The organism is Paludibacterium flexuosum, assembly GCF_037076605.1.
Taxonomy (GTDB): Bacteria; Pseudomonadota; Gammaproteobacteria; order Burkholderiales; family Chromobacteriaceae; genus Paludibacterium.
This window is the reverse complement of sequence record NZ_AP029060.1, coordinates 1594151-1650836: the sequence shown is the minus strand read 5'-3', so window position 1 is coordinate 1650836 and position 56686 is coordinate 1594151. Positions and strand designations below refer to the sequence as shown.

At 60.9% G+C, this 56686-nt stretch carries 53 protein-coding genes (2 of these 53 cut by a window edge); 40 read left to right on the top strand and 13 right to left on the bottom strand.

Features of this window, described 5'->3' with window-relative positions:
• The 4 genes in view from ubiE to ubiB are tightly spaced (at most 16 nt apart) and all read left to right on the top strand, a layout consistent with a single transcriptional unit that may run on beyond the window.
• Positions 1 to 183, top strand: partial view of a bifunctional demethylmenaquinone methyltransferase/2-methoxy-6-polyprenyl-1,4-benzoquinol methylase UbiE gene (gene ubiE / locus AACH39_RS07785; protein WP_215781246.1) — the end only. Its footprint begins 552 nt before the window's first position; the window shows 183 of its 735 coding nt (coding positions 553-735); its start codon lies off the left edge, out of view; it ends in the stop codon at positions 181 to 183.
• 16 nt (positions 184 to 199) lie between these two features.
• On the top strand, positions 200 to 541 hold the full coding sequence (locus tag AACH39_RS07780; protein WP_215781248.1) for a multidrug efflux SMR transporter: 342 nt from the start codon (positions 200 to 202) through the stop codon (positions 539 to 541).
• Between the two features lie 16 nt (positions 542 to 557).
• Positions 558 to 1154, top strand: a complete 597-nt coding sequence (locus AACH39_RS07775; protein ID WP_338621227.1) for a sterol-binding protein — start codon at positions 558 to 560, stop codon at positions 1152 to 1154.
• 5 nt (positions 1155 to 1159) lie between these two features.
• Positions 1160 to 2686 carry a ubiquinone biosynthesis regulatory protein kinase UbiB gene (ubiB, locus tag AACH39_RS07770; RefSeq protein ID WP_215781252.1) on the top strand — a complete coding sequence of 509 codons (1527 nt, stop codon included), beginning with the start codon at positions 1160 to 1162 and terminating at the stop codon, positions 2684 to 2686.
• Between the two features lie 48 nt (positions 2687 to 2734).
• Here ubiB and AACH39_RS07765 read toward each other — a convergent pair whose 3' ends face one another.
• Positions 2735 to 3100, bottom strand: a complete 366-nt coding sequence (locus AACH39_RS07765; protein ID WP_215781255.1) for an Mth938-like domain-containing protein — start codon at positions 3098 to 3100, stop codon at positions 2735 to 2737.
• Between the two features lie 160 nt (positions 3101 to 3260).
• Here AACH39_RS07765 and AACH39_RS07760 point away from each other — a divergent pair, with 160 nt between their 5' ends.
• The 4 genes from AACH39_RS07760 (at position 3261) to AACH39_RS07745 (ending at position 7857) form a co-directional block, all read left to right on the top strand.
• On the top strand, positions 3261 to 4484 hold the full coding sequence (locus AACH39_RS07760) for a pyridoxal phosphate-dependent aminotransferase (RefSeq protein ID WP_215781258.1): 1224 nt from the start codon (positions 3261 to 3263) through the stop codon (positions 4482 to 4484).
• 98 nt (positions 4485 to 4582) lie between these two features.
• On the top strand, positions 4583 to 5902 hold the full coding sequence (locus AACH39_RS07755) for a homoserine dehydrogenase (protein WP_215781260.1): 1320 nt from the start codon (positions 4583 to 4585) through the stop codon (positions 5900 to 5902).
• A 3-nt stretch (positions 5903 to 5905) separates the two neighbouring features.
• Positions 5906 to 7315, top strand: a complete 1410-nt coding sequence (gene thrC, locus AACH39_RS07750) for a threonine synthase (RefSeq protein ID WP_338621226.1) — start codon at positions 5906 to 5908, stop codon at positions 7313 to 7315.
• Positions 7316 to 7500: 185 nt separating this feature from the next.
• The gene (locus AACH39_RS07745; protein WP_338621225.1) at positions 7501 to 7857 is read left to right on the top strand and encodes a hypothetical protein; all 357 of its coding nucleotides are present in this window, start codon (positions 7501 to 7503) and stop codon (positions 7855 to 7857) included.
• A 73-nt stretch (positions 7858 to 7930) separates the two neighbouring features.
• Here AACH39_RS07745 and ntrC read toward each other — a convergent pair whose 3' ends face one another.
• From ntrC to glnA, 3 genes are all read right to left on the bottom strand, one after another.
• A complete protein-coding gene (ntrC, locus tag AACH39_RS07740) occupies positions 7931 to 9352 on the bottom strand; it encodes a nitrogen regulation protein NR(I) (protein WP_338621224.1) in 1422 nt (473 codons plus the stop codon).
• Positions 9353 to 9355: 3 nt separating this feature from the next.
• Positions 9356 to 10459 carry a nitrogen regulation protein NR(II) gene (gene glnL / locus AACH39_RS07735; protein ID WP_215781269.1) on the bottom strand — a complete coding sequence of 368 codons (1104 nt, stop codon included), beginning with the start codon at positions 10457 to 10459 and terminating at the stop codon, positions 9356 to 9358.
• A 152-nt stretch (positions 10460 to 10611) separates the two neighbouring features.
• Positions 10612 to 12030 carry a type I glutamate--ammonia ligase gene (gene glnA / locus AACH39_RS07730; protein WP_215781271.1) on the bottom strand — a complete coding sequence of 473 codons (1419 nt, stop codon included), beginning with the start codon at positions 12028 to 12030 and terminating at the stop codon, positions 10612 to 10614.
• 283 nt (positions 12031 to 12313) lie between these two features.
• On the opposite strand from glnA, the gene AACH39_RS07725 reads away from it, so the two are divergent.
• The 4 genes from AACH39_RS07725 (at position 12314) to prmC (ending at position 15181) form a co-directional block, all read left to right on the top strand.
• On the top strand, positions 12314 to 12766 hold the full coding sequence (locus AACH39_RS07725) for a rhodanese-like domain-containing protein (protein ID WP_338621223.1): 453 nt from the start codon (positions 12314 to 12316) through the stop codon (positions 12764 to 12766).
• Between the two features lie 74 nt (positions 12767 to 12840).
• Positions 12841 to 13668 carry a shikimate dehydrogenase gene (gene aroE / locus AACH39_RS07720; protein WP_215781276.1) on the top strand — a complete coding sequence of 276 codons (828 nt, stop codon included), beginning with the start codon at positions 12841 to 12843 and terminating at the stop codon, positions 13666 to 13668.
• Between the two features lie 2 nt (positions 13669 to 13670).
• A complete protein-coding gene (gene mtgA / locus AACH39_RS07715; protein WP_215781279.1) occupies positions 13671 to 14357 on the top strand; it encodes a monofunctional biosynthetic peptidoglycan transglycosylase in 687 nt (228 codons plus the stop codon).
• Positions 14358 to 14362: 5 nt separating this feature from the next.
• On the top strand, positions 14363 to 15181 hold the full coding sequence (gene prmC, locus AACH39_RS07710; RefSeq protein WP_215781281.1) for a peptide chain release factor N(5)-glutamine methyltransferase: 819 nt from the start codon (positions 14363 to 14365) through the stop codon (positions 15179 to 15181).
• A gap of 52 nt (positions 15182 to 15233) precedes the next feature.
• Here prmC and AACH39_RS07705 read toward each other — a convergent pair whose 3' ends face one another.
• The 3 genes from AACH39_RS07705 to dapA form a co-directional block, all read right to left on the bottom strand.
• Positions 15234 to 15719, bottom strand: a complete 486-nt coding sequence (locus AACH39_RS07705) for a peptidylprolyl isomerase (protein WP_215781283.1) — start codon at positions 15717 to 15719, stop codon at positions 15234 to 15236.
• A gap of 956 nt (positions 15720 to 16675) precedes the next feature.
• Positions 16676 to 17830 (bottom strand): outer membrane protein assembly factor BamC, encoded by a 1155-nt coding sequence (gene bamC, locus AACH39_RS07700; protein ID WP_338621222.1) that lies wholly within the window; start codon positions 17828 to 17830, stop codon positions 16676 to 16678.
• A gap of 19 nt (positions 17831 to 17849) precedes the next feature.
• Positions 17850 to 18725, bottom strand: coding sequence for a 4-hydroxy-tetrahydrodipicolinate synthase (gene dapA, locus AACH39_RS07695; RefSeq protein ID WP_215781288.1), 876 nt, complete (start codon positions 18723 to 18725; stop codon positions 17850 to 17852).
• Between the two features lie 167 nt (positions 18726 to 18892).
• On the opposite strand from dapA, the gene AACH39_RS07690 reads away from it, so the two are divergent.
• Together AACH39_RS07690 and fabG are read left to right on the top strand one after the other, a co-directional pair.
• The gene (locus AACH39_RS07690; protein ID WP_215781291.1) at positions 18893 to 20518 is read left to right on the top strand and encodes an ABC-F family ATPase; all 1626 of its coding nucleotides are present in this window, start codon (positions 18893 to 18895) and stop codon (positions 20516 to 20518) included.
• Positions 20519 to 20765: 247 nt separating this feature from the next.
• Positions 20766 to 21506: a 3-oxoacyl-ACP reductase FabG gene (gene fabG, locus AACH39_RS07685; protein ID WP_215781293.1), complete on the top strand. Its 741-nt coding sequence runs from the start codon at positions 20766 to 20768 to the stop codon at positions 21504 to 21506.
• 66 nt (positions 21507 to 21572) lie between these two features.
• Here fabG and cysB read toward each other — a convergent pair whose 3' ends face one another.
• On the bottom strand, positions 21573 to 22532 hold the full coding sequence (gene cysB, locus AACH39_RS07680) for an HTH-type transcriptional regulator CysB (protein WP_215781304.1): 960 nt from the start codon (positions 22530 to 22532) through the stop codon (positions 21573 to 21575).
• A 111-nt stretch (positions 22533 to 22643) separates the two neighbouring features.
• Here cysB and AACH39_RS07675 point away from each other — a divergent pair, with 111 nt between their 5' ends.
• The 10 genes from AACH39_RS07675 (at position 22644) to htpG (ending at position 34321) form a co-directional block, all read left to right on the top strand.
• On the top strand, positions 22644 to 23336 hold the full coding sequence (locus AACH39_RS07675) for a phosphoadenylyl-sulfate reductase (protein WP_215781306.1): 693 nt from the start codon (positions 22644 to 22646) through the stop codon (positions 23334 to 23336).
• A gap of 2 nt (positions 23337 to 23338) precedes the next feature.
• Positions 23339 to 24991: a nitrite/sulfite reductase gene (locus AACH39_RS07670; RefSeq protein WP_338621221.1), complete on the top strand. Its 1653-nt coding sequence runs from the start codon at positions 23339 to 23341 to the stop codon at positions 24989 to 24991.
• Positions 24975 to 25487, top strand: coding sequence for a DUF934 domain-containing protein (locus AACH39_RS07665; protein ID WP_215781310.1), 513 nt, complete (start codon positions 24975 to 24977; stop codon positions 25485 to 25487). Before AACH39_RS07670 ends, AACH39_RS07665 begins: the two co-directional genes overlap by 17 nt.
• A gap of 242 nt (positions 25488 to 25729) precedes the next feature.
• Positions 25730 to 26383, top strand: a complete 654-nt coding sequence (locus tag AACH39_RS07660; protein ID WP_215781313.1) for an OmpA family protein — start codon at positions 25730 to 25732, stop codon at positions 26381 to 26383.
• Positions 26384 to 26528: 145 nt separating this feature from the next.
• Positions 26529 to 27464 (top strand): bifunctional riboflavin kinase/FAD synthetase, encoded by a 936-nt coding sequence (locus tag AACH39_RS07655; protein WP_215781315.1) that lies wholly within the window; start codon positions 26529 to 26531, stop codon positions 27462 to 27464.
• On the top strand, positions 27461 to 30244 hold the full coding sequence (gene ileS / locus AACH39_RS07650) for an isoleucine--tRNA ligase (protein WP_215781317.1): 2784 nt from the start codon (positions 27461 to 27463) through the stop codon (positions 30242 to 30244). Before AACH39_RS07655 ends, ileS begins: the two co-directional genes overlap by 4 nt.
• Positions 30237 to 30713 carry a signal peptidase II gene (gene lspA / locus AACH39_RS07645; RefSeq protein ID WP_338621220.1) on the top strand — a complete coding sequence of 159 codons (477 nt, stop codon included), beginning with the start codon at positions 30237 to 30239 and terminating at the stop codon, positions 30711 to 30713. Before ileS ends, lspA begins: the two co-directional genes overlap by 8 nt.
• A 66-nt stretch (positions 30714 to 30779) precedes the next feature.
• Positions 30780 to 31718 carry a 4-hydroxy-3-methylbut-2-enyl diphosphate reductase gene (gene ispH, locus AACH39_RS07640; RefSeq protein ID WP_215781321.1) on the top strand — a complete coding sequence of 313 codons (939 nt, stop codon included), beginning with the start codon at positions 30780 to 30782 and terminating at the stop codon, positions 31716 to 31718.
• A 153-nt stretch (positions 31719 to 31871) separates the two neighbouring features.
• A complete protein-coding gene (locus tag AACH39_RS07635; protein ID WP_215781324.1) occupies positions 31872 to 32327 on the top strand; it encodes a GNAT family N-acetyltransferase in 456 nt (151 codons plus the stop codon).
• A 95-nt stretch (positions 32328 to 32422) separates the two neighbouring features.
• Positions 32423 to 34321, top strand: a complete 1899-nt coding sequence (gene htpG / locus AACH39_RS07630; RefSeq protein WP_338621219.1) for a molecular chaperone HtpG — start codon at positions 32423 to 32425, stop codon at positions 34319 to 34321.
• A 146-nt stretch (positions 34322 to 34467) separates the two neighbouring features.
• Here htpG and AACH39_RS07625 read toward each other — a convergent pair whose 3' ends face one another.
• The 3 genes from AACH39_RS07625 to aceB form a co-directional block, all read right to left on the bottom strand.
• Entirely contained in the window at positions 34468 to 35079 is a 612-nt protein-coding gene (locus AACH39_RS07625; RefSeq protein ID WP_215781328.1) for a glutathione S-transferase, read from the bottom strand.
• A 99-nt stretch (positions 35080 to 35178) separates the two neighbouring features.
• On the bottom strand, positions 35179 to 35871 hold the full coding sequence (locus AACH39_RS07620) for an SIMPL domain-containing protein (RefSeq protein ID WP_338621218.1): 693 nt from the start codon (positions 35869 to 35871) through the stop codon (positions 35179 to 35181).
• Positions 35872 to 35969: 98 nt separating this feature from the next.
• The gene (aceB, locus tag AACH39_RS07615) at positions 35970 to 37565 is read right to left on the bottom strand and encodes a malate synthase A (protein ID WP_215781333.1); all 1596 of its coding nucleotides are present in this window, start codon (positions 37563 to 37565) and stop codon (positions 35970 to 35972) included.
• 311 nt (positions 37566 to 37876) lie between these two features.
• Here aceB and AACH39_RS07610 point away from each other — a divergent pair, with 311 nt between their 5' ends.
• From AACH39_RS07610 to AACH39_RS07600, 3 genes are all read left to right on the top strand, one after another.
• Positions 37877 to 38773, top strand: coding sequence for a LysR family transcriptional regulator (locus AACH39_RS07610; protein ID WP_215781335.1), 897 nt, complete (start codon positions 37877 to 37879; stop codon positions 38771 to 38773).
• A gap of 60 nt (positions 38774 to 38833) precedes the next feature.
• A complete protein-coding gene (locus AACH39_RS07605; protein ID WP_338621217.1) occupies positions 38834 to 39235 on the top strand; it encodes a hypothetical protein in 402 nt (133 codons plus the stop codon).
• A gap of 165 nt (positions 39236 to 39400) precedes the next feature.
• Complete coding sequence (locus AACH39_RS07600) at positions 39401 to 39796, top strand: GNAT family N-acetyltransferase (protein ID WP_215781339.1); 396 nt, start codon at positions 39401 to 39403, stop codon at positions 39794 to 39796.
• A 40-nt stretch (positions 39797 to 39836) separates the two neighbouring features.
• On the opposite strand, the gene AACH39_RS07595 is transcribed toward AACH39_RS07600, so the two are convergent.
• On the bottom strand, positions 39837 to 40775 hold the full coding sequence (locus tag AACH39_RS07595) for a LysR family transcriptional regulator (RefSeq protein WP_338621216.1): 939 nt from the start codon (positions 40773 to 40775) through the stop codon (positions 39837 to 39839).
• A 108-nt stretch (positions 40776 to 40883) separates the two neighbouring features.
• Here AACH39_RS07595 and aguB point away from each other — a divergent pair, with 108 nt between their 5' ends.
• The 3 genes from aguB (at position 40884) to AACH39_RS07580 (ending at position 44337) form a co-directional block, all read left to right on the top strand.
• Positions 40884 to 41774, top strand: a complete 891-nt coding sequence (gene aguB / locus AACH39_RS07590) for an N-carbamoylputrescine amidase (RefSeq protein ID WP_215781344.1) — start codon at positions 40884 to 40886, stop codon at positions 41772 to 41774.
• 8 nt (positions 41775 to 41782) lie between these two features.
• Positions 41783 to 42874, top strand: a complete 1092-nt coding sequence (gene aguA, locus AACH39_RS07585) for an agmatine deiminase (RefSeq protein ID WP_252346171.1) — start codon at positions 41783 to 41785, stop codon at positions 42872 to 42874.
• A gap of 218 nt (positions 42875 to 43092) precedes the next feature.
• Positions 43093 to 44337 carry an ammonium transporter gene (locus AACH39_RS07580; protein WP_215781346.1) on the top strand — a complete coding sequence of 415 codons (1245 nt, stop codon included), beginning with the start codon at positions 43093 to 43095 and terminating at the stop codon, positions 44335 to 44337.
• A 171-nt stretch (positions 44338 to 44508) separates the two neighbouring features.
• Here AACH39_RS07580 and aceA read toward each other — a convergent pair whose 3' ends face one another.
• The gene (gene aceA, locus AACH39_RS07575; protein WP_215781348.1) at positions 44509 to 45789 is read right to left on the bottom strand and encodes an isocitrate lyase; all 1281 of its coding nucleotides are present in this window, start codon (positions 45787 to 45789) and stop codon (positions 44509 to 44511) included.
• A 470-nt stretch (positions 45790 to 46259) separates the two neighbouring features.
• On the opposite strand from aceA, the gene grpE reads away from it, so the two are divergent.
• The 10 genes from grpE to glyS all read left to right on the top strand — a co-directional run.
• Positions 46260 to 46793, top strand: a complete 534-nt coding sequence (grpE, locus tag AACH39_RS07570) for a nucleotide exchange factor GrpE (RefSeq protein WP_215781351.1) — start codon at positions 46260 to 46262, stop codon at positions 46791 to 46793.
• A gap of 118 nt (positions 46794 to 46911) precedes the next feature.
• Positions 46912 to 48828: a molecular chaperone DnaK gene (dnaK, locus tag AACH39_RS07565; RefSeq protein ID WP_215781354.1), complete on the top strand. Its 1917-nt coding sequence runs from the start codon at positions 46912 to 46914 to the stop codon at positions 48826 to 48828.
• Positions 48829 to 48895: 67 nt separating this feature from the next.
• On the top strand, positions 48896 to 50026 hold the full coding sequence (gene dnaJ, locus AACH39_RS07560) for a molecular chaperone DnaJ (RefSeq protein WP_215781356.1): 1131 nt from the start codon (positions 48896 to 48898) through the stop codon (positions 50024 to 50026).
• A gap of 167 nt (positions 50027 to 50193) precedes the next feature.
• Positions 50194 to 50391, top strand: coding sequence for a hypothetical protein (locus tag AACH39_RS07555; RefSeq protein WP_215781358.1), 198 nt, complete (start codon positions 50194 to 50196; stop codon positions 50389 to 50391).
• Positions 50388 to 51392 (top strand): porphobilinogen synthase, encoded by a 1005-nt coding sequence (hemB, locus tag AACH39_RS07550; protein ID WP_215781360.1) that lies wholly within the window; start codon positions 50388 to 50390, stop codon positions 51390 to 51392. Before AACH39_RS07555 ends, hemB begins: the two co-directional genes overlap by 4 nt.
• Positions 51393 to 51523: 131 nt before the next feature.
• Positions 51524 to 52723, top strand: a complete 1200-nt coding sequence (locus tag AACH39_RS07545) for a glycine C-acetyltransferase (protein ID WP_215781364.1) — start codon at positions 51524 to 51526, stop codon at positions 52721 to 52723.
• A gap of 79 nt (positions 52724 to 52802) precedes the next feature.
• Positions 52803 to 53828 carry an L-threonine 3-dehydrogenase gene (gene tdh / locus AACH39_RS07540; RefSeq protein ID WP_215781366.1) on the top strand — a complete coding sequence of 342 codons (1026 nt, stop codon included), beginning with the start codon at positions 52803 to 52805 and terminating at the stop codon, positions 53826 to 53828.
• 198 nt (positions 53829 to 54026) lie between these two features.
• Entirely contained in the window at positions 54027 to 54923 is an 897-nt protein-coding gene (glyQ, locus tag AACH39_RS07535; protein WP_215781368.1) for a glycine--tRNA ligase subunit alpha, read from the top strand.
• Positions 54920 to 55357: a surface-adhesin E family protein gene (locus AACH39_RS07530; protein WP_215781370.1), complete on the top strand. Its 438-nt coding sequence runs from the start codon at positions 54920 to 54922 to the stop codon at positions 55355 to 55357. The genes glyQ and AACH39_RS07530 overlap by 4 nt, the downstream gene beginning before the upstream one ends.
• Before the next feature lie 3 nt (positions 55358 to 55360).
• Positions 55361 to 56686, top strand: partial view of a glycine--tRNA ligase subunit beta gene (glyS, locus tag AACH39_RS07525; protein WP_338621215.1) — the 5' portion only. The gene runs 735 nt beyond the window's last position; only the first 1326 of its 2061 coding nucleotides appear in the window; the start codon lies at positions 55361 to 55363; its stop codon lies off the right edge, out of view.

Here is a 56686-nt window from a genome sequence, read left to right as displayed (position 1 = left end):
CCGCTGATGGGCAAGCTGGTGGCCAACGATGCCGACAGCTATCGCTATCTGGCCGAATCGATCCGCATGCATCCCGACCAGGATACCTTGCGCCAGATGATGCTGGATGCCGGCTTCGGCAAGGTCGACTACCACAATATGACCGGTGGTGTCGTTGCCCTGCACAAGGGCTACAAGTTCTGAACCACGGGGAGACGGCATGAGTTCCAACCTGAGCAGCTGGCTGATGCTGGCCGGCGCCATCGCCGCGGAAGTCACGGCCACCAGTTCGCTCAAGATGGCGCAGGGCTTCACGCGCTTCTGGCCCTCGCTGGTGGTGGTGATCGGTTATGCCCTGTCTTTCTGGCTGCTGGCACGCGTCATGCAGCGGCTGGAGCTCGGTCTGGTGTATGCCGTCTGGTGCGGTGTCGGCATGGCGGTCGTCGCGGCCGTCGGGGTGATCGCCTATGGCGAAAGCCTGACCTTGCTGAAAGTGGCCGGCATCGTGTTTGTGACGATCGGTGTGATCATGCTCAGTTTTGCCGTCAAGTCGGCAGCCTGAGCGCGGAGGCGTTTTCATGCAACCTGCACTGGCCCTGTTCAATCACGTCCTCAACCAGCACCCGGCGGTGCGTGCGCAACTGGCCGAACTGGCCGGCCGGCGCGTGGCTCTGCAGCTGCCGCCGCTGAGCATGGCCGGGGTCATCACCGACGAAGGCTGGCTGGCCGCCAGCGAAGGCGAACCGGAGGCCATCGTTGCGGTCAGGCCACTGGCGGCACTGGTAGCGCAGTGGCGCGGGCGAACTCCGGAATTTGCGGATCTGCAGCTGCATGGCGATGCCCAGCTGGCTCAGCGTTTCGGCCATCTGATCGGCAGTCTGCGCTGGTTGCCGGTCGAAGACCTGTCTCGCGTGGTCGGCGATGTGGCGGCACACCGGCTGGAGGGCTGGGCGCTGCAGGCCGCGGACTTCAGCCAGCAGGTCGGCTCGCGCCTGCTGGAGAGCTGGGTGGAACAGTTGCGCGAGGAAGCGCCCCTGCTGGCCCGTCGGCGTGATGTGGAACAATTTGTGACGGCCGTCGATACCTTGCGCGACGATGCCGCCCGTCTGGAAAAACGTCTGGCCCGGCTGGAAGCCGCAAGCCTGTCTCGGAGCGAGCCGGCGCAGCCGGCCTGAACAACATGCGGATAGCGCGCGCCTACAAGATTTTTGCCACCTTTTACCGTTTCGGACTCGACGATTTCTTTCGCGGCCACTCGCGGCTGAAATGGCTGCATGCACTTTGCCGCGTTCTGCCCTTGCCGCGTCAGCGCGGTCAGACCCTGCCGGTGCGGCTGCGTCTGGCGCTGGAGAGCCTGGGACCGGTGTTCGTCAAGTTCGGGCAGGTGCTGTCGACGCGGCGGGATCTGCTGCCAGCGGACTTCGCCGACGAACTGGCCAAGCTGCAGGACAAGGTGCCGCCTTTTGACGGCGCGCTGGCGCGTCAGGTCATCGAGCGCAGCCTGGGGCGACCGCTGGAAGCGGTTTATCTGGCGTTTGACGATGTGCCGGTGGCCAGTGCCTCGGTGGCGCAGGTGCACCATGCCTGGCTACGTGAGGCCGATGGTCGTCGCGGGCGCGAAGTCGCCATCAAGGTGCTGCGTCCGGGCATTCAGCCGGTGATCGAACAGGATCTGGCCCTGATGCGTACCCTGGCGCGCATCGTTGAGGCTGGCTTCCCCGATGGCAAGCGCCTCAAGCCGGGCGAGGTGGTGGCCGAGTTCGACAAATACCTGCATGACGAACTGGACATGATGCACGAGGCGGCCAATGCCTCGCAGCTGCGGCGCAATTTCCAGGATTCGGACAAGCTGCTGGTGCCTGAAGTGTTCTATGACTACACCGCGCGCGATGTCCTGACGCTGGAATGGATGCGCGGCACGCCCATCGGTCAGATCGACAGGTTGCGTGCCGATGGTGTTGATCTGAAAAAACTGTCGCGCTTCGGGGTGGAGATCTTCTTTACCCAGGTGTTCCGTCACGGGTTTTTTCATGCCGACATGCATCCCGGCAATATCTTTGTCGCCGCGGACGGGCGCTATATCGCGCTGGATTTCGGTATCGTCGGCAGTCTGACCGAAGTCGACAAGCACTATCTGGCGATCAACTTCCTGGCGTTCTTCAATCGTGACTATCACCGGGTGGCGACGGCGCATATCGAGTCCGGCTGGGTGCCGGCCGATACCCGTCCGGAAGAACTGGAGGCGGCAGTGCGCACGGTCTGCGAGCCCTTCTTCGAGAAGCCGCTGTCGCAGATTTCCTTCGGTCTGGTGCTGCTGCGGCTGTTCGAAACCAGCCGGCGCTTCAATGTCGAAATCCAGCCGCAGCTGGTGTTGCTGCAAAAGACCCTGCTGAATATCGAGGGGCTGGGGCGTCAGCTTGATCCCGATCTCAATCTGTGGGATACCGCCAAGCCCTTCCTCACCAAGTGGATGAACGAGCAGATCGGCTGGCGTGGTTTTGTCCGGGCGCTGAAGAATGAGGCCCCGCAATGGGCGACCACCCTCCCGGCCTTGCCGCGCAGGCTGAACGACGCCCTCGGCGGCCGGACCCAGGATCTGCTGGTGCAAAGCTATGTCCTGCTGATGAAAGAGCAGAAGCGGCAGAACTTCCTGCTGACGCTGATTGCCATCCTGCTGGTGGCCTTGCTGCTCAAGGGCTTTCTCTAAGGCCCCCTCTGCGGTGTGCGCCCGGTATCTCCGTCTCCGGGCGCCCGCTTACCCCAATACCGCCATCACCACCCGGCGGTCTTCCGCCATCAGAATGTTGAAGCTGCGGCAAGCCGCCTGGGTGTCCATCACCTCCATGCCGATGCGGGCCTCCGCCAGGGCGGCAGACAGCCGCGGATGCGGAAAGCGCAGCTTTTCGCCGCTGCCGAACAATACCACTTCCGGCTCGAAGGCCAGCAGCGCCTCGAAGTCTGCCGGGCTCAGCGATTCAAAGCTGTCGGCCTGCCAGGGCACGATGCTGTCCGGGGTGATGATCAGATTGCCGCTGAAGTAATCCTGATTGATGCGGATGCGACCGGTCTCGTAGGCCGTGATCAAATTGCGGCCCGGCGCCGCTGCCTGATGCAGTTTCATGCTGATTTTCCGTCAGAAAATTAATGTGCCCGCGCTTGCGCGTTTAGGATAGGATTATAACTCGACCCCGGGCGCTGGCTAGCCGGATGCCGGGGGACAAAGAGACTATCAGGACCAAGCGCTCGGCAGGAGAGAAGCGCGCAAAAACAAGTAGATCGCCATGCAGCCAGTCAAAAAATCGCAGAAACTCGCCAACGTCTGTTACGACATTCGCGGCCCGGTGCTTGACCATGCCAAGCGGATGGAAGATGAAGGCCATCGCATTCTCAAGCTGAATATCGGCAATCCGGCCCCGTTCGGGTTTTTCGCGCCGGACGAGATCATCGAGGACGTCATTGCCAACCTGCAGGATGCGTCCGGCTATTCCGATTCGCGCGGCCTGTTCGCCGCGCGCAAGGCGATCATGCACTACGCCCAGGAAAAGCAATTGCCGAATGTCAGCATGGATGACATCTATATCGGCAATGGCGTGTCCGAACTGATCGTGATGGCCATGCAGGGTCTGCTGGACGCTGGCGACGAAGTGCTGGTGCCGGCGCCGGACTATCCGCTGTGGACCGCGGCCATCAGCCTGGCGGGCGGTCGCGCCGTGCACTATCTGTGCGACGAGCAGGCCGGCTGGTTCCCCGATATCGAGGACATGCGCGCCAAGATCACGCCCAATACCCGCGCCATCGTGGTCATCAATCCCAACAACCCCACCGGGGCGGTGTATCCGCCTGCGCTGCTGGCGCAGATCGTCGAGCTGGCACGACAGCACCAGCTGATCATCTATGCCGATGAAATCTACGACAAGGTGCTGTATGACGAGGCCTCGCATACCTCGATCGCCTCGCTGGCACCGGATGTGCTGTGCATCACCCTGAACGGCTTGTCGAAGAACTACCGGGCTGCCGGTTTCCGTGTCGGCTGGATGGTGGTGTCGGGCGAGAAGCAGGCGGCGCGCGACTATATCGAGGGGCTGAACATGCTGGCCTCGATGCGTCTGTGTTCGAACGTCCAGGGGCAATATGCCATTCAGACCGCGCTGGGCGGCTATCAGAGCATCAATGATCTGGTTCTGCCGACCGGGCGCCTGTGTCGTCAGCGCGATCTGGCCTGGGAGCGTCTGACCGCCATCCCGGGGGTGAGCTGCGTCAAGCCGAAAGGAGCGCTGTACCTGTTCCCGCGCCTCGATCCCAAGCTGTATCCGATTGCCGATGACCAGCAGTTCATCCTGGAGCTGCTGCGCGAGCAGCATGTACTGCTGGTGCAGGGTACCGGCTTCAACTGGATCAATCCGGATCACTTCCGTGTGGTGTTCCTGCCCAATACGGATGACCTGAATCAGGCCATGGACCGCATCGAGCGCTTCCTGGACGGCTATCGCATGCGCCACGCCTGACATCGCTTTGTCTCAACGCCTTGACCACGGGACGCGCAAGCGTCCCGTCATATAAAAAATAACGGACGATCGAGATCACTACTGTGGAGAAGCAAGGAATGAAACCAATCAATATCGGCCTGATGGGGGTGGGCACGGTGGGCGGCGGTACCGCCACCGTTCTCAAACGCAACGCCGAAGAAATCAGCCGTCGGGCCGGCCGGCGCATCCGCCTGTTCATGGCGGCCAACCGCGACACCCAGCGTGCGCGTGACCATGTTGGTCCCGAGGTCATCGTGGTCGACGATGCCTTCCAGATCGTCAACCATCCGGACGTCGACATCGTGGTCGAGCTGATCGGTGGCACCACCATCGCCCGCGAACTGGTGTTCAAGGCCATTGATAACGGCAAACATGTAGTGACCGCCAACAAGAAGCTGATCGCCGAGTATGGCAACGAGATCTTCGCCCGCGCCCAGGAGAAAGGCGTCATCGTGGCCTTCGAGGCCGCTGTGGCCGGGGGCGTGCCCATCATCAAGGCGCTGCGCGAGAGCCTGGCAGCCAACCGGGTCGAGTGGATCGCCGGCATCATCAACGGCACCGCCAACTACATCCTGAGCGAAATGCGCGAGAAGGGCACCAGCTTCGCCGATGCGCTGGCCGATGCCCAGCGGCTGGGCTATGCCGAGGCCGATCCGACCTTCGATATCGAAGGACATGATGCCGGTCACAAGCTGACCATCATGGCCTCGATCGCCTTCGGTATTCCGATGCAGTTCAGCAAGTGCTACCTCGAGGGCATCAGCCAGCTGACCGCCAAAGACATCAGCTATGCCGAGGAGCTGGGCTACCGCGTCAAGCTGCTGGGGCTGACCCGCCGCACCGACGATGGCATCGAGCTGCGCGTGCATCCGACGCTGATTCCGGAAAGCCGGCTGATCGCCAACGTCAACGGCGTCAAGAATGCCGTGCTGGTCAATTGTGATGCCGCCGGTCCGACGCTGTACTACGGTGCCGGTGCCGGCGCGCTGCCGACGGCCTCGGCCGTGGTGGCCGATATTGTTGACGTGACCCGTCTGCTGGCCGCCGATCCGGAGCACCATGTACCGCTGATGGCCTTCCAGCCGGACCAGCTGCATGATCTGCCCATCCTGCCGATCGATGAGGTGGTCAGTTCGTACTATCTGCGTATCCAGGCCATCGACCGTGCCGGGGTGCTGGCCAACATTACCCGCATCCTGGCCGAGGATGCGATTTCGATCGAGGCGGTGATCCAGAAGGGCTGCAGCCATGATGGCGCGGCTGAAGTGGTGATCCTGACTCATCGCGTCAAGGAAAAGTACGTCAATCACGCGATTGCCGCCATCGAGGATCTGGATAGCGTAGCGGGCCCGGTGGTGCGGCTGCGCATGGAAGAACTGACAGCCGGACAGGAGTAAGCGATGGACTATATCAGCACCCGTGGCGGCCTGGCACCCTCGCGCTTCTGCGACATCCTGCTGATGGGGCTGGCGCCGGATGGCGGACTGGTGATGCCTTCGCATTATCCGCGCATCGATCTGGCCACGCTGGCCGCCTGGCGCGAGTTGTCCTATGCCGAGCTGGCGTTCGAGATCATTCGCCTGTTCGCCGACGACATCCCGAGCGATGACCTGCGTGCCATCGTTCATCGTACCTACCGGCCGGAGGTGTTTGGCAGCGACGAGATCACCCCGCTGCGGCAGCTGTCGGACGGGCTGTGGGTGCAGGGGCTGTCCAACGGGCCGACGCTGGCCTTCAAGGACATGGCCATGCAGTTGCTGGGCAACCTGTTCGAGTACGTGCTGGTGCAGCGCGGTCAGCAGCTGAACATTCTGGGGGCTACCTCCGGCGACACCGGCAGTGCAGCCGAATATGCCATGCGCGGCCGGCAGAACATCCAGGTGTTCATGCTGTCGCCGCACGGCAAAATGAGTGCCTTCCAGCGCGCGCAGATGTTCTCGCTGCAGGATGAGAACATCCATAACCTGGCGATCGAGGGCATGTTTGACGACTGTCAGGACATCGTCAAGGCGGTTTCCAACGACGCGGCCTTCAAGTCGGCCCATGCCATCGGCACGGTGAACTCGATCAACTGGGCGCGGGTGGTGGCCCAGGTGGTGTACTACTTCAAGGGCTATTTCGCGGCAGCGGGCCAGATCGGCGAACGGGTCAGCTTCTGCGTGCCCTCGGGCAACTTCGGCAATGTCTGCGCCGGACATATCGCGCGCCAGATGGGTTTGCCGATTGGTCGTCTGCTGGTGGCCACCAATGAAAACGACGTGCTGGACGAGTTCTTCCGCACCGGTCGCTACCGTCCGCGCGGCAGTGCCGAAACCCGGGTGACTTCCAGCCCGTCGATGGATATTTCCAAGGCCTCCAACTTCGAACGCTTCGTGTTCGAACTGGTTGGGCGCAACCCGGCCATGCTCAAGTCATTGTGGGCCAAGGTCGACAACGGCCGCGGTTTCGACCTGGGCGATGATCCGCTGTTCTCCGAAGTGGCGACCCGCTTCGGTTTCGCCTCGGGTCACAGCACACATGACAACCGGCTGGCGACGATTCGCCAGGTGGCCGGGCAGGATGGTCAGGTGCTGGATCCGCATACAGCCGACGGGGTCAAGGTGGCGCGCGAACTGCGCCGTACCGGCGAGACCGTGGTCTGCCTGGAAACGGCCTTGCCGGCCAAGTTTGCCGAAACCATCCGTGAGGCACTCGATCAGGATCCGCCGCGTCCGGCCGGGTTCGAGGGGCTGGAGGATCTGCCGCAGCGCTTCACCGTGCTGCCGGCCGATGTCGCCGCCGTCAAGCAGGTGATCGAAGCGCATTCCTGATCGGATCGTCGAATAGCCGATGAGCCAGCCCCGCCCGGGCTGGCTCATTTTTTGTCAGATCGTCTGGTATTTGCTGACGGCGCTTGTTGATACATCACCATTGCGCGCTTTTCTCTGACCGTGCCCTTTTGACCAGGACTGTGGACGTGGATTTAATGGGCCGTTTCCTAACCGGAGTACAGGCCATGTCGCAGCAGAAGCCCATCGATCACGACACCCCTCTGACTGACTCACAAACCTATCGGAATGACCCGGCGACGGGGCGTCTACCGTTTGCCTGCACACCCGGGCAGCTGGAGGAGGCCATGGCGTGGCTGGAGAGCACTTGTCCCGGTACACTGGCCAGCTTTCGTGCGCTGATGAGTGAGGCCATGCAGAGGGGAGAAAAGCATTTCCGCGAGATTCCGTACGATGAGATCGGCGCCTGCATCTTTGCCTTCTCCCAGTTGTCGTTCGTGACCAGCGCGGCGAAGCCCGATCAGGCCATGAACGAGCTGATCCTCGCCATGCTGGATCATCTCTGGGTCGGCCTGAGTCACTAGTCACGTCCGAATCCTCGCGCCAATCCGGGGTCAGTCTGCCCCGGATATCATGCCGCCCGCCCGGTAGACAGACTTACAAGCCCAGTTCCTGGATTTTGCGCGTCAGGGTATTACGTCCCCAGCCGAGCAACTGGGCGGCCTCGATCTTGCGCCCGGCGGTGTGTCCCAGTGCAGAAAGAATGCAGCAGGCTTCGAAACGACTGGTCAGGTCATCGATGATGCCGGTTTCCCCTGCTGCCAGACGGCGGCTGATTTCCGCCGACAGTCCCTTGAGCCAGTCCGCCTCCTGGGCGGACTGGCTGGCGGCCGGCAGCTCGGGCATGTCTGCCGTGGCGACCGTCGGGGCCGGATTCTTTAGCTCTGGCGGCAGATCCGAGACTTCAACGGTCTGGCCGGGAGCCATGACGGTGATCCACTGACAGAGGTTTTCCAGCTGGCGCACATTGCCCGGGAAGTCGTAATCGACGATGCACTGCATGGCCGCCGGGCTCAGCCGCTTGCTTTCCACGCCCAGGCTGGCTGCGCTGCGCGCCAGAAAGTGCTGCGTCAGCAGCGGGATATCCTCGCTGCGTTCGCGCAAGGGCGGCAGACGCAGGCGGATCACGTTGAGACGGTGGAACAGGTCTTCGCGGAACTGGCCATTGCGCACCCGTTCCTCCAGGTGCTGGTGTGTGGCCGCAATCACGCGCACATTGGCTTTGATCGGGGTGTGGCCCCCCACCCGGTAGAAGTGGCCGTCGGACAGGACGCGCAGCAGGCGGGTCTGCAATTCGGTCGGCATGTCGCCGATTTCGTCGAGAAACAGCGTGCCGCCCTCCGCCTCTTCGAAACGTCCGCGACGGGTGGCCTGGGCGCCGGTGAAGGCCCCCTTCTCGTGGCCGAACAGTTCGCTTTCCAGCAGATCCTTCGGGATGGCGGCGGTATTCAGGGCGATGAACGGGCGACCGGCACGCACCGAGTGCAGGTGCAGGGCCTCGGCAACCCGTTCCTTGCCCGTCCCGGACTCGCCGGTAATCAACACCGTGACGGTGGATTGCGACAGGCGGCCGATGGCGCGGAAAACATCCTGCATGGCCGGTGCCTGACCCAGTAGTACCGGCAGCGCGGCTTGCGGGGCAGGGGTGTCGTCATGCTGGCCCGACTCGGCCAGCGCGCGTTCGATCAGTTCGACCGCCTGATCGATGTCAAAGGGTTTGGGCAGGTACTCAAAGGCCCCCCCCTGGAATGCGGAAACCGCCGAGTCGAGGTCGGCATGTGCGGTCATGATGATGACCGGCAGTTGCGGATGGCGCTCCTTGACCCGGGTGAGAAATTTCAGCCCGTCGGTGCCGGGCATGCGGATATCGGAGATGATGACGCGCGGCTGTTCGTCCTCCAGGGCATTGAGCGCGTCGTCGGCGCTGGCAAAGCTGCGGTAGTCGATGGCGCTGCGGGCCAGGGCTTTTTCCAGGACCCAGCGAATGGCTTTGTCGTCGTCGATGATCCAGACCGGCATCGTTCAGTCTCCTTGCGCGCCAGGTGCGTTGGCGAGTGTTTGTTCTTGTTTGAAGGGCAGCATGACGGTAAAGCAGGTTTGTCCCGGCCGTGAATCGAACTCGATGCTGCCACCGTGCTGGTGCACATAGGCCTGAGCCAGGGTCAGCCCCAGGCCGGTGCCTTCGGCACGACCGGTCACCAGCGGGTAGAACAGGTGGTCGCGGATGTCTTCCGGAATGCCGGGGCCGTCATCGATGATTTGCAATTTCAGTGCCAGGTGGTGCCGCTTGCGTGCCAGGGTGGCCTGGCGTGCCACGCGGGTGCGCAGGATGACCCGGCCCTGACCCTTCATGGCCTGGATGGCGTTCTTGACGATATTCAGCACCACCTGGATCAATTGTTCCTTGTCGGCCACCAGCATCGGCAGGCTGACATCGTAGTCGCGCTGCATGGTCAGGCCTTGTGGATACTCGGCCAGGGCGATGCTGCGCACGCGCTCCAGGACCTCGTGAATGTTGACCTCGCTGACAACATGGCGCCGATGCGGCGCCAGCATGCGGTCAACCAGAGATTGCAGCCGCAGGGCCTCTTCCTTGATGACTTCGGTGTATTCCTTCAGTTCTGGCCGGTCCTGCAGCTCGTGTTCCAGCAGTTGCGCCGCGCCGCGGATGCCGCCGAGCGGGTTCTTGATCTCGTGCGCCAGGTTGCGGATCAGCTCGCGGTTGGCCTGATGCTGCAGCAGACGCCGTTCTTCATTGACGATGCGCAGCTGCTGGTCGAGCGAGCGCAGCTCGATCAGCGCCAGTCCCTCTCCCTGATCGATTGGCGTCACCGACAGGGCCAGATGCAGAGGCTGGGCGCCTTGCGCCGTGACCAGCTCCAGGTCGTGTTCGATATAGCTGGCATTGTGGGCAAAGGCGGTGGCCAGTGCCTGCTGCAGTGCCTCACAGGGCAGGAACAGCTCGGCGAGGTGATGACGCATGAGTTCGCGCCGTCCCAGACCGAGCAGGTTTTCACTGGCCGGATTGGCAAACACCAATTCACCATCGCGGCGCACGATCAGCACCGGGGTGTCGAGTAGTTCGAGTCCGGCAAAGCCGGGCGGCGTGTTTTCTGTTCCGGTCATGACAGGCTCTTGTCAGCTTGGGGCACGAAATCCATTGGCATGATTCAGTATGCACTGTTTTGGTGCGCTCTGGCGGGGGCCCGGAAAAAAACCCGCTTCCCTCACGGGAGAGCGGGTTTTCCAGACCGCACCCCGGGCGCGGTTCGGCACAATTACAGGCTGTAGTACATCGAGAATTCAACCGGGTGCGTGGTCATGCGCGCCAGGTTGACTTCCTGCATCTTCAGCTCGATGTAGGCATCAATCCACTCGTTGCTGAATACGCCGCCGCGGGTCAGGAACTCGCGATCCTTGTCCAGGGCATCCAGCGCTTCGTCCAGCGAGGCGCAGACGGTCGGGATCAGCTTGTCTTCTTCCGGCGGCAGATCGTACAGGTTCTTGTCGGCCGGGTCGCCCGGGTGGATCTTGTTCTGGATGCCGTCCAGACCGGCCATCAGCAGTGCCGAGAACAGCAGGTACGGGTTGGCCAGCGGATCCGGGAAACGGGCTTCGATACGACGGGCCTTGGGGCTGGCCACGTGCGGAATGCGGATCGAGGCCGAGCGGTTCTTGGCCGAGTAGGCCAGCTTCACCGGGGCTTCGTAGTGCGGAACCAGACGCTTGTACGAGTTGGTGCCCGGGTTGGCGATGGCGTTCAGTGCCTTGGCGTGCTTGATGATGCCGCCGATGTAGTACAGGGCGGTATCGGACAGGCCGGCATAACCGTCACCGGCGAAGGTGTTCTGACCGTCTTTCCAGATCGACTGATGCACGTGCATGCCCGAGCCATTGTCGCCGACGATCGGCTTCGGCATGAAGGTGGCGGTCTTGCCGTAGCTGTGCGCCACGTTATGCACCACATATTTGAGGATCTGGGTCCAGTCGGCGCGCTGGGTCAGCGTGGAGAACTTGGTCCCGATTTCGTTCTGGCCGCCGGTGGCCACTTCGTGGTGGTGGACTTCGACCGGTACGCCCAGCTCTTCCAGCAGCAGCACCATGGCCGAACGGATGTCCTGAGCGGAGTCGACCGGCGGTACCGGGAAGTAGCCGCCCTTGATGCCCGGGCGGTGGCCGGTGTTGCCACCTTCGAACTGCTGGGCCGAGGCCCAGGCACCTTCTTCCGACTCGATCTTGACGAAGCAGCCGGACATGTCGGCACCCCAGGTGACCGAGTCGAAAATGAAGAATTCCGGTTCCGGGCCGAAGTAGGCGGTATCGCCAATGCCGGTGGCCTTCAGGTAGGCTTCGGCGCGCTTGGCGATGGAACGCGGACAGCGGTCATAGCCCTTGCCATCGGCCGGGTCGACCACGTCGCAGCTCATGATGACGGTGGCTTCGTCGAAGAACGGATCGATCTTGGCAGTGGCCGGATCGGCCATCAGCAGCATGTCGGAGGCCTGAATGCCCTTCCAGCCGGCGATCGACGAGCCGTCGAACGCATGGCCGCGTTCAAACCAGGCTTCAGCATCTTCGGTCAGGACATGTGCCGGAATGGATACGTGTTGTTCCTTGCCGCGCGTGTCGGTAAAGCGCAGGTCAACAAACTTCACGTCGTTTTCCTGGATCAGTTTCACTACGTCTGCTACCGCCATGTTGATCTCCTAAATTGGGCTACTTGCTTCAAGGTGATGCCTGAAATGGTTGCTGGACACTGTCTAGCATGAAGCGTGCCAACCCTTTTCCGGACGGTAAATCCTTGTAGGGCGTGCTGGATACGCGTACGTCATGATACTGGCCGACCCATTTTAGTGCTGTCCCCGATTTAATGCACCAAAATGATGCATATCCGGCCCGAGTGAACAGGCATTGCCTTGTCTGCGCCTGCAACGGATAATCAAGACGTCATATTTTTGACCGCTGAGCGGGGAGTCTGTGATGGATCAGGTTCAGACAATTTTGCAACAGGCCGCCGGGCGAGCCGCCGCCATGGGGGCGCCGTATCAGGGGGCGCTGCTGCCGCAGGAAGCCTGGTACCTGATGCAGCACTTGCCGGGTGCGGTGTTGGTGGATGTGCGCAGTGCTGCCGAGTGGCAGTTTGTCGGCATGGTGCCGAATGCCGTCTGTGTCGAGTGGCGCAGTTATCCCGGCATGCAGCTCAACGGCCAGTTTCTCGCCCAGTTGCAGGCCCGTGTCGCACCGGAGGCGACGGTGATGCTGATGTGCCGCAGCGGTGCGCGCTCGGATGAGGCCGCACGTGTGGTGCAGGGGACCGGGTTCGCCGCGGTCTATAACGTGCTGGAAGGCTTTGAGGGGGATAAGGATGGCATGAGCCAGCGTGGCCACCTCAATGGCTGGAAAAAGCATGGCTTGCCCTGGGTACAGGGTTGAATGTGTTGATGCATGAGGCTGTCGCGGCTAAAGTAGCGGACAACCGCAGTAAACGGATTTCCAGAAAGCAGATCATGACCGAACGTTACGCCGTCATCGGTAACCCCGTAGACCATAGCCAGTCGCCTTTCATTCATGCCGAATTCGCCCGGGCCGAAAACCGGTCGATACGCTATGAGCGCTTGCAGGCTGCCACCGACCGTTTTGCCGATGTGGTCGCTGCCTTCGTCAAAACCGGGGGCTGTGGTCTGAATGTGACCTTGCCGTTCAAGGGGGACGCCTATCGTCTGGCGACCGAGCTGTCCGAGCGTGCGCGTGCCGCCGAGGCTGTCAACACCCTGACCTTCCGCGACGGCAAGGTGTTCGGCGACAACACCGATGGCGTGGGGCTGGTGCGGGACATCGTGGAAAACCTGGATTTCCCCATCGCAGGCAAGCGCGTGCTGATTCTTGGTGCCGGTGGTGCCGTGCGCGGCGTGCTCGGGCCTGTCCTGCAGGAAAAACCGGCCTCGGTCACCATTGCCAATCGTACCCTGATCAAGGCCGAGGCACTGGTGCACCATTTCGAGGCGCTCGGTCTGGGGCGCTGTGCCGCCTCCGCCTATGAGCAACTGGCCGGGCAGCATTTCGACATTGTGATCAATGGCACCTCCACCAGCCTGCACAACGAGCTGCCGCCGATCCCGCACGGTATTTTCACCACCCGCTCGCTGGCCTATGACATGGTATACAGCAGTGGTCTGACGCTGTTCCTGCAGCGCGCCCAGTCGGAAAATGCCGGCATGCTGGCCGATGGCCTGGGCATGCTGGTCGAGCAGGCCGCGGAATCCTTCCATATCTGGCATGGCGTCAAGCCGGAAACGCGCAAGGTGACGAATATGCTGCGCGAATTGCTGGCCTGACGATGCGCTGGTTCAGCAAGCTGCTGGCGGTCCTGGTGACCGCCTTTGCCTTATATAACCTGTGGATCTTCGGCCATATCGTTTACTGGCGCAGCCATAACCCGTCGGCCAGCGCCTTCATGAACGAGCAGCTGGCCAAGCTGCAGGAAGACGATCCCGAGGCCGAGCTGCGTCAGCAGTGGGTGGCCTACGAACAGATCTCGCCCAACCTCAAACGTGCCCTGATTGCCGCGGAAGACGCCAATTTTGTCGATCACGTCGGTTTCGACTGGGATGGCATCGAAACGGCCTTCGAGAAAAACCTGAAAAAGGGGCGTATTGTGGCCGGTGGCTCGACCATTAGCCAGCAACTGGCGAAGAATCTGTTTCTCTCCGACAAGCGCACGCCCTGGCGCAAGGCCGAGGAGGCGCTGATCACGGTGATGCTGGAGGCCGTGATGGACAAGCGCCGTATCTTCGAGATCTACCTGAATGTGATTGAATGGGGCAATGGCGTGTTTGGTGCCCAGGCGGCTGCGCGCTATTACTTCCATACTTCGGCGGCACGGCTCAGCGCTGGCCAGGCCGCCAAGCTGGCGGCCATGGTACCCAACCCGCGTTACTACGACGAGCACCGCAATGCGCCCGGACTGGGGCGCAAGACGCGCATTATTCTGCGGCGCATGCCGTACGCCGATCTGCCGGAATGACCCTGATGACGCCTACCATTGCTTCGGCGCTGCGCGCTTTTGCGCTGCCGCGCCTTGAGTCCCGTCTGTTGTTGATGCATGTCGTGCCGGATCTGACCCATGCCCGCATCGTCGCTTATCCGGAGCATGAGCTGCAGTCGGGCGTCTATGCGGCATTCTGCCGGCTGGCGCAGCGGCGTGTGGACGGGGAGCCGCTGGCCTATCTGCTGGGGCAGCGCGAGTTTTACGGTCGACCTTTTGCGGTTTCGCCGTCCGTGCTGATCCCGCGTCCGGAAACCGAACATCTGGTGGAGGCAGCGCTGGCGCGTCAGGGGCGCGGCCCGGCGCAGGTGCTGGATCTTGGCTGTGGCAGCGGCGCGATTGCCGTGACCCTGGCTCTGGAGGCCCCGCAATGGCAGGTGACGGCGGTAGATCTGTCGCCGGACGCCCTGGCGGTGGCACGGGGAAATGCCGAGCGCCTGCAGGCGACGGTCCGTTTTCATCAGGGCTCCTGGTTTGAGCCGCTGGCGTCGTCAGCGTGTTTTGACTTGATCGTGTCCAATCCGCCCTATATTGCGGCACAGGATCATCACCTGGGCGAGGGCGATGTGCGCTTCGAGCCGCGTATGGCGCTGACGGATGGTGCCGATGGACTGTCTTGTCTGCGCGCCATTGCTGCCGGGGCTCCCTCCCGCCTGCAGCCGGGGGGATGGCTGATGGTCGAGCATGGCTATGATCAGGGCGAGGCGGTCAGGGCCCTGTTTCTTGCGCAGGGGCTGCAGCAGGTTGAAACCTTGCCGGATCTGGCCGGCCTGGACCGGGTTACCCTCGGTCGTCGCTGCTGAAACAAAAAACCCGCCGTTAGGCGGGTTTTTTTACGTCGACGGCCTGTGCGGCTTAGTGCTCGTGGTGATGACCGTGCGCGCCATGGGCGTGGCCATGACCGATTTCGTCTTCGGTGGCCGGGCGGACTTCAACCACCTTGGCGGCGAAGCGAATGGTCATGCCGGCCAGCGGGTGGTTGGCATCTACCACGGCCTTGCCGTCAGCGATGTCGGTGACACGGAACAGCAGGATTTCGCCGCTTTCCGGATCATCGGCTTCGAACATCATGCCGACTTCGACGTCGGTCGGGAACACGTCGAGGGCTTCGACGCGGATCAATTCTTCTTCCGGTTCGCCGAAGGCATCATCCGGCGCCAGCTTCACATCAACCGATTCGCCGACGTCCTTGCCATGCAGCGCTTCCTCAACCAGCGGGAAAATACCGTCATAGCCACCGTGCAGATAGCTGATCGGCTCTTCGGTCTTGTCGAGCAGGTTGTTGTCGGCGTCGAACATCTCGTAATGGATGGTCACGACAGTATTTTTGGCGATTTGCATGAAAGTGATCCGTGCAGGAGGTAAAAAGGCTTGACGGTGAGATGGCGGTCATCGGCCGACAAGATAGTGGCGCAAGTGTAGCGCGTTTGTCGGCATTGTAAACCATTCGGTGCGGGAAGCCGAATGACGTGCCGATTCTGACTTTATTGATTGGTTTCATTCCACCCGGAAGAGGGCAACACCAAGTTTGATTTCTGTCCGCCAGCGAATCCATCGTGAGCTTATTAGAAGGCGCTCACCCTTGCGGTGTCGCCTGATGGCAACACTTTGCGTGGATCGCGCTTTTCCAAAATACCACCGGCTATCGGGTGGGTTTTATGCCGAGGAAAAGGATTTACGCATATTTGGTCTTGGCATTCTCGTGAATTTGTAGCACAATAACAACAAAATCTGTTCGTAATTGCGCACGTCGGCGGTTCGAAAACGTTACGAAGGACCTCGTGTCCTCCGTTTTGACTGTATTGTTGCTTTGCAATAAACTTTAGTCGCATTCGTTGTATTTTTGGACGTATTGCACTCTATGCAGTCTTTTTTTTCGTGCTACAATTTGCGCACTGAAGGATTTTCAGCCGTTCCCATCGTTTAGATGGCTGCGATTAAACTGACGTCTTGTTCAACTTATCTTCAAAGGTAAAGAAAAAATGAAACAGTCGCTCCTCGTTGCTGCCCTGCTGGCTGTAGCTCTGACCGCTTGCGGTAAGAAAGACGAAGCTCCTGCTGCTGACGCATCCGCTCCGGCTGCTGCCTCCGCTCCGGCCGCTTCCGCTCCGGCTGCTTCCGCTCCGGAAGCCTCTGCACCGGCTGCTTCCGCTCCGGCTGCTTCCGCTGCTAAGTAAGCGGAACTTGAGTAGTAATAAAAAACCGGCTTCGAGCCGGTTTTTTATTTGCCTGGTGAAATCATCGGGTAAATAAAAAAGCCCACGAATTGTTCGTGGGCTTTTTTTGTGCCGACCGTCTTATTGCAGTTCGGCCTGCAGCTTGAGCAGCGCCGACTTGGCCGCGGCATCTTCCAGTACCTTGCCCTGCTTGTCGGTAATGGTGATGCTGGTGCTGCCCGGCGTGCTTTCCTTGACCCGGACCTGCATGTTGCCGTCGTCGCTGAGCAGCGGCTGCGGGGTGCTGCTGTGCCAGAAGGCCAGGCCGGACCAGAAGCCACCGCTGCTGTCCTTGTCCTTCTGATCCAGATCGCTCTTGGCCGGTTTGACAAAGTAGATGCCTTGCGAGCGGTCGCGGTCAGCGACCACCATGCCGACGCGGTCCAGGGCCAGGCCGACACGGCGCCAGGCGCGGTCGAAGCTGTCGCCGATGGTCAGGGTGCCATTGCTGATCGGATTGGTTTGCGCCTGAACCGGTGCAGTGACCTGCTTCAGTGTTGCCTTGGCCTGCTCTTCAGTCATGCCGAGGCGCATCATGAAGCGACCGAGCATTTCGGCTTCCAGCTCCGGATCGACGGGGCGCGGCTGCCAGACGGTCTGGGTCTTGTCCTTGTCGGAGTAGACCTCGTCCAGCCCGCGATGCGAGAAGTACACCTCGGTGCTGCCATTTTCGCCCTTTTCCAGGCGAATGCGGAACATGTCGCGTTGCGAGGTGGAGTAGATGCCGCCCAGGCCGACTTTGTCGAGCAGGACGCGGATGCCGTCGTTCGGCAGCTTGGCACGGTTTTCCGCCCAGTCGGTTTCCATCACGCCGATATCCGGCTCTTCCGTCTTGATCGTAAAGCCGCTGTCTTGCCAGAAGGCCTTGAGCAAGGGCCACAGCTGTGCCGGCGTCTTGTCGCCGACCACCAGCCAGCGCTGCGTGCCGGCGCGCATCATGCGGACCTTGTCGACGCTGGCCGCAACCGTGTTGTCGCTGGCCGTGCTGGCGGTGACGCCGGCCGGTGCCGCGGGTTTGGGCATCTGGCTGGCCGAGGCCGAGCCGCTGCCCGGGATCGAATACTTGTCCTGGGCTTGCGGCGCAGTCAGATCCGGCGGGACTTCCAGCCCGCTGTCGGCTGCTTTTGCGGGGACGACTGACTCGAAGTTGGCTTTCTGGCTAAGCGGTTCACTGGTGCTGCAACCTGCGATCAGGCCGGTTGCCAGCAGAATCGCGGCAGGCGCGGTTCGTTTCATGCGAGCTCCCATCTTGGGGTTAGATGACTTCAGCTTGTTTCATGGCGGCCTCGACCAGCACCTGGCTGGCTTCGGTCAGTGGCATCAGCGGCAGGCGGATGCCGTTTTCTATCAGTCCCAGCCTGCTCAGTGCCCATTTGCTGGGCGCCGGACTGGGCTCGATAAATAATCGGTGATGCAAGCCCTGCAGCATATCATTAGAGCTGCGCGCCAGGGGAATATCTCCAGCGATGGCGGCCTGTGTCATGCGACTCATCAGCGCCGGCGCCACATTGGCCGTGACGGAAATCACGCCGTGACCGCCGCACAGCAGATAGGCCAGCGAGGTGCTGTCCTCGCCGGAGTACAGGGCAAAGTCCTGCGGCGCGCGCCGTGTCAGGTCGCAGTGACGGGCAATGTTGCCGGTGGCGTCTTTGAGCCCGACGATATTGTCGATCTCGGCCAGCCGCAGCACCGTGTCATTGGCCAGGTCGGCCACCGTGCGTCCCGGAACGTTATAGAGCAGGACCGGGATGGAGACGGCTTCGGCCAGTGTGCGGAAGTGCTGGTACAGTCCTTCCTGCGAGGGCTTGTTGTAATAGGGCGCAACGGAAAGCAGCATGTCGGCACCGGTCTGCTGCATGGTGCGAGCCAGTTCCACGGCGTGGGCGGTGGCATTGCCCCCAGCGCCGGCAATGACGCTGACCCGGCCCGCCGCCTGCCGGACGACGGTTTCGACGACGGCGCGATGCTCGTCTGGCGTCAGGGTGGGGGATTCTCCGGTGGTGCCGACAGCCACGATGCCCGTGGTGCCATTTTCAATCTGAAACTCGACCAGGCGTTTCAGGGCCTCGAAATCGACCTGACCATCCTCCCGCATCGGGGTGACCAGCGCGACCAGACTACCAGTGAGCATAAATCTGCCTATATAGGTCTAGAAAGGTTAGTGCCCGATTGTAGCGGAATTCCCGTCGGCGTCGAAGGGCTGATTCTGAATTGTTATTTGCCCGGAAAGTGGGGCAAATGTGCTAGAATCCCACGTTTTTCCCGATACTTACGGCTAACAGGCTGAAGGATCCAAGCGTGATTACCACACAGAACATTACCATGCAGTTTGGCGCGAAACCGTTGTTCGAGAAGGTTTCGGTCAAATTTGGTGAAGGCAACCGTTATGGCCTCATTGGCGCCAACGGTAGCGGCAAGTCGACTTTCATGAAAATCCTCGGTGGCGATCTGGAGCAGACCAGCGGCGAAGTCGCCATCGAAACCGGGCTGCGTCTGGGCAAGCTGCGCCAGGACCAGTTTGCCTATGAAGACCAGCGCGTGATCGATGTGGTCATGATGGGGCATACCGAAATGTGGGCTGCGATGAGCGAACGTGACGCCATCTATGCCAATCTCGAGGCCACAGACGAAGACTACATGCATGCCGCCGAGCTGGAGGCGAAGTTTGCCGAGTATGGCGGCTATACCGCCGAAGCCCGTGCCGGCGAGCTGCTGATGGGGGTGGGCATTCCGGTTGAGCAACATACCGGTCCGATGAGCGAAGTGGCGCCGGGCTGGAAGCTGCGCGTGCTGCTGGCGCAGGCCCTGTTTGCCGATCCGGACATCCTGCTGCTCGACGAACCGACCAACAACCTGGACATCAACACCATTCGTTGGCTGGAGCATGTGCTCAACGAGCGCAACTCGACCATGATCATCATTTCGCACGACCGACACTTCCTGAACTCGGTCTGCACCCACATGGCCGACCTGGACTACAACACCATCCGCATCTATCCGGGCAATTACGATGACTACATGATCGCCTCGACCCAGGCGCGCGAACGTCAGCTGTCGTCCAATGCCAAGGCCAAGGAGCGTATCCAGGAACTGCAGGAATTCGTGGCCCGCTTCTCGGCCAACAAGTCCAAGGCCCGTCAGGCAACCTCGCGGTTGAAACAGGTCGACAAGCTCAAGGCCGACATGGTCGAAGTCAAGCCGTCTTCGCGCCAGAGCCCGTTCATCCGCTTCGAGGTCGAGGACAAGAACAAGCTGCACCGTCAGGCCGTGGAGCTGAGCGAAGTGTCGAAGTCCTTCGACAAGCCGCTGATCAACAAGCTCGACCTGATTCTGGAAGCCGGCCAGCGCCTGGCGATCATCGGCCCGAACGGCGCCGGCAAGTCGACGCTGGTCAAGATGCTGGCCAATGCCTTTGATGCTTCGCTGAGCGATGTGACCCCCGATCAGGGCAGCATCAAGTGGGCGGAAAAGGCGCAGATCGGCTACTACCCGCAGGATCACGAGAACGATTTCGACTCGGATCGCACCCTGTCCGAATGGATGCGCGACTGGGGCCAGGAGGGCGACGACGAGCAGGTGATCCGCGGGACGCTGGGGCGTCTGCTGTTCTCGGGCGATGACGTGACCAAGGCGGTCAAGGTGCTGTCCGGTGGTGAGAAAGGCCGCATGCTGTATGGCAAGATGATCCTGACCAAGCCGAATGTGCTGATCATGGACGAGCCGACCAACCACATGGACATGGAAACCATCGAGGCGCTCAACATGGCGCTGGAAAAATACAAGGGCACGCTGATTTTCGTGTCGCACGACCGTCAGTTCGTCGGCTCGCTGGCCACGCAGATTCTCGAGCTGGATGGCAATGGCGGGTATCAGCATTACATCGGTGAGTACGAAGACTACCTGGCCAGCCGCGGTCTGGAGTAAGCTTCATGCTTTGCAAAAACGGCCGCGCAAGCGGCCGTTTCTTTGTGCGCAATGCATCATTTTTGGTGACAGAATTAGGCTTTACCGTCCCAAAAGGCTGGTCTATAGTCAGTCTAGCGCTTTGTGCACTGCAATATCGTGGTTGCCACACCTGAGCAAATCAGGACCCAATAACAATAACGCTTTACTGGGAAACGACAGGTTTTGTGCCTGACGTTCGGAGAACACAGCCAAAGAAGGATGCACCATGAAATTACAAGGGAAAGTATCGATCATTACCGGCGCCGCCAGCGGCATCGGCAAGGCGACCGCGGAGAAATTCGTGCAGGAAGGCTCGATTGTCGCCGTCTGTGACGTCAATCTCGAAGCCGTCCAGGCGGTCGCCGAGTCGCTCAAGGCGGCCGGTGGTCAGGCCGTCGCCTACCGGGTCAATGTGACCGACAAGGCAGAAATCGCCAGCATGGTTGCCGACGTCAAGCAGCGCTTCGGCCGTATCGACGTGCTGGTGAATAATGCCGGTATCGTCAAGGATGCCCAACTGACCAAAATGACCGATGATCAGTTTGATCAGGTCATCGACATCAACCTCAAGGGGGTCTACAACTGCACCCGTGCCGTGGTGGACACCATGGTGGAGCAGGGCAGCGGGGTGATCCTCAATGCCTCGTCGGTGGTGGGCCTGTATGGCAACTTCGGCCAGACCAATTATGCCGCCACCAAGTTCGGTGTGATTGGCTTCGTCAAGACCTGGGCCAAGGAGCTGGGCAAGAAGGGCATTCGTGCCAACGCCGTATGCCCTGGCTTCGTCGCCACCCCCATCCTCAACGCCATGCCGGAAAAGGTCATCCAGGCCATGGAGGAGCGCGTGCCGATGCGCCGTCTGGCTCAGCCGTCCGAGATCGCCAATGTGTACGCCTTCCTGGCTTCCGATGACGCCAGCTACATCAACGGCGCAGCCATCGAGGTGACGGGCGGCCTGACGCTGTAAGCCATGGCATGAGAAAAAGGCGTGGAAGCGGGCTTCCACGCCTTTTTGGTTTCCGCTGCCGCAGCATCAGACCTCTTCGTCGTCCAGCTCATCCTCATGGGCGCTGGCCAGCAGGGCCGCTTCGACCTCGCGCCGGTGCAGGTGGGGGGCAAACAGCTCGATGAAGGTATAGGCAAAGCCGCGCAGGTAAGCGTCGCGGCGGATGCCCACCTTGGTGGTGGACGGTTCGAACAGATGGCTGGCATCAATGATGCGCAAGCCGGTATCGCGCTCCGGCTCGAAAGCCATATTGGCAATAATGCCGATCCCCAGCCCCAATCCGACATAGGTCTTGATCACGTCGGTGTCGATGGCGGTCAGTACCACCGTCGGCGTCAGCGACTGACTGGCAAAGGCCTTGTTGATTTTCGAGCGGCCGGTGAAGGCAAAGTCGTAGGTGATGATCGGATAGCGTGCAATGTCCTGCAGCGTGATCGGATGATCCAGCGCCAGCAGGGGGTGGCCTTCAGGGACCACCACACCACGATTCCATTCGTAGCAGGGCAGCATGGCCAGTTCCTTGTACAGCGCGATCCCTTCGGTGGCGAGCGCCAGGTCGGCTTCGCCGCTGATGACCATGTCGCAGATCTGGGTCGGGCTGCCTTGCTTGATCGACAGACGCACGGCCGGATAGCGCTGCATGAAGGCGGTGATGGTTGCCGGCAGGGCGTAGCGCGCCTGGGTGTGGGTCGTCGCCACGGTGAGTGAGCCTTCGGCCTCGCGCGAGAATTCATCGCCGACGCGTTTGAGGTTCTGGGCTTCGCGCAAAATGCGCTCGGAGATCTTCAGCACCTCCTTGCCAGGGTCGGAGACCGCGACTACCCGTTTGCCGTTGCGGATGAAGATCTGAATACCGAGTTCATCCTCCAGCAAGCGGATTTGTTTGCTGATGCCAGGTTGCGAGGTATGCAGTTTTTCTGCCGCCTCCGACACATTCAGACCCTGTTTGGCCACTTCCACCAGATAACGCAACTGCTGCAGCTTCATGCGGGAACCTTGTTGTTAAAACCAGGAGTAATTAAATACTAACACAATATTCTTTTAAGTTTATAGGTCGTTTGGGTAGCATGCATTGACTATAAAAGGTGAGAAAAACCGATGAGTTATCAGCAACGTCTGGCGGCGACCACGGCACGCCTGCAGGCCATCCAGGGCGCCCATGCGGCCGTGGTGCTGGCCAACAGTCTGGGGGCGGAGGATATGGTGCTGACCGATCTGATCGCCCGTCTGAATCTGCCTTTCGCCGTTTTCTGCCTGGATACCGGACGTTTGCCGGCCGAAACCTATCAGTTGCTGGATCGTTTGCCGCAGCACTACCCCGGGTTGCGTCTCAGGGTCTATTACCCGGATGCCGCTGCGCTGGGCGCGTGGGTCAGCGAGCATGGTGTCGATGCCTTCTATCGCAGCGTCGAACTGCGCAAGGCCTGCTGTGCCCTGCGCAAGGTCGAACCGCTCGGGCGGGCGCTGGCCGGCCAGCAGGCATGGATCACCGGCATGCGCCAGGCACAGTCAACGACTCGCAGCGATCTGCCGTTCGAGGCCTTCGACGAAGATCACGGGCTGATGAAGTACAACCCGCTGGCCGACTGGCAGGAAGCCGATGTCTGGCAATACCTGCGTGAGCATCAGGTGCCCTACAATCGCCTGCACGATCAGCACTATCCCTCCATTGGCTGTGCGCCCTGTACCCGGCCGATTGCCGTCGGCGAGGACCTGCGTGCCGGACGCTGGTGGTGGGAAAACCCCGAAACCAAAGAGTGCGGCCTGCATGTGCGCATCAAGCAGGTCTGACCATGTATCAATACAATGAAATCGATCAGCGCATCGTTGACGAGCGTGTGGCCCAGTTCCGCGACCAGACCGAGCGCTTTCTGGCCGGCGGGCTGAGCGAAGACGAATTCCGTCCGCTGCGATTGATGAACGGGCTGTACATCCAGCGCCATGCCCCCATGCTGCGGGTGGCGATTCCCTACGGCATCCTCTCGTCCAGGCAGTTGCGCAAACTGGCCGAGATTGCCCGTCGTTACGATCGCGGTTACGGCCATTTCACCACGCGGCAGAATATCCAGTTCAACTGGGTCGAGCTGGCTCAGGTGCCAGATATCCTGGCCGAACTGGCAACCGTGCAAATGCATGCGATCCAGACTTCCGGCAACTGCGTGCGCAACACCACGACCGATGCTTTCGCCGGCGTGGCGGCAGACGAAATCATTGATCCGCGTCCCTGGTGCGAGATCATCCGCCAGTGGAGCACCCTGCATTCCGAGTTCGCCTTCCTGCCGCGCAAATTCAAGATTGCCGTTTCCGGCAGCGTCGAAGACCGCGCCGCGACCCTGGTGCACGATATTGGTCTGACCGCCTGCCACGGCCCGGCCGGGGAGGTCGGTTTTCAGGTCGCTATCGGCGGCGGTCTGGGGCGTACGCCGATCATCGGCGATGTCATCAAGTCCTTTTTGCCCGCCCGGCATCTGCTGACCTATCTGGACGCTGTGCTGCGGGTGTACAACCGCTTTGGTCGTCGTGACAACAAGTACAAGGCGCGCATCAAGATCCTGGTCAAGGCCATGACGCCGGAGGGCTTTGCCGCCAAGGTGGAAGATGAGTGGCTGCACCTCAAAGAGGGGCCGGCGACGCTGACGCCGGAGCATGTCGCGCACTACGCTGCGTTTTTCACGGCACCGTCTTACGGCACGCCGCAGACGGGGGCATTCGATGCGGCACGCCAGGCAGACCCGGCCTTTGCCCGCTGGGTTGAGCGCAATACCCGTCCCCAGCGTCAGCCAGGCTACCGCAGCGTGATCCTGTCATTGAAAAAAACCGGCGTACCGCCGGGGGATATCACGGCCGGCCAGATGGAGGCCGTGGCGGATTGGGTCGATCGCTTTGCCTTCGGCGAAATCCGTGTGGCTCATGAGCAGAACCTGATTCTGCCGGACATGGCGGAAAGTCATCTGTACGAACTCTGGCAATTGGCACGCCAGCAAGGCTTTGCCACCCCCAATATCGGCTTGCTGACCGACATCATCTGCTGTCCCGGGGGCGATTTCTGCTCGTTGGCCAATGCCAAGTCCATCCCGATTGCTGCCGCCATCCAGGAGCGCTTTGATGACCTGGACTACCTGCATGATCTGGGGCCGCTGCAGCTGAACATGTCGGGGTGTATGAATGCCTGTGGCCATCACCACATCGGCAATATCGGGATCCTCGGTGTCGATAAGAATGGCGAGGAGTGGTACCAGATTCAGCTGGGGGGCAGCCAGGGCAAACAGGCCGCCATCGGCAAGGTGATTGGTCCTTCCTTTGCACGCGAGGCCATTCCGGATGTCATCGACAAGATCCTGCAAGTCTACGTCGAGCGGCGTCAGCCCGACGAAACCTTCCTCGAGGTCGTGCAGCGACTCGGGGCCGAGCCGTTCAAGGAGCGCGTGTATGCAAAACATCATTGATCGGCACGGTCTGCGTGAGGACCGCTGGGTCTTGCTGCGCCAGGAGGAGGACGGGCAGCTGCCGTCATCTGCGCCGGACGATGACATCATCGTGCCTTTGCCGGCCTGGCTATCGATGCAGAGTGAGCTGCTGGACCGTCCCGGACGGACCGCGGTCTGGCTCGCGCCCGATCATGAGCCGGGGCAGCTTCAACCTTCTCTCAATCTGTTAACGCTTATTGCCATTGACTTTCCCAGCTTTACCGATGGGCGCGGCTATAGCATTGCGCGCTTGTTGCGCGAACGATACAACTATGCAGGGGAACTTCGGGCGCTGGGCGATGTCTGGCAGGATCAGGTCCAGGCGTTGTGGCTGGTCGGCTTTGATAGCTTCGAAATCAAGCCAGGCAAGCCTTTGCCACAGGGTGGACTGGCAGGTGCGGCCTTCTCGGAGCATTACCAGACTAGCTTTCGGCAGCCGCAACCACTGTTTCGCAGATGCATCAGTCATGACTGATGTGTTGTAAATTTGTTACAATACTTGTGCGACATCTGGATAAGAAGTAGGTTCTAGCGCAACAGCTTGGCTTTTTTGCCTCAGCTGTGCTGTTGACATGGGATAGCCTGATTCCTATAGTGCCGATTAACTGCACAAACACAGCCGAAAGCAAGAGCCTGTTGTTTGCAGCCAAGCTTTACCTTGTGGGTCCCTGTACCTCACGCATGGGCCTGTAATTCAGATAAGAAAGAGGGAAAAACATGACTAAACAGCTGAAACTGAGCGCGCTGGTCGCTGCTCTGCTGGTTTCTGCAAGCGCCTTCGCTGCCAAGCCGGGCTATGCCGTTGACCAATCGACCGATGCCGTTGCCCGCAACAGCTACAACGAATGCTGGCACACCAACTACTTCGACAAGGCTACCGAAGGCCTGGTTGAGTGCGGCGACAAGGCTCCGGCTGCTGCCGTAGCTGCTGCTCCGGCTGCTGCGCCTGCCGTGACCCATGAAAAGGTGACCCTGTCCGCCAAGGTGCTGTTCGCCTTCGACAAGGCCGTGCTGCGTCCGGAAGCCAAGGATGTTCTGGACCCGCTGGTTAACCGCCTGAAGGGCGATGCCAACCTGAAGGGTGTTGCCGTCAATGGTTACACCGACTTCCTGGGCTCGGAAAAGTACAACCTGACCCTGTCGCAAAAGCGTGCTGACGCCGTCAAGGACTACTTCGTAGCCGGTGGCGTGCCGACCGACAAGGTTGTTGCCGTCGGCCAAGGCCCGGCCAACGCCTCGATGACCGAAGAGTGCTCGACCAAGTTCAAGTACAAGAAGGGTCATCGCGCTTCTGCCGCGCTGAAGGAATGCCTGGAAGCTGACCGTCGCGTTGAACTGGTGATCGACACCGTACAAACCGTCGGCAAGTAAGCACTGCCCGGTTTTGTCCGAACCGCCTGCCACCCTGTGGCCGGCGGTTTTGTTTTTTGTTGCACCATGCCAGGGTTCGTGGCTGGACGCTCGCTAGTACTGGCGGCTACAATCGGACGTTTCGGTATGCAATCAGAGCCCGCACATGCAGGTATTTTTCGGAGATCCGCGACGCTTCTCCCTGTCGCCATGTGCGTTGACCATCGGCAATTTCGACGGTGTGCACCATGGGCATCAGAAGATGCTGCAACGCCTGCGCCTTGAGGCCGATGCCCGTCATCTGCCCACGGCGCTCCTGACGTTTGAACCGCACCCGCGCGAATTTTTTGCCCGTGGCGAGCCGACCGCGCGCCTGTCGACCATGCGCGACAAGCTGCGCCGTCTGCGTGAGCTGGGTTTGCTCGACTATGTGTTCGTATTCCGCTTCAATCACGGGTTTTCGCGCATGCCGGCGCAGGACTTCGTTCAGCATGTGCTGCACGAGCAACTCAAGGCGCGTTATCTGCTGATTGGCGACGATTTCCAGTTCGGTGCCGATCGGCGCGGCGATTTTGCCCTGCTGTCGTCGACCCCGGGCCTGGTCACCGAGGCGATGCCCTCGGTGCTGGTGGAGGGGGAGCGTGCCTCCAGCTCGCTGGTCAGGCAGCGCCTGGCCGCCGGTGACCTGACCGGCGCCGAGGCCCTGCTGGGACATCCTTACCAGCTGTCCGGCCGGGTGATCCACGGCAAGAAGCTGGGGCGTACCATTGGTTTTCCGACCGCCAACGTGCATTTGCCGCATCGCCGCCCAGCCCTGGAAGGCGTGTTCGTGGTCGAGGTGGAGACCGAAGCCGGGCGCCTGGGCGGGGTGGCCAGTCTGGGCAAGAACCCGACGGTGACCACCAGCCAGAACTACAAGCTGGAAGTCCATCTGTTTGATTTCAGCGGTGATCTGTATGGTCGCCGCATCGTGGTACGTTTTCTGAAAAAATTGCGCGATGAAGCGCGCTATGACGATCTTTCCGCACTGGTGGCCCAGATTGAACGGGATGCCAGCAGTGCCAAAGCCTATTTGACCAGTTTGCAACGAGAGCAGGCATGAGCATCGATTACCGTAAAACCGTCAATCTTCTGGACACCCCCTTTGCCATGCGTGGTGACCTGGCCAAACGCGAGCCGGCCTGGGTCAAGCGCTGGCAGGACAGCCGCCGTTATGAAAAGCTGCGCCAGCTGTGTGCCGGCCGGCCGAAGTTCATCCTGCATGACGGCCCTCCCTATGCCAACAATGACATTCACCTGGGGCATGCGGTCAACAAGGTGCTCAAGGACCTGATCATCCGTTCACGTACCCTGGCCGGTTTCGACGCCCCCTATGTGCCCGGCTGGGACTGCCACGGCCTGCCGATCGAACTGATGGTGGAAAAGCTGCATGGCAAGGCCATCCCGGCCGCCAAGTTCCGCGAACTGTGCCGCGAGTACGCCAAGGAGCAGGTGGCGCGCCAGAAGAAGGGCTTCATCCGCCTGGGCATCCTCGGTGACTGGGAGAATCCCTACCTGACGATGGACTTCAAGACCGAAGCCGACATCGTGCGCACCCTGGGCAAGATTCACGACAACGGCTTCCTCAACAAGGGCGAGAAGCCGGTGCACTGGTGTATCGAGTGCGGCTCGTCGCTGGCCGAAGCCGAGGTCGAGTACGAAGACAAGGTCTCGCCGGCCATTGATGTCGGTTTCAAGGTACTGGACAGCGACAGGCTGGCCAGCATTTTCGGCCTGAACGCCCCGGTCGGACAGGCCATGGCCGTCATCTGGACCACCACGCCGTGGACCTTGCCGGCCAACCTGGCGGTGTCGGTCAATCCCACGCTCACCTACCAGTTGCTGGATACCCCGAAGGGCTTGCTGATCCTGGCCAAGGAGCTGGCCGAGTCCACGCTGCAGCGCTATGGCGTCGACAGCCACCGCGTGCTGGGCGAGGCACAGGGCGAGGCGCTTGAGCTGCTGCCCCTGCAGCACCCGTTCTATGACCGTCAGGTGCCGGTGATTTGCGGCAACCACGTGACCACCGAGGCGGGTACCGGTCTGGTACATACCGCCCCGGCGCATGGTCTGGATGACTATATCGTCGGTCAGGCTTACAAGCTGGGCATCGACAACCCGGTGGCCGACGATGGCCGCTATAAGTCGACCACCGAGCTGTTTGCCGGTCTGCTGGTGTGGGATGCCAACCCGAAGGTCATCGAAGTGCTGGCCGAGCGCGGCGCACTGATCCATCAGGCCAAGCTGTCGCACAGCTACCCGCACTGCTGGCGCCACAAGACGCCGATCATCTTCCGTGCCACGCCGCAATGGTTCATCAGCATGGACCGCCCCGGCCACGGCGGCGAAACCCTGCGCGACATCAGCCAGCGTGCGGTCGATGCCACCGAGTTCTTCCCGGCCTGGGGCCGCGCACGGCTGGACGCCATGATCAAGAACAGCCCGGACTGGTGTGTCTCGCGTCAGCGTAACTGGGGCGTGCCGATGACCTTCTTCGTGCACAAGGAAAGTGGCGAGCTGCATCCGCGTTCGGCCCAGCTGCTGGAAGAGGTGGCGCTGCGCATCGAGCAGCAGGGTATCGAGGCCTGGTTCAGCCTGGATGCACGCGAGCTGCTGGGTGAAGAGGCCGACCAGTATCGCAAGCTCAGCGACACGCTGGACGTCTGGTTTGACTCCGGTTCGACGCACTTTGCCGTGCTCAAGCAGCGCCCCGAGCTCGCCTGGCCCGCCGACCTGTATCTGGAAGGCTCGGACCAGCATCGCGGCTGGTTCCAGTCTTCGCTCAAGACCGGTTGCGCCACCATCGGTCGTGCGCCGTACAAGCAGCTGCTGACCCATGGCTTCACCGTCGACGACAAGGGCTACAAGATGTCCAAGTCGCGCGGCAACGGCATTGCGCCGGAAGAAATCTGCAGCTCCCTGGGCGCCGACATCCTGCGTCTGTGGATTGCCAGTGCCGACTATTCCGGCGACATGGCCCTGTCGCAGGAGATTCTCAAGCGCACCACGGAAAGCTACCGCCGCCTGCGCAATACCCTGCGCTTCCTGCTGGCCAACCTGTCCGACTTCGATCCGATCGACCACGCCGTGCCGTTCGAACGCATGCTGGAGCTGGACCGCTACGCACTGGTGATGGCCAAGGAACTGCAGGAGAAGGTTGCCGGCGAGCATTACGCCCGCTATGCCTTCCACCATGCCATGCAGGAGATCGTGGTCTATTGCGCCGAAGATCTGGGCGCCTTCTACCTCGACGTGCTGAAAGACCGTCTGTATACCACGGCCGCCGATTCGCCGGCTCGTCGCTCGGCCCAGACGGCGCTGTATCACATCACCCGCTCGCTGCTGTTGCTGCTGTCGCCGGTGCTGTGCTTTACCGCCGACGAGGCCTGGGAAGTCTTTACCGGTAACGAGGAAGACTCGACCCTGTTCCACACCTGGCACGAGTTCCCGTTGCCGGACGCCGAGACCGAGGCTGCGCTGGCGGCCAAGTGGCAGGTGATCCGCAACCTGCGCGCCGAAGTGAACAAGGAGATCGAAGTGCTGCGTGCCGGTGAGCAGCTGGGCTCCTCGCTGCAGGCCGAAATCGATATCGAAGCCGACGACAGCCTGTTCCCGCTCCTGGCCAGCCTGGGCGACGACCTGAAGTACGTGCTGATCGTGTCGCGCGTCGGTGTCAGCCAGGGCGATGCCACGCGTATCCGCGTGACGCCGTCCACCCATGGCAAGTGCGAGCGCTGCTGGCACTATCGTGCCGATGTCGGCAGCCATGGCGAGCACCCCACCCTGTGCGGTCGCTGCGTCAGCAATCTGGCGGGGCAGGGCGAGGGCCGGCAGCATGCATGAGTTTCGTCGCTGGCCATGGTTCGCCATGGCCCTGCTGATCATTGTGCTCGATCAGCTGGCCAAGCTGTATTTCAACGGGACCTACCAATACGGTGAGAGCCGTGCGGTGATCCCGGGCTTGTTCAGCTTCACGCTGATCTACAATCCCGGTGCGGCCTTCAGCTTTCTGGCCGATGCCGGCGGCTGGCAAAAGCATTTGTTCAGCGTGCTGGCCTTTGCCGTGTCCGGCTGGCTGGGCTGGAACCTCTTGCAGGGGCGTTTCTCCTGTCTGATGCGCTGGGCCGCCGCCTTCATCATGGGCGGGGCACTGGGGAATGTGATCGATCGCATGGTCTACGGCCATGTGGTCGACTTCATCCAGATTTACTATCGTCACTGGTACTATCCGGCCTTCAATCTGGCGGACTCCTTCATTTGCGTCGGTGCGGCGCTGATGGTGCTCGACAGCCTGAAAAAGCCGGCCCGCTGATCCTGCCGGTTCGCCCCGGCGAACCGGACTGGCCGTTTTCTCCGTTTACCTGAAGGACAAGACCCGATGAACAAGACCATCATGCTGGCCAACCCGCGCGGCTTCTGCGCCGGGGTCGATCGGGCCATTGCCATTGTCGAGCGCGCCATCGAGCTGTATGGCGCACCGATCTACGTGCGCCATGAAGTGGTGCACAACCGCTTTGTGGTGGAGCAGCTGCGCGACAAGGGGGCCATCTTCATCGAGGCGCTGGACGATGTGCCGCAGGGGGCCATTCTGATCTACTCGGCGCATGGCGTGCCGCAGTCGGTGCGGCAACAGGCCGAGGCTCGCGGGCTGCAGGTTTACGATGCCACCTGCCCGCTGGTGACCAAGGTCCATGTCGAGGTCAAGCGCATGCACAAGGCCGGTATGGAGATCATCATGATCGGTCACGCCGGTCATCCGGAGGTGGAGGGCACCATGGGCCAGGTCGAGGATCGCATGTATCTGGTGGAGAGCCTGGAGGATGTCGGCAAGCTGGTGGTGAACAACCCGGAACAGCTGGCCTTCGTCTCGCAGACCACACTGTCGGTGGATGAAACCCGCGACATCATTGCCGCCCTGCAGGCCCGTTTCCCTGCCATTGCCAGCCCGAAGAAGGATGATATCTGCTATGCCACGCAGAACCGGCAGGATGCGGTCAAGAGCCTGGCGGACAGCTGTGATCTGGTGATCGTGGTCGGTTCGCCCAACAGCTCCAACTCCAATCGCCTGCGTGAAGTGGCCGCCCTCAAGGGGGTGGATGCCTGGATGGTGGACAATGCCTCCCAGTTGCAGGAAAGCTGGTTCGCGGGCAAGCAGCGCATTGGTGTGACGGCTGGTGCTTCTGCACCGGAGGTGCTGGTTCAGGCGGTCATTGAGCGCATCCGCGAGCTGGGCGCCAGCGAGGTCGCCGAGCTGCCCGGTGTCGAGGAGCACACCACCTTCGCTTTGCCGCCTGGGCTGCGCGTCGCCCAGTCCTGAGCATTCCGTTTCGGCATTCATCAAGCCCGGCCCCGGCCGGGCTTGATTGTCTTCATGTTGTGCTATTTCTCGCCTGAAGGCATGATGTGATCACTACCCGTATATTGTTGAACAATCCCCTTCGGGGGCCAGACACTCTCGCGGAATAATGCAATGCCAAGCCCAGCCTCCTATCACGTCAGCCCGTCTGAATCCTTGATCATCCGTCAGGCCTCGCCTTATGAGTTTGCCTCGGTCGTGCGACTGTACGACGAGGGTGGCTACGATGGCCGTTATCAGGCCTCCGATTTCCTCCTGCTGGCCATCATGGGGCATGAAACCGTCGGGGTGGTGCGACTGGTGAAAGAGCAGGGCTATACCCTGCTGCGCGGCCTGTATATCGGCAAACACTGGCGCGGTCGCGGCATTGGCCGCCAGCTGCTGGCGGCGGCCACCGGCTATCTGACCGACCCCTGTTACTGCCTGACCCAGAGTACGCTGATTCCCCTGTTTGCTGCGCAAGGCTTCATCCCGTGCAGCGACGACATCGTACCGCCCTTTCTGCTGGAGCGGCGCCATCGCTATGGCTGGACCGGCAAGACCTACCACATTCTTTACCGCCCCGACTGATGGCCTGCTGACGGGGAGCCGTCCGGCTCCCTATTGAAAACCCGCCCGCACGCCCCTATCTGCGCTCTATCGTTGACCAACCCTGAATAACCGATATGAGCGCACAGAAAGAAACCCTGGGCTTTCAGACTGAAGTCAAGCAACTGCTCCATCTGATGATCCACTCCTTGTATTCCAACAAGGAGATCTTCCTGCGAGAACTCATCTCCAATGCCTCCGATGCCGCCGACAAGCTGCGCTTCGAGTCGATGAGCCATCCAGAGCTGCTGGAAGACGATGGCGAGCTGAAGATTCGCGTTACCTTCGACCCGGCTGCCCGTACCCTGACCATTACCGACAACGGTATCGGTATGAGCCGTGATGAAGTGATCGAAAACATTGGCACCATTGCCCGCTCCGGCACGCGCAAGTTCTTCGATGCCCTGACCGGCGATGCGCAAAAGGATGCCAATCTGATCGGCCAGTTCGGCGTCGGCTTCTATTCGGCTTTCATCGTGGCGGACAAGGTCACGCTCAGCACCCGGCGCGCAGGTGCCGCCAGTGGCGAAGGCGTTCGCTGGGAGTCCACCGGCCAGGGCGATTACACACTGGAAACCATCGAGCGCACCGCGCGCGGTACCGAGGTGGTGCTGCATCTGAAGGAGGGTGAGGACGAGTTCCTCAACGACTGGCGCCTGCGTCATATCGTGCGCACCTACTCCGATCACATCTCGCTGCCGATTGAGATGAAAACCGTCAGCGAAGCCGAAGAGGGGGCCGAAGCCGCCGAACCGGCCTTCGAGGCGGTCAATCAGGCTTCCGCCCTGTGGGCACGCGCCAAGAGCGAGATCAGCGACGAGCAATACAAAGAGTTTTACAAGCACATTGCCCATGATTTCACCGACCCGCTGGCCTGGAGCCACGCCCGGGTCGAAGGCCGTCAGGAATACACCGAGCTGCTCTACATCCCGTCACGGGCTCCGTTTGACCTGTATGACCGCGAGCGCAAGCAGGGTGTGAAGCTGTATGTGCGCCGTGTGTTCATCATGGAAGATACCGAAAAGCTGATGCCGCATTACCTGCGCTTCGTGCGCGGGGTGATCGACTCCAGCGATCTGCCGCTCAATGTGTCGCGGGAAATCCTCCAGCAGTCGCGTGATATCGACGCCATTCGTGCCGGCTGCGTCAAGAAGGTGCTCGGCATGCTGGAAGACCTGGCGCAGAACGACGCCGTTAAATATGCCAGCTTCTGGCAGGAATTCGGCCAGGTGCTGAAAGAGGGCGTGGGCGAAGATTTTGCCAACAAGGATCGTCTGGCCAAGCTGCTGCGCTTCCACTCCACGGCCAGCGAGGGCGATACCGCCAGTGTTTCGCTGGCGGACTACGTAGGCCGCATGAAGGAAGGTCAGGAGAAGATCTACTTCATTACCGCTGAAAGCCTGGCTGCCGCCAGGAACAGCCCGCACCTCGAAGTGTTCCGCAAGAAGGGTATTGAAGTCCTGCTGCTGGCGGATCGTGTGGATGAGTGGGTCAGCAGCAATCTGCATGAATTCGAAGGCAAGAAGCTGCAGTCGGTCGCCAAGGGCGAACTCGACCTTGGCGCGCTGGAAGATGATGCCGACAAGGCCGCACAGCAGAAGGCCGAAGAGAGCGCCAAACCGGTGCTGGGCCGCATTACCGCCGCGCTGGGCGACAAGGTCAGGGAAGTCCGTGCCACCGCACGTCTGACCGACAGCCCGGCCTGCCTGGTGGTTGGCGAGCATGACATGAGCGCCCACCTGGAGCGTTTGCTGAAGTCGGTTGGCCAGAATGTACCGGAGAACAAGCCGGTGCTGGAGATCAACCCGGAGCACATGCTGGTGCAGCGGCTGAATGCCGAGCAGGATGAGGCGCGTGCCGCCGATCTGGCGCATGTGCTGTACGACCAGGCGCTGCTGGCCGAAGGCGGCAAGCTGGACGATCCGGCCAGCTTCGTCAAGCGCATCAACCGGCTGATGCTGGAGTTGTCTGCCTGATTACCCCAAGGACCTCGACAAGACGTCCCCCTGTGCCCCCTGAATTCAGGGGGCACTTTTTTTGCGCCGGGAACGGACCAAAAAAAGACGACGCCGAAGGCGTCGTCTCTGTCTGTTGCGGGCCGACGTTGTCGGGCAATGATGGTTCAGACCGTCGGGGGCTGGGTGTCGATGAAGGACTGGCGGGCTTCCAGCTTCTGGTGCAGGGCATCCAGATTGGGGTAGTCCTGTTTCCAGCTGATCTGCGGGAAACGGAAGGCCAGGTAGGCCAGGCAGCAGCCGACGGCAATATCGGCCAGGCTATAGCCATCGCCATGGCACCAGGGACGTTCACCCAGATCGGTCGACAGCGCCTGCAGACCACGGGCAATCTTGCCGTACTGGCGTTCGATCCATTCCGGGCTCTGCTGGGCTGCCGGGCGTTTTTGCTCCAGGAAGACCGTCACAGCGGCATCGATGATGCCATCGGCCAGTGCTTCCCAGCGCTTGGCCAGGATCAGCTGACGATGACCGTCCGGCAGCAGGCGCTGAACCGGCGAGACATTATCCAGGTACTCGACGATGACGCGGGAGTCATACAGCGCCATGCCGTCATCCAGCTCCAGCACCGGTACTTTGCCCAGCGGGTTGTAGTCCGGGACCTTGCTGTCGGCCTCCCAGGGGATGTCGACTTCCAGGGGACAGTCGATTTTCTTTTCTGCCAGAACGATGCGCACCTTGCGGGCGTAGGGGCTGGTGAGCGAAGCAATCAGTTTCATAGGATGGTTCAAACCGGGTTGGTGATCCGTCTGGAGTAGCGGAGCGTGGCCATCACTTTAGCGCATGCGCCGCTGCTCCGGAAGAGCCCGCCTCTCGGCTTACTTCAAATCCAGCTTGCCGCTGACCTGCAATTGCAGCATGGACGTCCCTGCCTGCCAGTCCGGGGCGGCGACGGATTCGGGGCCGATATTGGCACGCTTGGCCATCATGGCCATCATCGGACGCGGGGCGTTGCCATTATTACCGATGCTCAGCTCTCGCACGCTGACTTGGCTCTTGCCCAGCGCACCGGCGGCGACTTTGGCCGTCGCCTGCAACTGGGCGATGGCCTCGGGCAGCATTTGCTGCTCGATGCGCTTGCGTGCCTGTTCCGAGACACTGAAATCGACATTGCCCAGCAGCATGGATTGCTGCAGGCGTGCCACCAGCTGGGCAGTCTGTACGAAGTCGCCGCTACGCAGATGGATCTCCGACCGGCCTTGCCAGCCCTTGATCTGGTTGTTCTTGTCGTACTGCGGCCAGGTGCTGTAGTTGCCGCTGCTGGCCTGAACGGCGCCATAGCTGCGCGCCACCGCCATGGCGGCGGCGGTCTTGCGGTTCAGGCTGTCGGCGAGAGCCGCCGGCTGGGCCTGGCTTTCCTGCACGTACAGCGTGACATCCAGCTGGTCGTTGGCGACTTCGCGCTGGCTGGACGCCGTCAGCTCGAGCTGGGTGGTATTGTCCTCGGCCAGTGCCGGCAGGGTGGCCGCCAGCAGCAGGGTTCCGCCAATCAGGGCATGCATGGGTTTCATGGTCTCTCGCAATGACAGGAATAAACTGCATGGACAAAAAAATGACGGGATCGTTCATTCGATCCCGTCCTTAATTTAACTGCATGGTGTGCGGCGGATCAAGCCAGGTATTCGTAGCCCGGCAGGGTCAGGAATTCGACGAAGTTGTCCGAGGTGGTCAGCATGTCGAACATATTGACCGCATCTTCGTACTGGCGTGTCCAGCGGCTACCGTATTCGCTCTTGAGTTTGGCCACTTCATCAGCCTGCAGCTGGCGGAACAGTTCGACCGTCACCTTGCGGCCATCCTCCAGAACCCCCTTGGGCGAGCGGATCCACTGCCAGATCTGCGAACGCGAGATCTCGGCGGTGGCCGCGTCTTCCATCAGGTTGTGAATCGGCACGCAACCATTGCCGGAAATCCACGAGCCCAGATACTGGATGCCGACATTGATGTTCATGCGCAGGCCGGCCTCGGTAATCGGGGTTTCCGGCTGGAAGTTGATCAGGTCGGCCGCGCTGACCTCGACGTCCGGACGTTGCTTGTCGATCTGGTTCGGGCGATCCCCCAATACTGCGGTGAAGGCCTCCAGCGCGATCGGTACCAGACCCGGGTGGGCAATCCAGCCACCATCGTAGCCGTCACTGGCATCCCGGTCTTTGTCCGCCTTCACCCCCGCCAGGGCCTTTTCATTGGCCACCGGATCATTCTTGATCGGAATCAGCGCCGCCATGCCCCCGATGGCCGGCGCGTTGCGGCGATGGCAGGTCTTGAGCAGCAACAGGCTGTAGGCCCGCATGAACGGCACGGTCATGGTGATCTGACCGCGGTTGGCCAGGCAGAAGTCGCGATTGTTCTTGAACTTCTTGATGCAGCTGAAAATGTAGTCCCAGCGTCCGGCATTCAGCCCCGAACTGTGTTCGCGCAGCTCATACAGGATTTCATCCATCTCGAAGGCGGCCAGGATGGTTTCGATCAGCACCGTGGCCTTGATGGTGCCTTGCGGGACGCCGAGGGCCTTCTGCGCCACGACAAAGATGTCGTTCCACAGACGGGCTTCCAGATGGCTCTCCATCTTCGGCAGATAGTAGTACGTGGCCGAGCCGTTGGCTGTCAGGTAGTGAATGTTGTGGAAGAAGGACAGGGCAAAGTCGAAGATCGCCCCGCTCACCTGCTGACCATCCACCGTGACGTGCTTTTCCATCAGATGCCAGCCGCGCGGCCGCAGGATCAGCGTCGCGATCGTGTCGTTGAGGCGATAGGCCTTGCCTTCCGGGCTGGTCCAGGCAATGGTCTTGCGATAGGCATCACGCACATTGATCTGGCCGCGGATCTGGTTTTCCCAGCTCGGGCAGTTCGAATCTTCGAAGTCGGCCATGAAGCTCTTGGCGCCCGAATTGAGCGCATTGATCATCATCTTGCGCTCGACCGGACCGGTGATTTCCGCGCGACGATCCAGCAGGTCCTTGGGCAGCGGCGCAATTTTCCAGTCCCCGGCACGCACGGCGGCCGTTTCCGGCAGGAAGTCCGGCAGGCGGCCCGCGTCCAGCTCGGCCTGGCGAGTCACACGCGCGGCCATCAACTCGCGGCGTCGCGGCTCGAACTGACGGTGCAGGGCGGCGACCAGAGCGAGCGCGTCTTCGCTCAGGATGGTTTCGAACTCGTCCAGGATGGGTGCGCTGATGGCGACACCCTGCGGCAATTGAATCGACATGATGTTTCTTCCCCGTGTGTGTACTGATTATGCCAAACAGTTTAGTGACGACAACATGAGTTAAAAAGACCTAAAATGACATAACATCTTTTACTTTTTGGTAGGTAATGGACCGGGCGACTCAGGGAATCTGATTGATCTCCAGCTCGAAATCCGGCCAGGGGGCGGTGGCCGGATCCTGTGCCGGCGAATCGGCCAGGCAGAGGAGGAGCAATAATGCGGCAACCATGATCATGACTCCTGAGTGATGAGTTCCTCATCATTGATCCGTCCGGTACAAACGCCAACCCGTCAGACAGGCAGTGAGTGCGATGGATAATCTCAAGCAGCTGGAAAGTTTTGTGGCGGTGGTCAAGCACGGCAGCCTGTCGGCCGCAGCGCGCAGTGAGGGCGTGGTGCCTGCTGTGATGGGGCGCCGGCTGGATGCGCTGGAAGAGCGGCTGGGGGCGCGCCTGCTGGTACGCACGACCCGCAGCCTGTCGCTGACCCAGGAGGGGAGTGCTTTTTACGAGGATTGCCTGCGCATCCTCGCCGAGTTGAACGAGGCCGAGGCGGCCGTGGCCTCCGGCAGTGCCCGGGCGCGCGGCCATCTGCGCATCAGCGCCCCGGCCGGCTTTGGACGCCGTCATGTGGCACCCCATGCCGCGGCGTTTCAGCAGGCCAACCCCGACATCAAGCTGACGCTGGATCTTTCCGATAGAATCGTCGACCTGTTGCGTGACCCCATCGACTGTGCCATCCGCATCAGCGATCTGTCCGACTCCAGTCTGGTGGCGCTGCGGCTGGCGCAGAACCGCCGCGTGGTGGTGGCCGCGCCGGCCTATCTGGCTCAGCATGGTATTCCGCGCTCTCTGGAGGATCTGTCACGGCATGCCTGCCTGACGCTGGGCGAGAGTCAGAGCCGTGGCTGGCGCTTCGTGGTCGAGGGCGAAATGATCAACCTGCGCGTTTCCGGCATGCTGGAGTGCAACGATGGTGCGGTCCTGCATGACTGGGCGCTGCAGGGGCGAGGGCTGGCCTGGCGTTCGCTGTGGGAGGTCAAGGATGACCTGTCGGAGGGACGTCTGGTCAGTGTGCTGGATCATTTTTCTTCACCGGATTACCCGGTGTATGCCGTGGTGCCGCAACGCAAGTTTCTGCCCCAGCGGGTGCGCCATTTCATCGACTATCTCAAAGCTGTCTATGCCCGGACCGGCTACTGGGATTAAGTCTGCCGGCTGGTCGGCGGGCCGTCCGCCGCGACATCCATCTCTACAAGGAGTGAGCGTTTGAAACGATATGCACTATTTGTCGTGCTGGCCTTGCTGGCCGGCCGGATCTTTGCCGCCGAACCGGGCTACCGGCTCGACTGTCTGCCGGACAATGCACCGCCCGGTCTGGCAGACAATATTCGCATGCGACTGGATCTGCATGGCTGGCGCGAGGTGAAGCAGGGCAGTGACTACCTGCTGTGTTTCAGGCTGGAGGAGCGGCAGCAGATCATCACCGAACCCGGGCCTGCCTACGGACCGTACTGGGCGCCGCCGGTTTCGCGCGTTGTGCGCATTCCGGTCCTGGTCCTGCGTGCCGACAGCCATACCCAGCCAGGCTGGCAAGGTCGGCAGGATCTGGACGGAGACGTGGATATGGAGGAGGCGGTACGACGGCTGATCGACCAGTTGCCGCTGTAAATCTGTCGCCTGACGGGCCTTGGTGGGTGAATTGTCTTTTGCAGCGCATGAAACTATTCTTATGACGAATTGGTCGATGCATTATTTGCATTAAGTCAAGTCGTGCCGGTTGTCGCGCGCGTAGACTGAGTGCAATCAAAATTTTAGGCTCATCGAGGATTCATCATGCGTTTGCGACCCTACCAACCCGGAGAGGAACCCAAGCTCTGGGACCTTTATCAGCGCCTGGGCAAGACCGGGCAAACCGAGCAGCAATGGCTGGCCAGACTGCGCGTCAGCGAGCCGTTCGTCGTCGAGTACGGTGATCAGGTGATTGGCTATGCCAACCTGGATGGCGAAGGGGTGATCGACCACTTCTTCGTGCGTGAAAGCTGGCAGGGCCGGGGTATCGGCACCCTGCTGATGGAGCGGGTTCATCGCCATGCCGCCAGCCATGGCCTGCGTACCCTGACTGCGCTGGTTTGCCGTGAATCACAACCGTTCTTTGCTCGCTGGGGCTTCCTGCCCGAGCCGGGCCCGGATCTGGGTGAAAACCACTTCATGCGCAAGACGCTATCGTGATGACAACGGCCCGCAACTGCGGGCCGCTTGTTCTGGTGTTTCAGCTTGCACCGTGAAAAGCGGCGGGTGCCGGCTGCTGGATCAACTGGCGCATCAAGTTTCGCAGCCAGCACAGCCCGGGTTGCTTGTCCTGCACCGGGTGCCAGACACAGTTCAAGTGATACACCGGGAAATCCTGTGGCAGCTCGACCATTCGCAGCGGCCAGAAGCCGGCCATCATGGCCGCCACCCGCTGCGGCAGGATGAACAGATGATCGGTGTGGCTGACAATCGCCGCCGCAGACATATAACTCTGACTTTGCACCGAAATGCGCCGCTGCAGGCCGCGCTCGGCCAGGTAGTCGTCCAGGGGCGAGCCGCGGTGTCCGAGGGGGGAATGAAACACATGTGGCAGTTCGATGCTCTGTGCCAGCGTCAGGGTATCGCCGACACGAGCATGCTGCTGGCTGACCAGTCCGCTCAGCGGTTCGGTCAGCCAGGTCTCACGGCACAGATAGCCCGGGATCGCCATGTACTCGTCAAACCCCAGCAGTAGGTCGATCTCCCCATTCGCCAGCGCGCTCTCCGGAATCTCTTCGCGCAGGATCTGGATATCCAGATGGATGCCGGGGGCCTCTTCAGCCAGCCGCTGGACCAGCGGGGGGATCAGAACACACTCGACATAGTCGGTCGTGCTGATGGTGAAGCGGCGCTGCGAGGTGCGCGGGTCAAAGGCCTCCGGCTGGTTCAGATGGTTTTCCAGCAGGCTCAGCACCTGATGCACCCCCCGCTGCAGATAGAGTGCGCGTTCGGTGGGCTGCATGCCCTGTGGTGTGCGGACCAGCAACGGGTCGTTGAAGAAATCGCGCAGCCGGTTGAGCGAGTGGCTCATGGCGGGCTGGCTGACAAACAGTTTCTCTGCGGCTCGGGTGACACTGCGCAGACTGATCAGGGCATCCAGCGCCAGCAGCAGATTCAGATCCAGTTGGTGCAGTTTCATTTATTCACCTCATTGATGGTGCCATCTATATTATTCATTTGATGAATGATTTGACGCTCCCTAGACTGGCGCTGTCAATGATTCATTCAGTGAAAGCGAGAGAGCATCATGGTCAAGATGGTGACGGTGGCCGCAACACAAATGGCTTGCAGCTGGGATAGCAGTGCCAATATCGCCAATGCGGAAAAACTGGTGCGGCAGGCTGCTGCGCAGGGCGCGCAGGTCATCCTGCTGCAAGAATTGTTCGAAGCGCCGTACTTTTGCATCGAACAGAACCCCGAACATTTCGCGCTGGCCAGCACGGTCGGCGAAAGCCGGATCGTGGCCCATTTCAGCCAGCTGGCACGCGAACTGCAAGTGGTGCTGCCGATCAGCTGGTTCGAACGCTGCCACAATGCCTACTACAATTCGCTGGTGGTCATCGATGCCGACGGCAAGGTGCTGGATACCTATCGCAAGACCCACATTCCCAATGGCCCGGCCTATCAGGAAAAGCAGTACTTCACCCCGGGTGACAGCGGTTTCAAGGTGTGGGATACCCGCTATGCCCGGATCGGTGTCGGCATCTGCTGGGATCAGTGGTTCCCGGAAACCGCACGCACGCTGGCACTGATGGGCGCCGAGCTGATCTTCTTCCCGACCGCCATCGGCAGCGAGCCGGATTATCCGGAGATCGACAGCCAGCCGCACTGGACCCGTGTCCAGCAAGGTCATGCCGGTGCCAATCTGACGCCGGTGATTGCTTCCAACCGCATTGGTACCGAGGCCAGCGTGCTGCATCCGGATTATCAAATGACCTTCTACGGTTCGTCCTTCATTGCCGACGAGACCGGTGAACTGGTCAAGCAGGCCGACAAAACGAGCGAATGTGTGCTGGTACATACCTTCGATCTGGATGCCATCAGAAAGCGCCGTGTGGCCTGGGGTGTGTTCCGCGATCGCCGACCGCAGATGTACGATGTGCTGAAAACATCCGATGGTGTTCACCAGGCAGAGTGAGGTCAACCATGAGTCATCATGTCATGAACAGTGTGCCGCAGCAGGATGGGTTTGCCATGCCTGCCGAATGGGCACCCCAGCAGGCCGTCTGGATGATCTGGCCGCAGCGCCCGGATAACTGGCGCGAGCAGGGCGTCCCGGCACAGCGGACCTTCGCGGCCATTGCCGCCGCCATCGCGGCCTCTACCCCGGTGTTCATGGGGGTGCCGTCGCGCTGCATGCAGGCCGCCCGCGCGGTGATGCCGGCAGCCGTGACGCTGGTCGAGATGGAAAGCGATGATTGCTGGATGCGCGATACCGGTCCGACGATGGTGGTGAATGCCGGCGGCGATCTGCGCGGCGTGGACTGGCAGTTTAATGCCTGGGGCGGGCTGAACGGCGGTTTGTATCATCCCTGGGACCAGGACAGCGATGTTGCCGGCAAGGTGCTGGCGCAGCATGGCTTCGCCGGCTATCAGGCGCCGCTGGTGCTGGAGGGTGGTTCGATTCACGTCGACGGTGAAGGCACCCTGCTGACCACGGCGGAGTGCCTGTTGCATCCCAACCGCAACCCGCATCTCGATCAGCCGCAGATCGAGGCCCTGCTGAGCCAGTACCTCGGCGTCAGCCACTTCATCTGGCTGCCGGAGGGGGTCTTCATGGATGAGACTGACGGCCACATCGACAATATGTGCTGCTTTGCCCGGCCGGGTGAGGTGATCCTGCACTGGGTGGAGGATCCGGAAGATCCGCAGTATGCCCGGTCGCAAGCCGCGTATGCGGTACTGAGCAAGGCGGTCGATGCCAAAGGACGCCGGATCAGGGTGCACAAGATGATTGCTCCGGGGCCGCTGTACTACACGCCGCAGGAAGTGGCCGGTGTCGAGACGGGAGATGCCGTACCCCGGCTGGCAGGGGAGAGAATGGCCGCCTCCTATGTCAACTTCCTGATCAGCAATGGCCAGGTCATCTTCCCTCTGCTGGATGAGCGTACCGATGCCCAGGCTGCCAGCCAGCTGCAGGGGATTTTCCCCGACTACCGTATCGTCGGCGTCCCCGCCCGCGAGGTGCTGCTCGGCGGTGGCAACATCCACTGCATCACTCAGCAAATCCCTGCCTGAGTCCTTGCTTGCTGACGCGCCGTGTCCTTTTGGCCACGGCGCGTTTTTATTTGTGCGTCGGTTACCGACAGGATTGCGTCGTGAACCGGACACGTCATCAACAACATCACGATCTTGTGATCTTCACTTGATCTATTGCAACGAGTGTAGCGCGGAGCAGGCGCACGATGCAGCCACAATAAGAAATACCCATTTTTGTACTAATAGGAAATCGTTACATGACTACCCCAATCATGCCGATTAACGTCGGAAATACTGGCTTTATGCTATTGTGTTCCAGCCTGGTGATGCTGATGACACCGGGTTTGGCTTTCTTCTATGGTGGTCTGGTCGGCCGCAAGAACGTGCTGACCATCATGGCCCAGAGTTTCATGTCACTGGGCTGGACCACGGTGCTGTGGTTTGCCTTCGGTTACTCGATGTGCTTCGGTCCGACCTGGCACGGCATCATCGGTGACCCCACCTACTATGCCTTCATGCGCGGCGTGACGCTGCACACCATGTTTGCCGGCAACGATGCCGGTATTCCACTGATCGTGCATGTGGCCTATCAGATGATGTTCGCCATCATCACCCCGGCACTGATCACCGGTGCTTTTGCCAACCGCGTGACGGTCAAAGCCTACTTCCTGTTCCTGACCGCCTGGCTGATCTTCGTCTACTTCCCGTTCGTCCACATGGTGTGGAGCCCGAACGGCCTGCTGGCGCAGTGGGGCGTACTCGACTTCGCCGGTGGTATCGTGGTGCATAACACCGCTGGCTTCGCCGCCCTGGCCTCGATTCTCTATGTCGGTCGCCGTGCCTACGTGGAAAACAAGCCGCACAATGTGCCGCTGATCGCCCTGGGTACCGGTCTGCTGTGGTTTGGCTGGTATGGCTTCAACGCCGGTTCCGAGCTGAAGGTTGACTATGTCACCTGCTCGGCCTTCCTGAATACCGACGTGGCGGCCTCCTTTGCCGGCACCACCTGGTTCTTCCTCGAGTGGTCGCACTCCAAGCAGCCCAAGCTGATCGGTCTGCTGACCGGTGCCGTCGCCGGTCTGGCCACGGTCACGCCGGCCGCCGGTTACATCTCGCTGGGTTCCGCTGCACTCATCGGTGTGATCGCCGCTGTAGTCTGCTACCTGGCCGTGATGGTGAAGAATCGTTTGGGCTGGGATGATGCGCTCGACGTCTGGGGCGTACACGGTGTGGGCGGTCTGCTGGGCACCATCCTGCTGGGCGTGTTTGCCGACAAGGCCTGGAATGCGGCCGGCGCCAATGGTCTGCTGTCGGGCGATGCTTCCTTCCTGTGGAAGCAGATCGTTGCCGCCGTGGTTTCCGGTGTCTGGGCCTTTGTCTTCACCTACGGCATGTTGTGGGTGATCGACCGCTTTACCGCCGTCAAGGTGGATCCGAAGACCCAGGAAACCGGTCTGGATGCTGCCCTGCACGGTGAAGAGGCTTATACCCAGGGTCTGTGATCCGGGGCCTCATGCCTGCTCAATATTGAAAGCCGCGACGCAGGTCGCGGCTTCTTTTTTGCCTGCAGCGCAGCACAGAAAAAAAGCCCTCCCAGTGAGAGGCTTCTTTTTTGCCTGCCACAAAGAAAAACCGCCCCGGTGCGGGGCGGCGAGTGAGACGGTCTGCGAAGCTCAGTGGAACTGCTCTTCTTCGGTCGAGCCGGTCAGGGCGGTGGTCGAAGACTGGCCACCCTGAATGGTCTGGGTCACGGCGTCGAAGTAGCCGGTACCGACTTCGCGCTGGTGCTTGACGGCAGTGAAGCCCTTTTCGGCCGCAGCGAATTCGTTCTGCTGCAGTTCGACGAAGGCCGTCATCTGCTGGCGGGCATAACCGTAAGCCAGGTTGAACATCGAGTAGTTCAGGCTGTGGAAGCCGGCCAGGGTGATGAACTGGAACTTGTAACCCATGGCGCCGAGTTCCTTCTGGAATTTGGCGATGGTGGCATCGTCCAGGTTCTTCTTCCAGTTGAAGGACGGCGAGCAGTTGTAGGCCAGCAGCTTGCCCGGGAACTTGGCATGGATCGCTTCGGCGAACTTGCGCGCGTACTCCAGATCCGGCTTGCCGGTCTCACACCAGATCAGATCGGCGTACGGCGCGTAGGCCAGACCGCGCGAAATGGCTTGTTCCAGACCCGGCTTGGTGCGATAGAAGCCTTCCACGGTGCGCTCACCAGTGCAGAACGGACGGTCGCGCTCATCCACATCCGAGGTCAGCAGGTCGGCGGCTTCGGCATCGGTACGGGCGACCAGAATGGTCGGCACACCGTAGATGTCGGCGGCCAGACGGGCTGCGATCAGCTTTTCAACTGCTTCGCGGCTCGGTACCAGCACCTTGCCACCCATGTGACCACACTTCTTCACCGAGGCGAGCTGGTCTTCGAAGTGCACGCCGGCGGCACCGGCTTCGATCATGCTCTTCATCAGTTCGTGGGCGTTCAGCACGCCACCGAAACCGGCTTCGGCATCGGCCACGATCGGGGCGAAGAAGTCGATCTCGTCATTGCCTTCGGCATGATGCAGCTGGTCGGCACGCTGGAAGGTGTTGTTGATGCGCTTGACCACGGCCGGGACGGAATTGGCCGGGTACAGCGACTGGTCCGGGTACATTTCGCTGCCAAGGTTGGCATCGGCAGCGACTTGCCAGCCGGACAGATAGATGGCCTTCAGGCCAGCCTTGACCTGCTGCATGGCCTGGTTGCCGGTCAGCGCGCCCAGGGCATTGACGAACGGCTCTTCGTTGATCAGTTTCCACAGCTTTTCGGCACCACGGCGTGCCAGGGTATGTTCGATCTGCACAGTGCCGCGCAGGCGTTCCACATCGGCGGCGCTGTAACCGCGGGTGATGCCCTTCCAGCGCGGATTCTCGTCCCAGTCTTTCTGAATGGCGGCAATGCGTTGTTCGCGAGTAGTCATACGTTACCCTTCATCGATAGGTTTCTTCCAAGTCGCCAGGCGACTTTCCTCGTGGAGGCCACCGGCAGGGGATGCTTGACTTCGGTGGCAAAGCAGTCCGGGTTCGCCGGGGCCGTTCTCTCTTTGTGGCGCCCCGCTGCGATGGGGGAGGGGCGCTGTAAACGTCATATGACGCTTTTGTTGTGGAGCCATTTAAGCATAAATAATCTGTTTTGTGTGCGGCGCAGCACAAAAAAATCTTTTGTTTTCAATTACTAACAAAATTGTCCGAAAACGAAACCTGATTGGGCTATTTATTTTGCATTTCCGAACGAGCGAGGCCAAAAGCGCACATGGGCGTGGTTGCGACGCAAAATTCACTTTCCATGGAGATTTTGCAGAATTCGTCATCGACCTCTTGAATTCGCCGCCAAAGACCCTACTTTGCTCAGAGTTAACATTTGTCACAGCCGTGCCATTGAGGACCCACCATGCAGGAAAAACCGGAAAACGTCAGCGCAGAAGCCGCTGATGCCGTCGAATCGACGGAAACGCATACTGACATCATCAGTGAAGCCACGGCCGAAGAGCGCATTGGGGTGCTGGAGGCCGAGCTGGCGCAGGTCAAGGATCAGTATCTGCGCAGCAAGGCCGATATGGAGAACCTGCGCCGCCGCCATCAGGAAGAGCTGGCCAGTGCGCACAAGTACGCCATCAACAAGTTCGCCATGGAGCTGCTGAGCGTCAAGGACAGCCTGGAAATGGCACTGGCCGACCAAAGCGGCCAGTTCGACAACCTCAAGTTCGGTGTCGACCTGACCCTGAAGCAGCTGGCCGGTGCCTTTGAAAAAGTGCAGATCGAAGAGATCAATCCGCTGGGCCAGCCGCTCGACCCGCACAAGCACCAGGCCATCAGCAGCGAAGATGCGGAAGCCGAGACCAATACCGTCGTGCGCGTGATGCAAAAGGGCTATGCCATTGCAGATCGTCTGCTGCGACCGGCCATGGTGGTGGTGGCAAAGTAAGACACTGAATCTGCTGGCAAAGCCCTCTTGAAAAAGCCGGACTTCGCCACGACTTGCAAAACATGATCAAGGAAGCCGCTGAATCCACGCGGTTTCACAGAGCAAAGGAATAATGAATATGGGCAAAATCATTGGTATTGACCTCGGCACCACCAACTCCTGTGTCGCCGTGGTAGAAAACGGTAATCCGAAAGTGGTCGAAAACGCCGAAGGCAACCGCACCACGCCGTCGATCATCGCCTACATGGAAGATGGTGAAATCCTGGTCGGTGCCCCGGCCAAGCGTCAGGCCGTCACCAACCCGAAGAACACCCTGTACGCCATCAAGCGCCTGATCGGCCGCCGCTTCGAAGACAAGGAAGTCCAGAAGGACATCGACCTGATGCCTTTCCAGATCACCAAGGCCAAGAACGGTGATGCCTGGGTCAATGTGCGCGACAACGAACTGGCACCGCCGCAAATCTCCGCCGAAGTGCTGCGCAAGATGAAGAAGGCTGCCGAAGACTATCTGGGCGAAGAAGTGACCGAAGCGGTGATCACCGTACCGGCCTACTTCAACGACAGCCAGCGCCAGGCCACCAAGGACGCCGGCCGCATCGCCGGTCTGGAAGTCAAGCGCATCATCAACGAGCCGACCGCCGCCGCACTGGCCTTCGGTCTGGCCAAGCAGGAAGGCGACCGCAAGATTGCCGTCTATGACCTGGGTGGCGGTACCTTCGACATCTCGATCATCGAAATCGCCGATGTGGATGGCGAGCACCAGTTCGAAGTACTGTCGACCAACGGTGACACCTTCCTGGGCGGCGAAGACTTCGACCAGCGCCTGATTGACTACATCATCGCCGAGTTCAAGCGCGACCAGGGCGTGGACCTGAAGCAGGACGTGATGGCGCTGCAACGCCTGAAGGAAGCCGCCGAAAAGGCCAAGATCGAGCTGTCCTCCAGCCAGCAGACCGAAGTCAATCTGCCGTACATCACCATGGATGCCACCGGTCCGAAGCACCTGGCGATGAAGATCACCCGTGCCAAGTTCGAATCGCTGGTGGAAGACCTGATCGAGCGTTCGATCGAACCTTGCCGCGTGGCCCTGAAGGATGCCGGCCTGTCGATCAACGAGATCAGCGACGTGATCCTGGTCGGCGGTCAGACCCGGATGCCCAAGGTCCTGGACAAGGTCAAGGAATTCTTCGGCAAGGAACCGCGCCGTGACGTGAACCCGGACGAAGCCGTGGCCGTCGGTGCCGCGATCCAGGGTTCGGTGCTGTCCGGTGAGCGCAAGGACGTGCTGCTGCTCGACGTGACCCCGCTGTCGCTGGGTATCGAGACCATGGGCAGCATCATGACCAAGCTGATCCAGAAGAACACCACGATCCCGACCAAGGCCACCCAGACCTTCTCGACCGCGGAAGATAACCAGACTGCCGTGACCATTCACGTGCTGCAGGGTGAGCGCGAACGCGCTTCCGCCAACAAGAGCCTGGGTCAGTTCAACCTGTCGGACATCCCGCCGGCACCGCGCGGCATGCCGCAGATCGAAGTGACCTTCGACATCGACGCCAACGGCATTCTGCATGTCAGCGCCAAGGACAAGGCGACCGGCAAGCAGGCCAACATCACCATCCAGGCTTCCAGCGGTCTGTCCGAAGCGGAAATCCAGGCCATGGTGAAGGATGCCGAAGCCAATGCCGAAGAAGACCGCAAGCTGCATGAGCTGGTCACCGCCCGCAACCAGGGCGAATCGCTGGTTCACTCGGTGAAGAAGTCGCTGGTTGATTTCGGCGACAAGGTCTCCGCCGAAGAAAAGAGTGCCATCGAGGCGGCCATCAAGGAAGCCGAAGAAGTGCTCAAGGGCGAGGACAAGGAAGCCATCGATGCCAAGGTCGAAGCACTGATGAAGGTGTCGCACAAGCTGGCCGAGCAAATGTATGCTGCCCAGGCCGGTGAGGGCGAGCAGCCGTCTGCCGCGGCAGCGGGTGCCAAGGACGAAGGCAATGTGGTCGATGCCGAGTTCGAAGAAGTCAAAGACAAGAAGTAAGCGTAGTCTATCGTTCCACTGAAAACACAAAGCTCCCGCACGGGGGCTTTGTGCAATGGTCAAGCACATGTCAAAACGAGATTACTACGACGTACTGGGCGTGAATCGCGATGCCTCCGACGAGGACATCAAGAAAGCCTATCGCAAACTGGCGATGAAGTACCACCCGGACCGCAACCCGGACAGCAAGGAAGCCGAAGACAAGTTCAAGCAGGTGAAGGAAGCCTACGAGATCCTGTCTGACAGCCAGAAGCGTGCCGCCTATGACCAGTTCGGCCATGCCGGCGTGGATCAGAATGCCGGTGCCGGTGGCTTCCGTGGCGGCCAGGGTTTTGGTGACTTCTCCGACGCCTTCTCGGATATCTTCGGCGATATCTTCGGTGGCGGACGTGCCGGTGGCGGTCGTTCCCAGGTGTTCCGTGGCGCAGACCTGCGCTACAACATGGAGATCACCCTGGAAGAAGCCGCTCGCGGTTGCGAGCGGCAGATCCGCATCCCGGCGCACGAACACTGCGATACCTGCCATGGCTCCGGCGCCAAGCCGGGCACCCAGCCCAAGACCTGCGCCACCTGCGGCGGCCATGGTCAGGTGCGGATGAGCCAGGGCTTCTTCTCGGTGCAGCAGACCTGCCCGACCTGCCATGGCAGCGGCAAGCAGATCACCGACCCGTGTCCCAAGTGCCACGGTGCCGGTCAGGTCAAGACCACCAAGACGCTCAACGTCAAGATTCCGGCCGGCGTGGATGAGGGGGACCGCATCCGTCTGGCAGGCGAGGGCGAGCCGGGCGAAAACGGCGGACCGAACGGCGACCTGTATGTGGTGACCCACATCAAGCCGCACCAGGTCTTCCAGCGCGAAGGCATGGATCTGCATTGCGAAATGCCGATCAGCTTTGCCACGGCCGCCCTGGGCGGTGAGGTCGAAATTCCGACGCTGGACGGTATGGCCAAGGTCAAGATCAGCGCCGAAACCCAGAGCGGCAAGGTCTATCGCCTGCGCGGCAAGGGTATCAAGGCCGTGCGTGGCAATACCTATGGCGACCTGATGTGCCATGTGGTGGTGGAAACCCCGGTCAACCTGAACGAACGCCAGAAAGAACTGCTGCGCGAGTTCGAAGAGCTCAGCCAGAACGACGACACCGTGCATAATCCGCGCGCCAAGTCGTTTATGGACAAGCTGAAAGACTTCTTCGCCTGAGCGTCGGCCTTGTCGACAGCCAAACGGCCCCTGCCTTGCAAGGGCCGTTTTTGTTTGCGGACGTGATCGCCTTTATCTGCCAGCTTTTTGACCTATATCGGCCAAAACTGATGCGCATCATGTCAATCGGCGTACAATAGCCTTGTCATTATTTAAGCCATGGAATAATGAATCTGCTGCATGCCACCTGGTTCTGGGTTCTGATCATCGCCGGACCGATCGCCACCGTCGCGGGCATCCTCGCGCGGCTGGCGCGTCTTGAGCCGCCGCCACAGATCCCCGGCCGGATGGCCGTACCTCCTGCGGATGGCGCCGATGAAGCCCCTTCGCCTTCCCCTCATTCTCCAGAAAAAGACCAGAAATGATTTTTGCCAATCGCGATTTTCCTTTTGCGCGCATGCGTCGCATGCGCCGTGATGATTTCTCCCGCCGCCTGATGCGCGAAAACGTGCTGACGGCCAACGATCTGATCTACCCGGTATTCGTGCTGGAAGGCGAAAAGCGCAGCCAGCCGGTGGTCTCGATGCCGGGCGTCGAGCGCCAGAGCCTGGATCTGCTGCTGCATACCGCAGAAGAAATGCTCGAGCTGGGCATTCCGCTGATTTCGCTGTTCCCGGTGATCGAAGGTGGCAAGAGCAATCAGGCGGAAGAGGCTTATAACGACGAGGGACTGGTACCGACCGTGGTGCGCGCCCTGAAGGCCCGCTTCCCCGAACTGGGGGTCATGACCGATCTGGCGCTCGATCCCTACACCATCCACGGTCAGGATGGCGTGATCGACGACAATGGCTATGTGCTCAATGACGAGACGGTGGAAATCCTCATCAAGCAGGGGCTGTGCCATGCGGCGGCCGGCGTTGATGTCCTCGGCCCGTCCGACATGATGGACGGTCGCATCGGCTACCTGCGTGAAGAGCTGGAAGGCCACGGCCACATTCACACCAAGATTCTGGCTTACTCGGCCAAGTACGCCTCCAGCTTCTACGGTCCGTTCCGCGATGCCGTGGGATCGAGCGGCAATCTGGGCAAGGGCAACAAATACACCTACCAGATGGACCCGGCCAACAGCGACGAAGCCCTGCAGGAAGTGGCGATGGATCTGCAGGAAGGTGCCGACATGGTGATGATCAAGCCGGGCATGCCTTATCTGGATGTGATCCGCCGCGTCAAGGATACCTTCGGCGTGCCGACCTATGCTTATCAGGTCTCCGGTGAATACGCCATGCTCAAGGCGGCTTTTGCCAACGGCTGGCTGAACGAAGAAGCCTGCATGATGGAGAGTCTGCTGGCCTTCAAGCGCGCCGGTGCGGACGGTATCCTGACGTATTTCGCCATGGATGCCGCGCGTCTGCTCAAGCGCGGCTAAAAAAGAGAACAGCATTTTATGCGGCACAGTGGCAGCCTATTGCGGCCGGCAACGGTCCAACTCCATCGCGCAGCAACAAGCGCGAGTGAGCGGCCACGTGCCTTTTTTCCCTCAAATCATGAGTCAATGCCATGAACCACACCTATCTCGCCCATTTGGATGCAACCCTGGCGCAAATCCGCGCTGACGGGTTCGAAAAGCCGGAACGCGTGATTGCCACACCGCAAGGGCCTGACGTTGCCCTGGGCAACGGCAAGCACGTGCTGAACTTCTGCGCCAACAACTATCTTGGCCTGGCCGATGACCCGCGCCTGATCGAGGCAGCCAAGGCCGGTCTGGACAAGTACGGCTACGGCTGTGCCTCGGTACGCTTTATCTGCGGTACCCAACAGGTACACAAGGATCTGGAAGCCGCCATCTCGCGCTTTCTCAAGACCGACGACACCATCCTCTATTCCAGCTGCTTCGACGCCAATGGCGGCGTGTTCGAAACCCTGCTGGGCGAAGAGGATGCGGTCATCTCCGACGAACTGAACCATGCGTCGATCATCGATGGCGTGCGCCTGTGCAAGGCCAAGCGCTATCGCTACAAGAACAACGACATGAGCGATCTGGAAACCCAGCTCAAGGCCGCCGACGAAGCCGGGGCCCGTTTCAAGCTGGTGGTGACCGATGGGGTGTTCTCCATGGACGGCATCATCGCCGACCTCAAGTCGCTGTGCGAAGTGGCTGACCGCTATGGTGCCCTGGTGATGGTCGATGACTCGCATGCCGTCGGCTTCATCGGCGAGACCGGCGCCGGCACGCCGGAACTGTGCGGCGTTGCCGATCGCATCGACATTTACACCGGCACCCTGGGCAAGGCCCTGGGGGGCGCCTCCGGTGGCTATGTGTCCGGCCGCAAGGCGATTGTCGAGCTGCTGCGCCAGCGCTCGCGCCCCTATCTGTTCTCCAATAGCCTGGCACCGGCCATCACCGCCGCCAGCCTCAAGGTGCTGGAAATCATTGAGCAGGATGGTGCCAAACTGCGTGCCAATCTCAAGCGCAATGCCGAACTGTTCCGCCAGAAAATGACTGCTGCCGGCTTTACCCTGGTACCGGGCCAGCATCCGATCATTCCGGTCATGCTGGGCGATGCCCGCCTGGCGGGTGAAATGGCTGCCGCCCTGCTGTCGGAAGGGGTGTACGTCATTGGCTTCTCCTTCCCGGTTGTGCCCAAGGGCAAGGCACGCATCCGTACGCAAATGTCGGCCGCCCACACACCGGAACAGGTCGAGCACACGGTCAATGCCTTCATCCGTGTCGGCCGCGAACTGGGCGTGATCGCCTGATGCAGGGACCGGGGAAGGGGGTCTTCCCCGGGCAATGAACACAACCGGCGCGGCTCGATCCGCGCCAGGGAGAGAAAAAATGAAAGCGTTGGCAAAACTCAAGTCTGAACGCGGTCTGTGGCTGACCGACGTGCAAAAACCCGAAGTCGGTCATAACGACCTGCTGATCAAGATCGTCAAGACCGCCATCTGCGGCACCGACATCCATATCTACAACTGGGACGAGTGGGCACAAAAGACCATCCCGGTACCGATGCATGTCGGCCACGAATATGTCGGTGTGGTCGCCGGCATGGGCTCGGAGGTGAAGGGCTTCGAAATTGGTGACCGCGTCTCCGGCGAAGGCCACATCACCTGTGGCTATTGCCGTAACTGCCGTGCCGGTCGTCGCCACCTGTGCCGCAATACCGTCGGCGTGGGCGTCAACCGCGAAGGCGCCTTTGCCGAATACCTGGTCATCCCGGCTTTCAACGCCTTCAAGCTGCCGCCGGACATCACGGACGATCTGGCCTCGATCTTCGACCCGTTCGGCAATGCCGTGCATACCGCCCTGTCGTTCAATCTGGTCGGTGAAGACGTCCTGATTACCGGTGCCGGTCCGATCGGCATCATGGCCGTGGCCATTGCCAAACATGTCGGCGCCCGCCATGTGGTGATCACCGACGTCAATGAATATCGCCTGGAACTGGCGCGCAAGATGGGCGCCAGCCGCGCCGTCAATGTGGCCAAGGAAGACCTGCGCGAGGTGATGGGCGAGCTGCATATGTGCGAAGGCTTCGATGTGGGTCTGGAAATGTCCGGCAACCCGCAGGCCTTCCGCCAGATGCTGGAAACCATGAACCATGGCGGCAAGATTGCGCTGCTGGGCATTCCGCCGGCCAATACCGCCATCGACTGGAACCAGGTGATCTTCAAGGGTCTGGAAATCAAGGGCATCTATGGTCGGGAAATGTTCGAGACCTGGTACAAGATGGTGGCGCTGATCCAGTCGGGTCTGGATATCACCCCGATCATCACCCACCACTACAAGATCGATGATTTCCAGCAAGGCTTCGACGCCATGCTGTCCGGCCAGTCCGGCAAGGTGATCCTCGACTGGGCATAAGTCCGTCCTTGGTGTCTGCCAGCCCCTGCCTGCTTCGTCAGGCAGGGGCTTTTTGCTGGTTTGCCTGTCTGGTCCGGCAAAATGGCGCAGAACAGCGCCGAAAGGCGTCGATTCACCACAAGGCAGTGGGCATTGCTTTCCCAGCGCGTGACTAAACGGTAGAATCGACGTTTAATTTTCTCTTTGCTGAACGGCGTTATGCTTACTTTTCAGGAAATTATCCTTACGCTGCAGAACTACTGGAACCGCCAGGGGTGTGCACTGCTGCAGCCTTACGATATGGAAATGGGCGCGGGTACCTCGCATACCGCGACCTTCCTGCGCTCGATCGGGCCCGAGCCGTGGAATGCGGCCTACGTGCAACCGTCGCGCCGTCCGAAAGATGGCCGTTATGGCGAAAACCCCAACCGCCTGCAGCATTACTACCAGTTCCAGGTGGTGCTGAAGCCGTCGCCGTCCAATATCCAGGAGCTGTACCTGGGCTCGCTGCGCGAGCTGGGCATCGACCCGACCATCCATGACATCCGTTTTGTCGAGGATGACTGGGAAAACCCGACCCTGGGCGCCTGGGGCCTGGGCTGGGAAGTCTGGCTCAACGGCATGGAAGTGACGCAGTTCACCTACTTCCAGCAGGTTGGCGGTCTGGATTGTCGTCCGGTGCTGGGGGAAATCACCTATGGCCTGGAGCGTCTGGCGATGTACCTGCAGGGCGTGGAAAACGTCTACGACCTCACCTGGACCGTCTACCCGAACGGTCAGAAGGTCAGCTACGGCGACGTATTCCATCAGAACGAAGTCGAGCAGTCGCGCTACAACTTCGAGCACTCCAACGTGCCGTTCCTGTTCGAGCAGTTCAACCACTTCGAGAGCGAGGCCAAACGTCTGCTGGACGCCGGCCTGCCGCTGCCGGGCTACGAGATGATCCTCAAGGCCGCGCACAACTTCAACCTGCTGGATGCCCGTGGCGCCATCTCGGTGACCGAACGCGCCGCCTATATCGGCCGCATTCGTGCGCTGGCACGTCAGGTGGCACAAGCCTACTACGACTCGCGTGAAGCCCTGGGCTTCCCGATGTGTCCGAAGGATGCCGGATGAAACACGCTCTCTGGCTGACCCTGTGCCTCGCTGCCAGCGCCATGCCGGCAGCGGCCGAACGCATTGCCGACTGGCAGGTGTATCAGCGCGGCAGCGCGCTGGAACTGTCGCTCGACCGCAATTCGATCTGGCAGGAGCCGGATGGCCTGGCGCACTTCGTCAACCAGGAGCGCTTCACCCAGCGTCAGCACGACAAGAACTATCAGGTCGATTACTGGATTCGCCGCACCACCGGTTATGTCGACTGCAAGAAGTACCAGTATGTGCTGGTGAGCACCGACTTTTATACCGACACCAACCGGCATGTCTGGTCGACCATGTATCCGCTGCCCCGTTATGCCTGGAAATGGCTTCCGGTCTACCAGGACACCCTGGCGGCAGCGATGATCGACCTGGTGTGCAGCAACCCTGCCTCTCGCAAGAAACCCGAATAAGCCATGAACGCTACCCTGTTGATCGAACTCCTCACCGAGGAATTGCCGCCCAAGGCTCTGCCCAGGCTGGCGGCCAGCTTTGCTGACACCATCAGCGAAGAACTGAAGAAAATGCAGTTTGTTGCTGCCGATGCAGCGGCCACCGTCTATGCCAGCCCGCGCCGTCTGGCGGTCACCTTGCCGCAAGTGCTGCCGGTTCAGCCGGAGCAGCATATCGTGCGCAAGGGCCCGGCCGTATCGGCCGGCATGAAGAATGGTGCCCCGACCCCGGCGCTGGTCGGCTTTGCCCGCTCCTGCGGTGTCGAGGTCGCCGACCTGACCACGCTGCATGACGGCAAGCAGGATGTCTATGCCTTCCAGACCGTCAAGGCCGGCCAGGCACTGAGCGAGGTGCTGTCGGCCATCGTGGCCACGGCGCTGAAGAAGCTGCCGGCGCCCAAACTGATGCGCTGGGGCGACTCCGAGCACCAGTTCGTGCGCCCGGTGCATGGCCTGGTCATGCTGCATGGCGCCGACGTCATTGACGGCGAAGTACTGGGGCTGAAGAGCGGTCGCGAGACCCTGGGGCACCGCTTCCTGTGCAGCGGTCCGGTCAGCCTGCCGGATGCCGATACCTATGCCCGGGTGATGTTCGAGCGTGGCCGTGTGGTGGCCAGCTTTGATTCGCGCCGCGAGCTGATTCACCATCGCCTGACAGAGGCTGCCGCCCAGCAGGGCGCCACCATCGCTGCCGACGAGTCGCTGTTTGACGAAGTGGCGGCGCTGGTCGAGTGGCCGGTGGTGCTGGAAGCCGGCTTCGATGCCGACTTCCTCAAGGTGCCGCAAGAGTGTCTGATTCTGACCATGCAGCAGAACCAGAAGTATTTCCCGCTGCTGGACGCCACCGGCAAGCTGAAGAACCGCTTCCTGCTGGTCTCCAACCTCGAGGCACGCGACCCCACGGCCATCATTGGCGGTAACGAGCGCGTGCTGCGTGCCCGCCTGTCCGACGCCAAGTTCTTCTTCGAGCAGGACCAGAAGGTGCGGCTGGAGTCGCGCCTGTCGCGTCTGGCCGACGTGGTCTATCACAACAAGATCGGCAGCCAGTGGCAGCGCGTCGAGCGCCTGCAGCTGATTGCCGGCGGCATTGCCGGCCGCCTGGGCGCCGATGCCGCGCTGGCGGAACGTGCCGCACAGCTGGCCAAGGCCGACCTGGTGTCCGACATGGTCGGCGAGTTCCCCGAACTGCAGGGCATCATGGGGATGTACTACGCCGAAATCGACGGCGAGCACCCGGAAGTCGCCGCTGCCATCGAGGGGCATTACCATCCGCGCTTCGCCGGTGACAGC

Excerpts from the sequence above, each read along its gene's own strand:
- AACH39_RS07705 (WP_215781283.1), bottom strand. The coding sequence starts at position 15,719 with ATGCAAATCGCCAAAAATACTGTCGTGACCATCCATTACGAGATGTTC.
- AACH39_RS07775 (WP_338621227.1), top strand. The coding sequence starts at position 558 with ATGCAACCTGCACTGGCCCTGTTCAATCACGTCCTCAACCAGCACCCG.
- AACH39_RS07620 (WP_338621218.1), bottom strand. The coding sequence starts at position 35,871 with ATGAAACCCATGCATGCCCTGATTGGCGGAACCCTGCTGCTGGCGGCC.
- AACH39_RS07660 (WP_215781313.1), top strand. The coding sequence starts at position 25,730 with ATGACTAAACAGCTGAAACTGAGCGCGCTGGTCGCTGCTCTGCTGGTT.
- AACH39_RS07625 (WP_215781328.1), bottom strand. The coding sequence starts at position 35,079 with ATGAAACTGATTGCTTCGCTCACCAGCCCCTACGCCCGCAAGGTGCGC.
- aceB (WP_215781333.1), bottom strand. The coding sequence starts at position 37,565 with ATGTCGATTCAATTGCCGCAGGGTGTCGCCATCAGCGCACCCATCCTG.
- AACH39_RS07780 (WP_215781248.1), top strand. The coding sequence starts at position 200 with ATGAGTTCCAACCTGAGCAGCTGGCTGATGCTGGCCGGCGCCATCGCC.
- AACH39_RS07655 (WP_215781315.1), top strand. The coding sequence starts at position 26,529 with ATGCAGGTATTTTTCGGAGATCCGCGACGCTTCTCCCTGTCGCCATGT.
- tdh (WP_215781366.1), top strand. The coding sequence starts at position 52,803 with ATGAAAGCGTTGGCAAAACTCAAGTCTGAACGCGGTCTGTGGCTGACC.
- fabG (WP_215781293.1), top strand. The coding sequence starts at position 20,766 with ATGAAATTACAAGGGAAAGTATCGATCATTACCGGCGCCGCCAGCGGC.
- AACH39_RS07635 (WP_215781324.1), top strand. The coding sequence starts at position 31,872 with ATGCCAAGCCCAGCCTCCTATCACGTCAGCCCGTCTGAATCCTTGATC.
- aguB (WP_215781344.1), top strand. The coding sequence starts at position 40,884 with ATGGTCAAGATGGTGACGGTGGCCGCAACACAAATGGCTTGCAGCTGG.
- ileS (WP_215781317.1), top strand. The coding sequence starts at position 27,461 with ATGAGCATCGATTACCGTAAAACCGTCAATCTTCTGGACACCCCCTTT.
- glnA (WP_215781271.1), bottom strand. The coding sequence starts at position 12,030 with ATGGCGGTAGCAGACGTAGTGAAACTGATCCAGGAAAACGACGTGAAG.
- aguA (WP_252346171.1), top strand. The coding sequence starts at position 41,783 with ATGAGTCATCATGTCATGAACAGTGTGCCGCAGCAGGATGGGTTTGCC.
- glyQ (WP_215781368.1), top strand. The coding sequence starts at position 54,027 with ATGCTTACTTTTCAGGAAATTATCCTTACGCTGCAGAACTACTGGAAC.
- hemB (WP_215781360.1), top strand. The coding sequence starts at position 50,388 with ATGATTTTTGCCAATCGCGATTTTCCTTTTGCGCGCATGCGTCGCATG.
- AACH39_RS07765 (WP_215781255.1), bottom strand. The coding sequence starts at position 3,100 with ATGAAACTGCATCAGGCAGCGGCGCCGGGCCGCAATTTGATCACGGCC.
- grpE (WP_215781351.1), top strand. The coding sequence starts at position 46,260 with ATGCAGGAAAAACCGGAAAACGTCAGCGCAGAAGCCGCTGATGCCGTC.
- AACH39_RS07755 (WP_215781260.1), top strand. The coding sequence starts at position 4,583 with ATGAAACCAATCAATATCGGCCTGATGGGGGTGGGCACGGTGGGCGGC.
- aroE (WP_215781276.1), top strand. The coding sequence starts at position 12,841 with ATGACCGAACGTTACGCCGTCATCGGTAACCCCGTAGACCATAGCCAG.
- ntrC (WP_338621224.1), bottom strand. The coding sequence starts at position 9,352 with ATGCCGGTCTGGATCATCGACGACGACAAAGCCATTCGCTGGGTCCTG.
- AACH39_RS07545 (WP_215781364.1), top strand. The coding sequence starts at position 51,524 with ATGAACCACACCTATCTCGCCCATTTGGATGCAACCCTGGCGCAAATC.
- AACH39_RS07675 (WP_215781306.1), top strand. The coding sequence starts at position 22,644 with ATGAGTTATCAGCAACGTCTGGCGGCGACCACGGCACGCCTGCAGGCC.
- prmC (WP_215781281.1), top strand. The coding sequence starts at position 14,363 with ATGACGCCTACCATTGCTTCGGCGCTGCGCGCTTTTGCGCTGCCGCGC.
- AACH39_RS07600 (WP_215781339.1), top strand. The coding sequence starts at position 39,401 with ATGCGTTTGCGACCCTACCAACCCGGAGAGGAACCCAAGCTCTGGGAC.
- dnaJ (WP_215781356.1), top strand. The coding sequence starts at position 48,896 with ATGTCAAAACGAGATTACTACGACGTACTGGGCGTGAATCGCGATGCC.
- AACH39_RS07580 (WP_215781346.1), top strand. The coding sequence starts at position 43,093 with ATGACTACCCCAATCATGCCGATTAACGTCGGAAATACTGGCTTTATG.
- AACH39_RS07725 (WP_338621223.1), top strand. The coding sequence starts at position 12,314 with ATGGATCAGGTTCAGACAATTTTGCAACAGGCCGCCGGGCGAGCCGCC.
- AACH39_RS07595 (WP_338621216.1), bottom strand. The coding sequence starts at position 40,775 with ATGAAACTGCACCAACTGGATCTGAATCTGCTGCTGGCGCTGGATGCC.
- bamC (WP_338621222.1), bottom strand. The coding sequence starts at position 17,830 with ATGAAACGAACCGCGCCTGCCGCGATTCTGCTGGCAACCGGCCTGATC.
- AACH39_RS07530 (WP_215781370.1), top strand. The coding sequence starts at position 54,920 with ATGAAACACGCTCTCTGGCTGACCCTGTGCCTCGCTGCCAGCGCCATG.
- lspA (WP_338621220.1), top strand. The coding sequence starts at position 30,237 with ATGCATGAGTTTCGTCGCTGGCCATGGTTCGCCATGGCCCTGCTGATC.
- cysB (WP_215781304.1), bottom strand. The coding sequence starts at position 22,532 with ATGAAGCTGCAGCAGTTGCGTTATCTGGTGGAAGTGGCCAAACAGGGT.
- aceA (WP_215781348.1), bottom strand. The coding sequence starts at position 45,789 with ATGACTACTCGCGAACAACGCATTGCCGCCATTCAGAAAGACTGGGAC.
- htpG (WP_338621219.1), top strand. The coding sequence starts at position 32,423 with ATGAGCGCACAGAAAGAAACCCTGGGCTTTCAGACTGAAGTCAAGCAA.
- AACH39_RS07670 (WP_338621221.1), top strand. The coding sequence starts at position 23,339 with ATGTATCAATACAATGAAATCGATCAGCGCATCGTTGACGAGCGTGTG.
- AACH39_RS07745 (WP_338621225.1), top strand. The coding sequence starts at position 7,501 with ATGTCGCAGCAGAAGCCCATCGATCACGACACCCCTCTGACTGACTCA.
- thrC (WP_338621226.1), top strand. The coding sequence starts at position 5,906 with ATGGACTATATCAGCACCCGTGGCGGCCTGGCACCCTCGCGCTTCTGC.
- AACH39_RS07760 (WP_215781258.1), top strand. The coding sequence starts at position 3,261 with ATGCAGCCAGTCAAAAAATCGCAGAAACTCGCCAACGTCTGTTACGAC.
- AACH39_RS07555 (WP_215781358.1), top strand. The coding sequence starts at position 50,194 with ATGAATCTGCTGCATGCCACCTGGTTCTGGGTTCTGATCATCGCCGGA.
- ubiB (WP_215781252.1), top strand. The coding sequence starts at position 1,160 with ATGCGGATAGCGCGCGCCTACAAGATTTTTGCCACCTTTTACCGTTTC.
- dnaK (WP_215781354.1), top strand. The coding sequence starts at position 46,912 with ATGGGCAAAATCATTGGTATTGACCTCGGCACCACCAACTCCTGTGTC.
- mtgA (WP_215781279.1), top strand. The coding sequence starts at position 13,671 with ATGCGCTGGTTCAGCAAGCTGCTGGCGGTCCTGGTGACCGCCTTTGCC.
- dapA (WP_215781288.1), bottom strand. The coding sequence starts at position 18,725 with ATGCTCACTGGTAGTCTGGTCGCGCTGGTCACCCCGATGCGGGAGGAT.
- ispH (WP_215781321.1), top strand. The coding sequence starts at position 30,780 with ATGAACAAGACCATCATGCTGGCCAACCCGCGCGGCTTCTGCGCCGGG.
- AACH39_RS07665 (WP_215781310.1), top strand. The coding sequence starts at position 24,975 with ATGCAAAACATCATTGATCGGCACGGTCTGCGTGAGGACCGCTGGGTC.
- AACH39_RS07610 (WP_215781335.1), top strand. The coding sequence starts at position 37,877 with ATGGATAATCTCAAGCAGCTGGAAAGTTTTGTGGCGGTGGTCAAGCAC.
- glnL (WP_215781269.1), bottom strand. The coding sequence starts at position 10,459 with ATGACCGGAACAGAAAACACGCCGCCCGGCTTTGCCGGACTCGAACTA.